The following is a 56,131-nucleotide window of genomic DNA, read 5'->3' as shown; positions in this document are numbered from 1 at the left end:
CACCCCGAGCGCCTGGGAATTTCGCTGACCGAAAAAGAAGGCCGAGCCCTGCACACCGCCGTGCAGCTGGTGCTGAATACCGCCATCAACCAAGAAGCCAACTACCGGCATTTTCCGGCTTCGTTCCTCATTCACGCCCGCGAATGGGACACCTCCGCCACGCCCGCCAGCGACGACGCGCACACCTTCTGTCCGCGCCACCCCAAGGTGAAAATCGACAAGGACTACGTGGGCGGCCGGGCTACGTACACGTGCCCCAAATGCCAGCCGGCGCCAGGATTGCAACCAAACGGAAGCCCTGCGGCCTGCCTCAGCTGATACTGGCAACTTAATCGACGCCCCGCGCTATTTCTCCTTTTCGTCTGCTACCGGCGCGGGTGCGGGCTGGTTTTCCACCACAATTCGGCTGGCACCGGCGCGGTTGGCAATGACTTGCTCGCCGAGCTTCTCGAGGTTTTTGGAGGTGTAGATTTTCATGGCGGTGGCCACGTCCACGGCTTGGGCGGTTTGCTCGTCGTACACGGGCACGAGGGAGAGGAAATTGACCGTCACGCCGCGGGGCTGGAGTAGCTTGTTCAGCTCCGGCAGCAGCAAATCTTCGAAATCAGACGGGCTGAACGTCACCACGTCTTCCTTGGATAGGCGGCCGCGCACGGCGTCTTTGATGCGTTTGTCGATGACCGTGTTTTCGGCGGCTTCGAACTGGGTGCCGACTTCGGCGCTGTTGGTTTTGCCCAGGTATTTAGCCTCCTGAATGAAGCTCATCGGGTTGGTGATGGTGTAATCGTAACTCACGTCGAGCGAAGCCAGCACGTTCTCGGCAAAAACCACTTTGAAGTGGCTGTCGCCCTGCATGGGGTAGTCGGGGATGGTGACCTTGTAAAAGCAGGGGTTGCCCACGCCTTTGGGCACCGATTTGCCGGCCGCAATTAGCTTCCAATTCACGCCGCAGTCGTCGGTGACCAGCGTATTTACGTTGGCCTTGGCATAGTCGCAACTGCTAAGCGCGGCCGGCAGGAGGGCCGTAACGAGGCCAGCGAGTGCCAAACGGGAAAGATTGCGGGGTAAAAATCCTGGTTTCATGGATTTGCAGAGAAGGTGTAAGGGATTATGCTTGCTTAATCGGCAGACTGGCCGTTGCATTACCAAAGTGAGCCATAATTTTTTGAATGTATCCGGCACGACCGATGCCCACCTGGCAGCGATGGCAAATAGTGCCGGCCGTAATGTCCTGAAAATAATATGTTATAGCATTAAAGAATAATGCTTTGTATATTGATTGATGCATTTGATAAAGTCTCCTGGTATGACTTTTTGAGTTTACAAAAGGGCAACGGCCCCGCTACCTTGAGTGTGTTCATTTTCTTCCTTACAGTTCGCATTCTATGAAACGCCTTCTTATTCCTTCGCCTAGTATTCCGGGGCCCTTGGGATTATTCCGTCGTCGCGTCGTGGCGGCGGCGTTTGCCTGGCTGCTTATGGGCACCTGCATGCCGCTGCTGACGGGTTGCCACCGCTATTACCGGGCCCGTGAGAAGGAGGTGAGTCGGGAAAATGTAAACCTGCTGGCCGAGTCGAAAACGTTCGTGCTACACGAGGGAGATTCGGTGTGGGAGCTGCGCAACCCGAAGCTGAACGGCGAAGTGCTGGAAGGAACCAAGGCCGCTTTGAGCGAACAGATTATTCCGTTTCAGCAGGCACCGCCTAAGGGCAAATCGCCGCGTTTCAAAAACCCGCAGGCGCGCGTCGTGCTCAACATCGTACACGTCTACATCACCGAGGCGCAGGCAGGAGTTGCCGACCAAGTCCGCATTCCTTTCACGGCCATCAAGCAAATTGACTTGATTCAAACAGATACGGGCAAAACCACGGCTTCGTACGTTTTGGGTGGATTAGGGGTCACGGTAGCCGTAATGGGTATTTTAATTGTAGTTGTTGCCCTCACCAAAAGCTCCTGTCCGTTTGTGTACGCTTATGACGGACACGAATACCGCTTTGTAGGCGAAGCCTACAGCGGCGCCATTTTCGCGCCGGCCGAGCGCAACGACTACCTCCCGCTGCCCGCCATTCGGCCCGAAAACAACGCGTATCGCCTGAAAATCAGCAACGAGTTGAAGGAGCGCCAGTATACCAACCTGGCCGAGCTCTGGGTGGTGCAGCACCCCGCCACTACCCAAGTGCTACTCGACCAGCGCGGCCGGGTGCAAACCCTGTTGGCGCCGCAGCCGCCCACGCTGGCCCGCTCGCTGGCCGGCCACGACTGCACCGCGCAGCTGCAAGCCACCGACCGCAACGCCGTTCTTTTCAACGATGACACGCCCGGCAGTACCCGCAACGAAGTGGTGATGAGCTTTGCCAAACCCGCCGGTGCCCGCCAGGGCAAGCTGGTGCTGCACGCCCAGAACTCGTTGTGGCTGGATTATCTGTACGGCGCCTTTATCGAGAAATTTGGGGCGTACTATAACACCTGGGCGGCCCAGCAGCGCACCCAGCCGGCCGCCATCAACCAGAAATGGGGCCTCGACCAGGGCATTCCGCTGAAGGTGTACGTCGAAACGAATGAGGGCTGGCAGCTAATCGAAACCATCCCGACCGTGGGCCCGCTGGCTTCCCGCGATTTGGTGGTGCCCCTGCCGTTAGCAGCTACTGCCAGCGGCGAGGTGCGGGTGAAGCTGGAATGCGGGTTTATGTTTTGGGAAGTCGACTACGCCGCCCTCGACTATAGCCCCAACGCCGAAGTGCAGCTCGACAACTGCCGCCTCACCAGCGCCACCACCGAGCGCGGCACCGATGCCCGCGCGGCCCTGATGGCGGACGATGCCGACTACCTCAAGCAGCTCCGGCCTGGCACCGCCGTCAGCCTCACTTACGAAACCACGCTGCCCGCGCCCGATGCTCAGAGCCGTCGGACCACATTTTTGCGCACCAAAGGCTACTACGAGCACATTCGCGACTTCCAGGGCCTGCCCAACCTGCCCGAGTTGTACGCCTTCAAAAAGCCAGGCCGCTTCATCGAGTTTTCCAAGGAACAATACCGGAAAGCCACCCAGGCCATGCAGCCCCTCACCGCCAGCCGCTAGCACGCATGGAAACAACGCTCATCACCGACCTGACCTACGTGGCGGCACCGGTTGTCCCCGTTGCGCCGCCGAGTCTGCCGCCCACCGTACTGGCCTCGCGGCTAAAACGCGCCTTCATCATGGCCGTGTTTCACTTGGTTGAAGCCCGACTGCTGTGGCGCTTTCTGCGCTCTCCGGCCCGCATCAGGCTCGCCGCCGAACGCATCAAAGAGCTAAAACGCGTGTACTATGGCCACCTGAAGGTGCGAAAAATCGCCTGCGTGGCCGGTCGCTACTACCGCGAATACCAAACTCCCGGCTGGCCCAGCACGGCCTACGACACCTACGTAGCCACCACTGTCAACCGCCTCGTGCCCTTCCGCCCCGATACCGACACGCTGAACCTGGTGTTTTTGGCCATCACCAAAAAGTGCCCGCTGGCCTGCGAGCACTGTTTCGAGTGGGACGCCCTCAACCAGAAAGAAACCCTGACCCGCGCCCACATTCACGCAATGGTGGCCCAATTTCAGGCCCGGCACGTGAGCCAGATTTTCTTCAGTGGCGGCGAACCCATGCTGCGGGTCAACGACTTGGTGGCCGTGGTAGAAGCGGCCCGGCCCGGCACCGATTTCTGGGTGATTACCTCCGGCTTCAATTTCACCCGTGAAAACGCCCGCCGGCTCAAACGGGCCGGATTTACTGGCGTCACCATCAGCCTCGACCACTACGACGCGGCCCGCCACAATGCCTTCCGCGGCTCGCCCGCGGCGTATAACAATGCCGTGCAGGCGGCCGCCTACGCCAGCGAAGCGGGCCTGGTCGTCAACCTATCGCTCTGCGCCACCCAGGAATTCACCACCGACGCCAACCTGATGACCTACGCGCGCCTGGCCAAGCAGCTCGGCGTAACCTTCATTCAGGTGCTGGAACCGCGCGCCGTGGGGCACTACGCCGGAAAATCCGTAGACCCCAGCCCCGAGCAAATAGCTTTGCTCGAGGCCTTTTACCTGAAGCTGAACTACGGCCCCGACCATCTCGACTGGCCCATGGTGCACTACTACGGCTACCACCAACGCCGAATGGGCTGTGGGGGCGCAGCCGACCGTTTTCTATACGTCGATACCGACGGCGACTTGCACGCCTGCCCGTTTTGCCAGAAGAAGAGCGGCAGCGCCCTCTGCGGCTCCCTCGACGACTCGCTGGCTACCCTCAAGACCCGGGGGTGCCATCCGTTCGAAAGCGCATCCACGTAAGCAGCTTGACTTTAATTATTGATTTAAATAAAGAGTTAATTAAAATTTATCCGGTTGATAAAAAAAATAATTACCAACTCGGTTATTATTTTAATTCTTATTGTTTCTCTGTAAAGCCATATGGGTAAATGAGGGGGGTAATAATAATTATCAACTGATATTCAGTTTTTTACTACTGAAAATAAGGCTTCAAAAAGACTGATTAAATTGTTTATATATTGCTGAAATTTGAACCGATTGAGTACTTAAATAAACAATTGCGGCACAATTTTTCGAGGGGTAATAGTGTTGAATAAGCGAAATAATTCTTCGCTGCTGAAACCTTAGGTTCTCACCAATTTCACCAATTCCTGTATTTCTATGCTGCGTTCCGTTCTTTTATTTGCTTGCTTGCTCGGCTTTGTTGCCGGGGCCGATGCTGCCACCATGGGTACTGCATTTTCTCCAAAGGGTAGAATATTGCCGGGCAATCACCGGCCGGTATACAAGCGCTATGGGCACCACGGCCTGTTTGAAAAAAATCTGTTTAGCGGTTTCCGCCGCAATGGCAAGGCTCTGCCGTCCAAGCATGGTTTGATTAAGAAGCGCCGCGGCACGCTGTAACGGGCAATTCTAACATTAAAAGGCTCGCGCCAGCCAACCGCCAGTTAGCGGTTGGCTGGCGCGAGCCTTTTAATTGTGGTTTAGACCTCGTTGTTTTTGAGGGCAGCCTTGCGTGTAAGGGCCGTCAGCGGCGACTTGGTGAGGGCGCTTTCGCTTTCGTAGCCGGTGCGGCGCACGTTGGCCGCCGGGCTCTCGCCGGTGGCGGGCAGGGCCCGGTTCAGCCAGCTCAGAATATCGGTGGTAGTGCCGGGCAGCAGGCCGTGGAAGGCCGCCAGCAGCTTGGCCGGCAACGATAGAATGACCTCGCCATCGCCGCGGCGGCAGGCGTTCCAGATTTGGCGGGCGGCCTGCTCGGCGCTCATCGTGAGGCCGGGCAAGGAGTCGGCGATGCTGAACCAGGCGAACTCCTTTTTCTGCTGGCCCTTCACCAACGCGTGGCCGGGGCTGCCGGTGCGCATCAGGCCGGGACATACCGTGGTGACGCTGATGCCATGTTGCCGCATCTCGGCTCGGAAACCCTCTGAAAGGCCCACTAGGGCAAATTTGCTGGCGCTATAAGGCGTCATGTGGGGCATGGCCACCTTGCCTCCGAGTGAGGATATGTTGACGATACGGCCTGCACCCCGGCGGCGCATGCCGGGCAGCACGGCCTGCATGGCGTGCAGCGGCGCCCAGAAGTGGATGGCCATGGAATCCTCGTAATCCCGCGAATCCATGTTGTCGAGCGGGCCGCCCACGATGATGCCGGCGTTGTTGATGAGCACATCGACTGTTCCGAAACGTTGCTCGACCTCGGCCACCATTGACCGTACTTCGGCTTCGTTGGTGATGTCGTGGGCCAGGGTAAGGACGTCCGCTTCGGCTGCACCGGCCAGCAGCAGGTCCTGGCGGGCGCGGGCCAGTTCGGCCTCGTCGCGGGCACAAATGGCCACGCGGGCACCCTCGGCCACGGCCTGCCGGGCCAGCACTAGGCCTAATCCTCGTGAGCCGCCGGTGATGAGCACGACCCGCCGGCTCAGGTCGTAGGAACCGCGGCGGTTGCCCCAGAGGGAGGCGGCCAAGGCGGCGGCGCCCAGGCCTGCGGCCAGCAGCCAGTTTTTGTTGGTGCGTTTGTCGTGTTTCATAGTAGGTTGTATGCCAAAAGCGAGCTAAAGGTTGCACCGCAGTGAGTGGCAAGCCGTTTTTTCGGGCACCTCTGGCACGAAACGTGGTTACAGCCACGTTGGGACCGAAGTGGGCCGGGTTTTCGCCCGATATTTGCTCTTCCTTTACGGCGTTGGTTTGCTGTTCTTTATATGCGTTTAAATTCTTGCCCTTTTAATATGAAATCGTTGATGCTCTTGTCGTTGCTGGCCTTGGCTACTGCCCCAGCCGTGCTGGCGCAAGCCCCAACCGCCGCAAATACCGTCAAAACCAAGGTGAAGCCGGCGGGCCAGCCCAGCGTAAAAACCAAAACAACCCAAGTTGCCGAAGCGCCTGCCGTTGCCGGCCCTTCCGATGCGGTGATTGACACCAAGGCGAATGCCCTTACCGTCAACATGCAAAAAAACCTGGGCTTGAACCCCCAGCAAACCGAAAAAGTACGCGTCATCAACCGCCGCGCCATTGATAATGTTGAGACGGCCCGCCTGCGCTACCGCACTGACCCGCGCAAACTGGCCGGCGTGGTCGAAAGCATCAGCAGTTCCCGCCTTTCTGCTATCAAGGAAGTGCTGACGTCGGCTCAATTCGATAAATACCAGCGCAAGCGCGAGGAGAAAATGGGCGTGCCCAACGTACAAGGTGTGCAGGGCAATCCGGCCCCCGGCCTGGGCGGCGGAGCCGACCAATAAGCGGTTATCAGACAACTTCTTCGACCGGCGCCCGACTCTCAGAGTTGGGCGCCGGTCCTGTTTTTGGGCGTTTAGCTCATCTTTATGGCGGTGCTGGCGTATTTTGAAGCATGATTCAACCTGCTGCTGCTGCCCCAGTTCCCAACCGCCTTGCTGCGCTCTTGGCCCGCGCCGGGCTCGATTGGTTTTTGCTAGCCCTGATTGGGGTGGTGGTGCTGGCCTATTTCCAGCCGGGGTTGGGCAGCAAGGCCAGCCCCGTGCCCTGGAAAATCATCACCACCGTGGGCGTGGCGTTGGTGTTCTTTTTTTATGGCCTGAAGTTGAGTTTCGAAAAGCTGCGGGCCGGCATGCGCAACTGGAAACTGCACCTACTGGTGCAAGCGGCCACGTTTGTGTTGTTTCCGGCGCTGGCCCTGCTGGCGCGACCATTCTTCGGTCCCGAGAAGGGAGACCTGCTTTGGCAGAGCATTTTCTTCCTGTGCGCCCTGCCCAGCACGGTTTCTACCTCGGTGGTGATGGTGAGCATTGCGGGCGGCAACCTGCCGGCGGCCATCTTCAACGCCAGTATTTCTAGCCTGTTGGGAATTCTAATCACGCCGCTGCTCGCCAGCCTTTTCCTGCACACCAGCGCCGATAGCAGCCAGCTGTGGGGACTGGCCGTGCAGCTGCTCTGGCAAGTGGTGCTGCCGGTGGGAGCGGGCGTGCTGCTCAATTCACGCTTCAATGCCTTTGCCGAGCGCCACAAATCCGGCCTGCGCATCTTCGACCAAATCACCATCCTGCTCATCGTGTTCACCGCCTTCTGCGACTCCTTTGCCGAAGGCATTTTCAGCCGCTACCGGCCCGCCGATGTGTTCAAGCTGGGCGCCGGCATGGTGGGGCTGTACCTGGTGGTCTTCGCCCTCATCTGGGGCCTGAGCCGGATGCTCAATTTCTCGCGGGCCGACCAGGTGGTGGCGGTGTTCTGCGGCTCCAAAAAGTCGTTGGTGCACGGCAGCGTGATGGCCAGCTTGTTGTTTCCGGCCAGTGCCGCTACCGGCCTCATTCTGCTGCCGCTCATGCTCTACCATGCGCTGCAAATTGTGTTGGCCAGCAGCATGGCGCAGTATTTGGGCCGGCAAGCAGCGGCGCAGCAGCCGGTCGCGGCGAGCGTTTGATATAGGCGAGCGTTTGATATAATTGAAAAACAGCCAAAAAACAGAACGTCATGCTGAGCCTGTCGAAGCATCTCTACTGCAATACTAAAATGAATTTAGTTGTGCGGTAGAGATGCTTCGACTCCGCTCAGGATGACGTTTTTTTGGTTTTCGCCAGTTGTTACGCGCCCAGTTTCTCCTTCAAGAACGCCAGCGTTAGTGCCCAGGCTTCTGCAGCGGCTTGTGGGTGGTAGCTGGGACGCTCGTCGCAATGGAAGCCGTGGTCGGCGTAGGAAATGACGGTGTTGATGAAGGGTTTGCCGGCGGCTTCTACCGCATCGGTTACCGCCGCAATGTGCTCCTTGCCGATGTGCTCATCCAGCCCACCCCAGAAAAAGAGGTGCGGCGCATGCAGGTCCTTGGCCCGGTCGGTGAGCGTGTGCGTGCCGCCACCGTAATACGACACAGCCGCGGCCAGCGGTAGCACGGCATTGGCCAGGAACGACACCCGGCCGCCCAGGCAGAATCCGATGCTGCCTATCTTTTCGGGTATCACCAATGCTTGTGATTTCAGCCAGTCGAACGAGGCTTGCAAGTCCGAGGTCAAGTCCTCGTTATTGATGGCGCCGTAGTGCGGCATGGCGACGGTGGCGAAGTCCGAATAGGCAATTTCGAGGCCCGGCGCGGCCGTGCGGTGAAAAATCTCCGGGGCAATGACGGCGTAGCCGGCGGCAGCCAGGCGGTCGGCCACGCTGCGGATGTGGTGGTTCACGCCGAAGGCTTCCTGCAGCAGGATGATGCCAGGCACGGGGCCCGTGCTGGTTGGGAAGGCCGAGTAGGCGCGCATTTCGGTGCCATCGGCTACTTGGATGGTGACGTTGTTGTGGTCGCTCATTAAAAGAGGAAGGTGAGAATAGTTCGGGTGCGTAACAGTTGACTTGCCAAATGTTCATTCTGCCGCCCGGAGCGGCCCCGCACCGACCGGCTCGAACCGGAAGCCCCCGCCGGTGGTTTTGGAACCCAATTTCCTTCTCTCAGACTATGACAACCTCCCCCAAGCTTCGCCTGAACGTGCTCGACCAGTCCCCCATTCGCCCGGGGAGCACGGCGCGGCAGGCCGTGCTCGAAACCGTAGAACTCGCCCAATTGGCCGACCGGCTCGGCTACGGCCGCTTTTGGGTTTCCGAGCACCACAATACCGATACCCTGGCCGGCTCCACGCCGGAGGTGCTCATTGCCTACCTCGGCAGCCAAACCCAGCGCATTCGCCTGGGGTCGGGCGGCATCATGCTGCCGCACTACAGCGCCCTGAAAGTGGCCGAGAATTTCCGCATGCTCGAAACGCTGTTTCCCGGCCGCATCGACCTGGGCATGGGCCGTGCGCCCGGCGGCGACCGCCTCACGGCACACGCCCTCAACCCCAGCAACACCTTTAGCGAGCAGGACTTTGTGGAGCAGCTCATGGACCTGCAAGCCTACCTGCGCGACGACCGGGTGCCCGAAACCATCCACGAGCGGGTGATGGCCATTCCGAAGGCGCCGAGCGTACCGGAATTGTGGCTGCTGAGCTCCAGCGGCCAGAGCGGCCTGTTTGCGGCGCACCTGGGCATGGCGTTTTCATTTGCCCAGTTCATCAACGGCCACGGCGGTCCGGCGGCTGTGCGCACCTACCGCGAGCGGTTCCGGGCTTCCAAAGAACTGCCCGCGCCGCTGGCCAACATGGCTGTGTTCACGCTGTGCGCCGATACCGAGGAAAAGGCCCAGGAGCTGCGCGCCGCCATGGACATCATGCTGCTGCGCTTCGGCAAGGGCGAGCGGGGCTCATTCCCCACGGCGGAAGAAGTGCGCAACACCCGCTTCAGCGAAGAGGACCAGCTGCACCTGCGCCAAAACCGCAACCGCATAGTAAGCGGCACGCCCGAGCAGGTGCACGCCCAATTCACGGCGCTGGCCGCCGAATATCAGGTGGACGAAATCACGGCCGTGACCATCACGGCGGACTTCCAAGACCGGCGGCGCTCGTACGAATTGCTGGCCGAGGTATTCGAGTTAAACAAGACTACTGCCGAGCCTGAACTCGCCGCGATGGGTTCCTAGCAGGGGAGAGGCTCTTCCTTTATAAGTGCATGCAACTATAAGTGCATGCAACAGCGCCCGGCTCTCCAGTCGGGCGCTGTTGTTTTTTAGCCACCGCCAAGCTGAACGGCTGAAAAATTATATCTGATACTATTTGGAACGGTTCTAAATAAGCCGCACCTTTGCATCAGTTTATAATCATTCTAAATAAGCGCATGCGCCACCTTATCCTTCCTCTGCTTCTTTCAGCTGCTCTGTTGCCTACTATTGGCGTATCGCCGGTATATGCCCAGGGCCATCAGCGGCAGCATCGACAGGGAGGGCACGGCATGATAACCGGCCAGGTGCAGTTTGCGGATGGGCAGAGCGCCGACCACGTATCGGTGCGAGTGAAGGGCACCAACCGGGGCACCAGCCCCACGGCCGATGGCAACTTCCGCGTGGAGGCGCCACTGGGCTGGCAAACGCTTATCATTACCTGTCTGGGCTGCACGCCGCAGGAGGTGATGATTGAGGTGAAGGCCGACGAAATAGCGGTGGTGCCCCCAGCGAATCTGGTTCAGGGCAACAAGGAACTCGACGAGGTGACCGTGACGGCCACGCGTTCCATCAACGAGCGGCCCAGCAGCATCGGCAAGCTGCCGATTCGGCCCCTGGACCTGCCCCAGAGCATTGTCACCGTTGACCGCCATGTGCTGGAGCAGCAGCAGGCCCTGCGCCTGAGCGACGTGCTGACTAACGTGCCCGGCCTGTATGTGATGAGCGCCACCGGTGGCACCCAGGAAGAACTCGGCAGCCGCGGCTTCGCCTACGGCAGCAACAATACCTTTAAGAACGGTGTGCGTTTCAACAACGGCGCGATGCCGGAAGTAAGCTCCCTGGAGCGCATGGAGGTGCTGAAGGGCAGCGCCGCTATTCTTTATGGCAACGTGGCCGCGGGCGGCGTTCTTAACATCGTGACCAAAAAGCCGCAGTTTGAGCGGGGCGGTTCGGTGGGCTTGCGCGTGGGCAGCTTCGGGTTGTTTAAGCCGATGTTTGACGTGTATGGCGCCGTGGGCCAGAGCACCAAAGTGGCCTTCCGCCTGAATGGCACCTACGAGCAGGCCAATAGCTACCGCGACGTGGTGAAGTCGGACCGGGTGTACGTGAACCCCTCGCTGCTGTTCCGCCTCAGCCCCAAAACCAGCCTGACCGTGGAAGGCGACTACCTGCGGGACAACCGCACCCCCGACTACGGCGTGGGCGCCATCGACTATCAGGTGCAGGAGTCGCGCACCCGGTTTTTGAACACGTCTGACGCCTTGAACGCCACCCAGCAGACCAGCGCCACCGCCACGCTGGCCAGCCGCCTGAGCGACGTGTGGCAGGTGCGGGCCGTAGCCGGCTTCCAGCGCTACGACAACGAGCTGCGCAGCGCATCCCGGCCCACCACTTTTGCTACTTCCAACCCGCTGTCGGCCCGCTACGGCGACTTAGGCCGCAACTTGCAGCGTTCGGCCACGGCGGAGAACTACTTCACGGGGCAACTGGACCTGACGGGCACGTTCCGTACCGGCAGCATTGGCCACACGCTGCTACTGGGTGCCGATGCCGACCAGTACAACACCAACGCGCTGAGCTATTTCGCGCAGGCCTACGACTCCGTTAATATTTTCAATCGCGGCAAGGAGTTGCGTAGTCCGAAAGGGGCCGTGAGCGGCTACGATGCGCTGAAGTACAATACCCGCACGCTGGGCAACACCCGGCGCGCCGGCTTCTACGCCCAGGACCTCATCAGCCTGCTCGACAACGTGAAGCTGCTGGCCGGCCTGCGGTGGAGCTACCAGGAAACCCCCAGCGACGTGTACAACTACCGCGCTACAGTGAAAGATGCCACTGGCAAAACCGTGGTAGACGCCGCAAATAACCCACTTCTGGTGACGACAGTGACCGAAAATAAACGGTACGACAACGCGTTTTCGCCGCGCCTGGGCCTGGTGTATCAGCCCATCAAAACGATGTCGGTGTTTGCGTCTTATTCCAATTCCTTCACCCCAAACTCAGGTTTTGACCTCAGCGGCAAAGCCCTGGAGCCTTCATTGATTGACCAGTACGAGGTGGGTGTGAAGAATGACTTGTTCCGCGGCGCGCTGTCGGCCAACGTGACGGCCTACCGCATCGTGAACAGCAACCAGGTGCAGAGCATCCTGCCCACCGACCCGCGTTTCGCCACTTCCCAAACCACCACCCCGCAGGAATTGGCCGGCGAAGTGACCAGCAAAGGCGTAGAAGTAGACGTGCAAAGCCGGCCCACCCAGGGCTGGACCTTCATCTCTGGCTACAGCTACAACCACACCGCTTACACCCGCAGCACGCTCTATTCTGCAGGCAGCCGCCTCCGCTACAACCCCACCCACACCGCCAACTTTAGCCTGTTCTACAACTTTGGCCAAACCTTCGTGGAAAACACCTTCCTCAAAGGCCTGACGGCGGGCGTGACCAGCTACTACGTTGGCGACCGGTTGGCGGGCCGCAATCCGCGCCTCGTGAACCCAGCCACCGGCCTGCCTTTCCCGAACGGCGACGTGAACAAGTATATCGCCGCTCCGAATTATTTCCTCTTCGATGCCTCGCTGGGCTACGCCTACCGCAACTTCCAGCTGCGGGTGAAGATGGCCAACCTACTCGACGAGCTGAGCTACAACCTGCACGATGACAACAGCGTGAACCCCATCGCGCCCCGCAACTTCTCCGCCACCTTGAGCTACAAGCTGTAAGGACGTAATTTTGAGGTGGCCCGGCGACTGCGATAAGTTGCCGGGCCACTTTGCCGTTATCACTCAATTTGCTAAGCCGGGGCTGCGTTAAGCGGCGTTGGTTCTGTCAAAGTTCCTCCGTTACCACTGCCTTCATCTGTCAATCTGCGAATACCAATGAGTCCGACGAAAACCCTGATTCGGAATATTCACCTGTACCTGGGCCTGGCGTCGGGGCTGGTCATTGTGTTCGTTTGTTTGACGGGCAGCATCCTCGCTTTCGAGAAGGAAATTGACCAGGCCTGGCACTCGGAGCATTATTTCGTGGCGCCCGCCAGCACGGCCCGCCTGCCCTTGGCCACCCTAGCCGCAGCGGTGCGTACCTACAAGCCCAAGGCCAAAATCGCCGGCATAAAAGTGTACGCCGACCCCACCCGGACGGTAGAAATCAGCTTGGCAGGAGCCGGTGGCCCAGGCAAAGGAGCAAAGGGCGAAGGTGCCGCTGAAGGCCGCAAAGGCCGCCCCGCCGCTGAGAGCAAACCCGCTGGCAAAGAGGGCGCCGGCAAAGGCAAGGGCAAAGGCGACGGTGGCCCCCGCATCTACGTGAACCCCTACACGGCGGCTATTGCGGGCGAAGTGAACCCCCGCGACACCTTCTTCCACACCGTGGAGCAGCTGCACCGGGGTTTGGTGGCCGGCAAAATCGGCAAGCTGGTGATGGGTGTGAGTGCGTCGATATTTCTGTTTATCCTGGGCACGGGCCTGGTGCTGTGGTGGCCCGCCACGCGCAAAGCCATGACGCAGCGCCTGCAAGTGAAATGGGGCAGCAGCTGGAAGCGCCTCAACCACGACTTCCACATTGTGCTCGGTTTCTATGCTTCTTTGGTGCTGTTCATCATGGCCCTGACGGGCGTGGGCATGTCCTTCGAGTGGGTAGGCGAAGGCATCAACAAGCTCACCAATTCGCCGCTGAAGCGGCCCGAGCCGCCGGTTTCCACCGTGGTGGCGGGGGCTGCTCCGTTTGCGGCCGATGCCGTGCTGGCTCTGGCCCGCCAGCAGGCGCCCGGCGCGGTTTCGTACACGCTACAGCTGCCAAAAGACCCGGAAGGCAGCATGCGCGTAGCCATGTTGCCCGCCGGCGCCATTACCGATGGCGCCACCAACGAAGTTTTTCTCGACCAATATTCGGGCAAGGTTATCAGCGGGCAAACGTATGAGCAACGGCCGGTAGGGCAGCGCATTCGCGGCTTGTTTAAGCCGGTGCACACGGGGGCAATTTTTGGGTGGCCCACTAAAGTTCTCGCCTTGATATTCGGTCTACTTGGCGCCACGTTCCCCATCACCGGCACCATCATGTGGCTGAACCGCATTCGCAAGAATCGCAAAAAGCAGCGCACGCTGCAAGCCGTCTAGCGCGGCTCTACGCAAACGTATCCCAGCCCAGCTTCAGAATAAAGGCGCTGACAACCACCAGAAACAGCACCCGCACAAAGCCGGTGCCGTGCCGCTGCGCCATCCGGGCGCCCAGCGTTGAGCCCAGCATGTTGCAGGCGGCCATGGGCAGCGCCACCTTGTAGAGCACCTGTCCGGTAGTGGCAAAATAGAACAAACTGGCGGCGTTGGTGGCCACGTTCACTAGCTTGGCCGACGCCGAGGACGCGATAAAGTCGTAGCCAAACAGGCCCACGAAGGCAAACAGCAGCAAACTGCCCGTGCCCGGCCCAAAAAAGCCGTCGTAGAACCCTATCGACGCGCCCAGCACAACCCCAATCAGGATTTCGCGGCTGCCACTGAGCTTGGGGGCGTGCAAACTGCCAAAATCCTTGCGCCAGAAAGTGTAGATGGCCATCACCACCAGCAGCCCCAGCACCAGCGGGCGCACGGCTTCTTTGTGCAGCATGCTCACGGCCCGCGAACCCAGCAGGGCAAACCCACCCGCCACCAGGGCCGTGATGGCCACTGTGCGCCAGCGGATATCCAACTTCTCGGGGCCGCTCAGGTAGCGCCGCAAGGCCGCTACCGTACCCGCCACGCTCGATACCTTGCCCGTGCCGAACACCGTTGGCACCGGCACCCCAGGCAGCAATATCAGCATGGCCGGCAACTGAATCAGGCCGCCGCCGCCCACAATTGAATCAATAAAACCCGCCAGAAAGGCAAAAAAGCACAGCAGTAGTAGCGTAACCGTCATCAAAGAAGAAATAATACAGAAAGCGGAAGGAGGAATTAGCGCCGTAGCAATTCCTCCTTCCGCTTTCTGTATTCTGCAGTTAGAATATTAAAAAGGCGGGTCTTCGTGCTTGTTCATGTTGCCCTTCGGGAAAGGCACCGGCGACTCGTTAATCTTCGAGCCCAAGCGAATGGTATTTGGGGCGAAGCTGCTGGGCTCGCTGTCGAAGTTGCTGGCGGGCAGACCCATGGGCTGGTAGCCGCTTGAGTCGAAGCCGCCCACGCCGTCGAGGTCGGCAAACTTGGTGTACTTGCCGATGAACTTGAGCTGCACCGTTTCGAGCGAGCCGTTTCGGTGCTTGGCGATGATGACCTCGCCCACGCCCTGGGTCGAGTTGCCTTCGGCGTCCTGGTCGAGGCCGTAGTATTCGGGGCGATAGAGAAAGATAACCATGTCGGCATCCTGCTCGATAGAACCCGATTCGCGCAGGTCACTCAGTTGGGGCTTCTTGTCGCCGCCGCGGGTTTCCACCGAGCGCGAAAGCTGTGACAGGGCCAGTACGGGCACGTTCAGCTCCTTGGCAATGCCCTTGAGGGCCCGCGAGATGCTGGCGATTTCCTGTTCACGGTTGCCGCCGCGGCCGTCGGTGTTGCCGCTCATCAGCTGCAGGTAGTCGACGATAATCATCTGCACGTCCTTCTGCGAGCGCAGGCGGCGGCACTTGGTGCGCAGCTCGCGGATACTCAGACCGGGCGTGTCGTCGATGTAAATCGGGGCAGCCGAAAGGGCCGTGATTTTGTGGTTGAGCTGCTGCCACTCGTGGTCGGCGAGGCTGCCTTTCTTGATTTTCTCGGAGTCCAGCTCCGCCTCGGCCGAAATCAGACGATTGACGAGCTGAAGCGAGGACATTTCCAGCGAGAAAATGGCCACGGCCTTCTTGAAATCGACCGCCGCGTTGCGCATGGCCGATACCACGAAAGCAGTTTTACCCATACCAGGGCGAGCAGCAATAATCACCAAGTCAGAAGGCTGCCAGCCGCTGGTGACGCGGTCCAGGGCGGTGAAGCCGGTGGGCACCCCCGTCAAGCCATCTGATTGATTTTTCTTTTCCTCCAGCTCTTTGATGGCCTTGCCCATCAGGCTGCGCATGTCGTCAAAGTTCTTCCGAATGTTCGATTCTGATACCTCGAACAGGGCCGACTCGGTGTCATCAAGCAGCTTAAACACGTCGGTCGTGTCCTCGAAAGCATCGCGCTGAATCTCACTCGAAATCCGAATCAGCTCGCGCTTGATAGCGGTTTCGGTGATGATGCGGGCGTGGTATTCAACGTTGGCGGCCGAGTTTACTTTCAGCGTGAGGTTGGCCACGTAGAAGGGGCCGCCGGCCGCTTCCAGCTCGCCCATTTCGCGCAGTTCGTGCACCACGGTGAGCTGGTCGATGGGCTCCGATTTGTCAAACAGCCGGATAACGGCGCGGTATATTCGCTGGTGGCTGTCTTTGTAGAAACTCTCGGGCTTGAGCAGGTCGATGACCGAGGTGAGGGCATCTTTTTCCAGCATCAGGGCACCAAGCACCGCCATTTCCAGCTCGGGTGCCTGGGGGGGCAGCTTGCCAGCCGCGCCCGAGTTGAAGGGGACCATCCCGGAAGCCCCGCGGTTGGCCAGCGCTGCTTTGGCGCGGGCTGCGGATTGCTTCAGGCGGTCGTCCATCCGGTCTTGCATAGAGATAGTAGGGGTATAGGGCAGCAGGAAAGCGGGGCGTAGCAGTCAGCCAAAATCCGAGCTGCACACTAGCTATACAAAGCTAACCCCGCCGCAAGGGAAAAAGATTGCTGGAAAAATCGATTCTTTTGGCTATGGAGGAGCTGCGGCAGCCCGCCGTTTGTACTTTCGCGGTCCTTTCTTTTAGTTGTCAGTTGGTGGTGGTCCGTTGTCGGTTGCTGAATCAATAACCAACCGGAAGCAGCCAACTGATAACCCCCAATAACCACGCTTTGGAACCAGAAACGCGAAACGAGCCAGCCGAAAAGATTCACCTGATTGCCGTCGGGGGCAGCATCATGCACAATCTGGCGCTGGCCCTGCACCGGCGCGGCGCCCAGGTCACGGGCTCCGACGACGAAATATTTGAGCCCGCCAAAAGCCGCCTCGACGCGGCCGGCCTGCTGCCCGCCCAGGAGGGCTGGGACGCGGCCAGCATCGCGCCCGACCTCGACGCCGTGATTGTGGGCATGCACGCCCGCCCCGACAACCCCGAGCTGCTCCGGGCCCAGGCGCTGGGCCTGAAAATCTATTCCTTTCCCGAGTACATCTACGAGGCCAGCCGCGACAAGCAGCGCATCGTCATCGGCGGCTCGCACGGCAAAACCAGCATCACGGCCTGTATTCTGCACGTACTGCGCTACCACGGCCGCAAGTTTGACTACGCCGTGGGCGCCCAGCTTGCGGGGTTCGATTTGATGGTGCAACTCACCGACGATGCGCCCATCATCATCATCGAAGGCGACGAATACCTGTCGTCGCCGGTAGACCGCCGGCCCAAGTTCCACCTCTACCAGCACCACATCGGCGTGATTTCGGGCATCAGCTGGGACCACATCAACGTGTTTCCGACCGAGGAAAACTACCGCGAGCAGTTCCGTATCTTCGCTGATATGACGCCCAAAGCCGGCGTGCTCATCTACGACAAGGACGATGAACAGACGCAGCTGATTGCCGTGCCCAGCAACCCCGACGTGACTTACGTGGGCTACGGACCGCACGAGCATGTCATCCGCGACGGGCGCACGTTCCTGCTTAATAAAAGGGACGAGGAAGTGGCCATTCAGGTATTCGGCGAGCACAACCTGCGTAATATTTCGGCAGCGAAGGAGGTGTGCAAGCAGCTGGGTATTAAGGGCAAAGACTTTTTCAAGGCCATTGCGTCGTTCCCCGGCGCCGCGCGGCGGCTGGAGTTGCTGAAAGAAAGCGCCACGTCGGTGGTGTACAAAGACTTCGCCCATGCCCCCAGCAAGCTGAAAGCCACAGCCACAGCCCTGAAGAAGCAGTTTCCGAAGCGGCGGCTGGTGGCTTGCCTGGAGTTGCACACCTTCAGCAGCCTCAACCCGGCGTTTCTGCCCCAGTACGCGCACTGCTTCGATGCGCCCGATGTGGCCGTGGTGTACTTCAACCCCCACGTGCTCGAGCACAAGCGCCTGCCGCCGCTGGCTGCGGCCACGGTTGCAGAAGCGTTTCAGCGCCCAGATATCAAGGTGATTACCGACAGCGCCGAACTGGCGGCTTTCCTGCGCGAGCAGGAGTGGGCCAATGCCAACCTGCTGCTGATGTCGTCCGGCACGTTCGATGGGCTGGACCTGACGGCGCTGGCCACTGAAATTGCCGGCTAATGCCCACGCCCACGCTGCTCTTGCTGCACGGGGCCCTGGGCAGCCCCGACACTTTGGCGCCGCTGGCGGAACGGCTGGGCGAGAATTTTACAATCAAAACCTTCGCCTTCGCCGGCCACGGTGGGGGAGAAGTGCGCCCCGATACGTTCACCCTGCCGCATTTTGGCGCGGAAGTGCTGGGCTTTCTGCGCGAAAATGAAACTGCGCCGGTGCATGTATTTGGCTACAGCATGGGCGGCTACGCCGCGCTGCTGGCCGCCAGCCAGGAGCCGGCGCGGTTTGCCAGCATCACCACGCTGGGCACCAAGCTCGATTGGTCGCCGGAGTCGGCGGTTGCGGAAACGCGCTTTTTGGAGCCCGAAAAAATGCTGGCCAAAGTGCCCGCTTTTGTTGAGCAACTGCGAGAGCGCCACGCGCCCGCTGATTGGATAGAGGTAGTGCAAGCGACGGCAGCCTTGATGCAAGCAGCCGGAGCTAATCCGCCCCTCACGGCTGCCAGCTTGTCCGGAATCCAAGTGCCCGTGCAGGTACTGGTAGGCGATGCCGACCACACGGCGGGCAGCGCAGCCGGGGCCGCGCTCGCGGCTCATTTGCCGCAGGGCCGCTATGAGGTACTACCGAATACGCCTCACCCGCTGGAACGAGTCGATTTTGGCGTGCTAAGTGAAAAGATTCGAGCGTTTGCCCAAAACAATCCTTAACCGAGCCGCAATAAAAAAGCCCGCTAATCAGCGGGCTTTTTTGGTGTTTTGGGTGTGGGCTTGGGCGGTCGATTCGTGTCGGTGGTGATGAGCAACGCCAGGGCCGTGAGGGCGGCGCGCAGCAGCCATTTACCCGAGGTGCTCATCGGGCAGCGAAGAGAGAGTTGGCCACTTCCACTTTTAAGTCGCAGCGGCTGCCGCCCGAATTTTCGGAGCAAGAGGTGCTTACAATACGGCCGTTTTCAAAATTGAAAAAGCAGGACGTGCAGCCCAAACTCGTGAGAATGTAGCGCTCGGCTCCCGGCCGCAGGTAGTACGTATTGTCGCCGCCGGCGGTGAGGGGCAGGGCCATGGCCCGGAACATGCCGTTGCGCAGCCCCATGCCGATGAGAAAGTAGCTCACGGGTTGGTCGGCCCCCACGGGCGCTTTGCGCACCTGCACCTTGTCCACCACCGTGCCGTCGCCAAATTCCTTGATGAAGGCCGTCGCCAGTTCGCTGCGCGGCGTGGTGTACTCCGTCGTGCTGTCGGTGAAGTGCACAATCTGCCGGCTTTCGGGCTTGGCAATTACTTCGCCTTTGATGCGATTGGGGCTGCCAAACTCAGTGGTCGTCTGCTTGGTGGTTTCGCAGGACATCACCAGCAACACCAGTAAGCTGAGCAGGCCGAGACCCAGGAGGCGAGGAAGAAAACGCATGGTAAGGAGAAAGGAAGATGAGGAATGCAATATGAAATTTAAAAAGTAATCTTTCAAATTTATTTTTGCATTCATCGCCTAAATGTTAGCGGGGTTTGTAATACTTACGGGCCTCGGGCAATTCACGTTGAATATCGGCGATGCGCGTGCCGCTGGAGGGGTGAGTTGACAGGAATTCGGGTGGCGCGGCGCCGCCTTTGGCTTCCATGCGCTGCCAGAACGAAATAGCGCCGTCGGGATTGTAGCCGGCCAATGCCATGAATATCAATCCCAAGTGGTCGGCTTCGCTTTCCTGGTTACGGCCGTATTTCAGCAAGCCCAACTGCGAGCCTACGCCAAACGCCTGCAACGCCAATTCCTGCGTGGCGGGGGCATTGGTGGAAAGGGCCGCCGACAAAGCCTGGCCGCCCAGCTGCTGCACCAAGCCTTGGCTCATGCGCTCGGAGCCGTGCTTGGCCACTGCGTGCGCCACTTCGTGCGCCATAACCACGGCCAGGCCGGTTTCGTCCTGCGTGATGGGCAGGATGCCGGTGTACACGGCCACTTTGCCGCCGGGCATGCACCAGGCGTTTTGCTGCTGGTCGTCCTGAATGACGTTGAATTCCCACTGGTAGCCAGCCAGCTGGTCGGACGCGTTTTGCTGACGGAAATACGTTTCGACAGCCGCCTGAATGCGGCGGCCCACGTTGCGCACCATGGTCACCTGCTGGGAGTTGGTGGAAAGCGGGCCTTTGGCAATAACCTCGCGGTACTGCGTGGCGGCCAGGGTGTTGATTTCGGCGTCGCTCACCAAGCTGAGTTGGCGGCGGCCCGTGATGGGAACGGTGGAGCAGGCTGCCAAGAAGGACAGGCTGGCCAAAAGGGTGAGTTTTTTGAGCATGGTACTGGAAAAAGAGGGGGAAGAATGCGGTCAGTAACCGCGGCTGCGGTTCCCACGTTTTACGAGCCGCGCCCTTCGGGGCTGGCAACGCAAGCGCCGCAATAGTCGCCTATACGGCGATAGGGCGGGTAAATGTTTGCGGGCGGCCCTTGGGAAGGCGGAAAAACCAGTTGGTGGGTTGTCCGAAGCCCGGGCCGGGCCGTAGTTTTGACTTCCTTCTCCTCTGCCTCGAGCGCCTCTATGAAAATTATCTGCATCGGCCGCAACTACGCCGACCACATTGCCGAGCTGCACAACGAAGTGCCCGCCGCGCCCGTCATTTTCCTCAAGCCCGAAACGGCGCTGCTGCAACGCGGCCAGCCCTTTTTCATCCCCGAGTTTTCGCAGGACATTCACCACGAGCTGGAACTGGTGCTGCGCGTGTGCAAGAACGGCCGCCACATCGACGAGCAATTTGCCCACACCTATTTCGACGCCGTGGGCCTGGGCATTGATTTCACCGCCCGCGACCTGCAAAGCGAATTGAAAAAAAAGGGACTGCCCTGGGAATTAGCCAAATCCTTCGACGGCTCGGCCCCCATTTCCACAACCTTTAAACCCGTGGCTGAAATTGCTGATTTAGGCAATATCAATTTCCACCTGGAAGTGAACGGCGAAACCCGCCAGACCGGCAATTCCAGCTTAATGCTGCATCCGTTCGCGAAAATCATCAGTTTCGTGTCGAAATATATTTCCCTGAAAATGGGGGATTTGATATTCACCGGCACCCCCGCCGGCGTAGGCCCCGTGAAAATTGGCGACCAGCTGGCCGGTTATTTGGAGAAGGAGAAAATTATTGAATTGAATGTTCGCTAAATAGACAACGCTGGCGTGCTGGGCGGGCCTTCATTCAGTGAGGCAGAACATTCGTTCAGCACCAACAAAGTGATGCGCTTGGTAGAGCACAACGGACCAAGCGCGAGCCAAGAAATAACAGATTGATTTTGTGAGAATGGTAAAGTTGAAAGTGAGCGATATAAAGAAGCTGGGCGTGGTGCTGGGCGTAGCGGCCACATCGGTAGTGGCGTGGCCCGGCGTGGTGGGGGGGCAGAATGCGGATTCGGTTCCAACCGGCCGCTCGATTAGCGAGGTGCTGTCGGCCGGAAAGCCGGTGGTGCCGGCGGGATATTTTCTGTTTCCCATTGCCCCGGGCAAGCCCGGCCTGCTGGCCGGCAGCATGGGCGAGCTGCGCCCCAACCACTTCCACGGCGGGCTCGACATCAAGACCGGCGGCGGCGTGAACCAGCCCGTGTATGCCTCGGCCGACGGCTACATCTCGCGCCTCAAGCAGTCGTCGTTTGGCTACGGCAACGTGCTCTACATCACGCATCCCAACGGCCTGACCACCGTGTACGGCCACCTCAACGACTTCCGCGGCCCCGTGGCGGCCGAACTGCTGCGCCGCCAGTACGACAAGCAGAGCTACGAGCTGGAAGCCTTTTTCGAGAAAGACCGGTTTCCGGTGAAGCGCGGCGAATTGGTGGCCCTGTCGGGCAACACCGGCGGCTCGGCGGGCCCGCACCTGCACTGGGAAGTGCGCGACGCCCAGGACCGGCAGTACAACCCGCTGCAATGGGGCGGCTTCCCCGAAATTCAGGACCACGTGGCACCTACGTTGCAGGCGTTGGCGCTGGAGCCCCTTGGCATTGAGGCGCGGGTGAAAAATGTGTTTGCCAAAGCGGTGCTGGTGCCCAAAGTGCAGCCTGCGCCCGGCACGGCTACCACTTGGCCCGATACGGTGAGCTGCTTCGGCACGGTGGGGCTGCTGGTGCAGGGCTTCGACCGATTTGACAACGCCTGGAACAAGAACGGCATCCAGCGGGTGACCGTAAAAGTGAATGGCGAGCCGTTTTACCAGCACATCATCGACGCGGTGCCGTTCCCAACGGGCACCCGGCAGATTAGCAATTTCCTGGACTTTGTGTACCAGCACACCCAGGGCCGCACCCTGCAAAAGCTGTGGGTGGACGAAGGCAACGACCTGGCCATGTACAGCACCGGCACCACCAAAGGCCGCCTGACCGTGGAAGCCGGCAAGGTGTACACCGTTGACATCACCTTGGCCGATTCCTACAACAACCAAACGCCCGTGCGCTTGGTGCTGCGCGGCGAGCAGCCGGCCTATTTCAAATCCCGTTCGGCCGCGGCCAGAAAACCCGCGCTTCGCTTTGAAGTGACCCGCAACCTGCTCAAGGCCGTGGCTACCGACCTCGGCACCGATTCCGTGGCCGGCAACCTCGTGCTGCTGCGCGGCAACCGCCGCATGGAAATACGGCCCAGCTACACCCAGAACAGCGAAAACGTGTACCTCTACGACCTGCGCGCCGGCCTGCCCGACTCGCTGCGGTTTGGCGGCATCACCAAGAAATTCGACCGCCAAGTGCTAGTGCCTGCGGGCAAGGAAACCACCTACGCCACCTCGCACCTGAGCTTGGTATTTGGCCCCGAAACGCTTTTCGACAACCTGTACCTGGGCACTGCTTTCCTGCCCGAAGCTACCGGCAGCGGGTTCTGGACGGTGGGCAGCCCGCTCATTCCGTTCTACAAAACCGCGCAGCTAACCCTGCGCCCCGCCACCCCGCCCGCCGACCCGCAGCGCACCGCCATCTACTCGGCCACGCCCAAGGGCGGCAAGGCCTACTTGGGCGGTAAGTGGGACGACAAAGGCAACATCACGGCTGCCATTCGGCAGTTTGGCTCGTATCGCATTCACACCGATTCCACCGCACCCAAGGGGAGCCTGGCGGGACGACCCGGCGGGCAGTTATTGTTTCGGGTGGGCGACGACCTTTCGGGTCTGGCCAGCTACCGGCTGCTCATCGGCGGGCAATTCCGGCTGTTGCGTTTCGAGCACAAGAACTCCACGCTCTTCACCGTGGCCACCGACACGCTGGGCCCCCGGCTTCGCGGCCCCGCCGAGTTGCGCCTGACCGACCAGGCTGGAAATGAGCGGGTAGTGAGTTTGACTTTGTGAGCAGCCCACCGTACCACAAACTCCCCGGCTTGCAAAGGCGGGGAGTTTGTCGTTATTGCGTCCGCATTCTTTCCGCTTAAACTCTACTTACTCGCTTAAAATGACTCTTGAGCCCGGCCAGCCCGCCCCCGACTTTACTGCCAACGACCAGGACGGAAACCTCATCCGTCTCGCGGACCTGCGGGGCCAACGCGTGGCGCTGTACTTCTACCCCAAGGACGATACGCCCGGCTGCACCGCGCAGGCCTGCAACCTGCGCGACCACCAAGAGGAGCTGACCGCCAAAAACATCAAAGTCATTGGGGTGAGCGTCGACGGCGAAGCGGCCCACAAGAAATTCGTTCTCAAATACGACCTACCGTTCCCGCTGCTCGTCGACACCGACAAGAAGATAGTGCAGGACTACGGCGTGTGGCAGGAAAAGAAGAATTACGGCAAGACCTATATGGGCATTGTGCGCACCACGTTTTTGATTGACGAAAACGGCGTAATCGACAAGATTATAAAGAAAGTGGATACCAAAGCGCACGCTGCGCAATTGCTGTAAGCACTACCAAATGGGCTGCATGCGGCCCATCAAGATGCCCTGCTGCCAGCCCGCGGGCCCGCCTTGGCTAAAAGTGAGCCCCATAAGCTATGGGGCTCACTTTCAGTTGTTACTCATTTTACACAACCGATTGTGTAGCCTTAATTTCGGTACTCCGGCCTAGCCGATTACCTTTACCCAACCGAAACAAACCCCAACCGACATGCCCCAGACTGCCGAAATAGCCACTGCTGACCTCAAAGAAATTGCCGCCCAGGTGCGGCGCGACATCGTGCGCATGGTGCACGCCGTGAACTCCGGCCACCCCGGCGGCTCGCTTGGCTGCACCGATTTGCTGGTGGCGCTCTACTTCAAAGTGATGAAGCATAACCCCGAGCAGTTCAGCATGGACGGCGTAGGGGAGGACTTGTTTTTCCTGTCGAACGGCCACATTTCGGCCACGTTGTATTCGGTACTGGCCCGCTCGGGCTACTTCCCGGTGAGCGAACTGGCCACGTTCCGCAAGCTCAACTCGCGGCTGCAGGGCCACCCCACCACCCACGAAGGCCTGCCCGGCATCCGTGTGGCATCGGGCTCGCTCGGCCAAGGCCTGAGCGTGGCTTGCGGCGCGGCCCAAGCCAAAAAACTGAACGGCGATGACCGCCGCGTGTTCGTGCTCATGGGCGACGGCGAGCTGGAAGAAGGCCAGAACTGGGAGGCCATTATGTACGCCGCCCACCACAAAATCGACAACCTCATCGGCGTTATCGACCACAACGGCCAGCAGATTGACGGCTCTACGGCCGAAATCGGCGGTCTCGGCGACCTGCGCTCCAAGTTTGAAGCTTTTGGCTGGCACGTGCTGCAGGCCGATGGCAACGACTACGCCACGCTGCTGCCCGCCCTCGAAGCTGCCCAGGCTGCCACCGGCCAGGGCAAGCCCGTTATGTTCATCATGGACACCCGCATGGGCTTCGGCGTCGACTTCATGATGGAAGGCCACAAATGGCACGGCGTAGCTCCGAACGATGCCCAACTGGCCACCGCTCTGGAGCAGCTGACGGTGGGTACCGTGGCGGACTACTAGGCGCATTTGACGATGCGGTGCTGCTCTCCACGTCAACCTTACCGCCCGGCCCCCTCTCCGAAAGAGAGGGGAAGCCAGGGAGTGAGGTTTCGTCAGGCAATGCTGCTCCTCTTTCTGGTACTCACGTTCCGGGCCCACGCCCAGAACGCCCCGTCCGAGAAGCCCAAGGTCACCCGCATTCTTTTCCTGCTGGATGCCTCCGGCTCGATGATGGCCCCGTGGGAAGGGCAGCCCCGGTGGACCGTAGCCAAGCGTATGCTCAGCAAAATGGTTGATTCGCTCAATGCCTATCCCAACCTTGAGCTGGGCCTGCGCGTGTACGGGCACCAGTTTCCCAACAGCGAAAAAAACTGCCAGGACTCGCGCTTGGAGGTGCCGTTTGCGCCGCGCAACGCCAAGGCCATCAAGGACAAGCTCACTACGCTCAAAGCACAAGGCAACACGCCCATTACCTATTCGCTGGAACAATCGGCCAACGATTTTCCCACCGATAAGTCCTCGCGCAATGTGCTGCTGCTGATAACCGACGGCCTGGAATCGTGCGGCGCCGACCCCTGTAAATCGTCCCTGGCTTTGCAGCGGAAGCACATTTTTCTCAAGCCCTTCATCATCGGCATCGGGGCCGAGAAGGATTTTGGCCGGCAGCTCGAATGCCTGGGCCAGTACTACAACGCCGCCGAGGTGAAAACCTTCCGCACGGTGATGGACGATGTCATCGCCCAAACGCTGAGCAAAACCACGGTCAGCGTAAACCTAACGGATGCCGACGGCCGCTCCGTGGAAAGCAACGTGAACATGACGTTTGTGAACAATGTGACCGAGCAGCCCGAGTACAACTATGTGCATTACCGCGACGCCCAAGGCAAGCCCGACGTGCTCGATATTGACGCCCTGCAGAGCTACGATTTGGTGATTAACACTGTGCCGCCCGTGCGCCAGGCTAACTTGGCCATCAAGCCCGGTAAAGCCAATGTGCTCACGTTCAAAACGCCTCAAGGCACGCTCTGGCTGCAAAACCCGCAGCTCACGCCCAACCCCTACGGCACCGTACAGGCCGTGGTGCGCGACCCGCAACGCAACACCGTGGGCAGTTTTCCTTGCGGTACGAAGCAAAAGCTGCTGGCCGGCAACTACGAAGTAGAACTGCTCACGCTGCCACGCATTACGCGGCGGGTCACGGTGAAGCAGGGGCAGGAGCTGGCCGTGACCTACGCCGCCCCCGGCACCCTCAACATCACCACCGATTTGAAGGGCTACGGCAGTATTTACAGGCTAAATGACGACGAATCGCAAACGTGGATTTACAATTTGCCCGACGGCGGCAGTAGCAAACTGAACCTGCCCATGCAGCCCGGTGCCTACCGTCTGGTGTTCCGTACGGGCACCAGCAAGGGCAGTAAGTTTACCGATGTGCGCAATTTCTCCATTCGAAGCGGGCAGACGACTTCGGTAGCCATTTTTGGAAAATGAAATAAGAACAACAAACTCCCCTCCTCAGATGAGGAGGGGACGTTCAGCCGCAATGCTGAACTGGGGTGGTTGAATCGTTGAACGATGCGAGAGCTTCTTATTTGTGATTATGGCCATTTTAAACAACCTCCCGCATAAAAAGGAAGCCCGCCGTACCCTCCGCAATAATTTGACTTCTGCCGAAGCGGCATTGTGGAATCGACTCAAAAGCGGCCAGGTAGGAGGCCGCAAATTCCGTCGTCAGCACAGCGTCGGCGAATTTATCCTGGATTTCTACTGCCCGCAGGAGAAGCTTGCGGTTGAATTAGACGGCGCGGGCCACTTCACGGTATCAGGTAATTTGCACGACGCCGCCCGCACCGAGTACCTCAACGCAGTTGGCATTCGGGTAATCAGATTTGAAAACAAATTGATTTGGTCCGCGCTGGATAGTGTGGTTCATTCGATTGAAAGCAGTTTTATTGGGCACTGACACCATCCGTTCTACGCCCACAACCACCCCCGTTGTCGCTTGCGCGACAACATCCCCTCCTTGGTAAGGAGGGGAGTTTTGACCGCCATAACCTCCCTTACATACCCCATGAAAGACTTCCCCTACACCGAATCCAAAGACACCCGCAGCGGCTTCGGCGCCGGCCTGCATGAGTTGGGCAAAACCAACCCCAACGTGGTGGCGCTCTGCGCCGACCTCACCGGCTCGCTCAAGATGGACGCCTTCAAAAAGGACTTCCCCGAGCGCTTTTTCCAGGTGGGCATTGCCGAGGCCAACATGATGGGCGTGGCCGCCGGCATGACCATTGGCGGCAAGATTCCCTTCACGGGCACCTTCGCCAACTTCAGCACCGGCCGCGTGTATGACCAGATTCGCCAGAGCATTGCGTATTCGGATAAAAACGTAAAAATCTGCGCCTCGCACGCCGGCCTCACGCTGGGCGAAGACGGTGCCACCCACCAGATTCTGGAAGACCTGGGCATGATGAAAATGCTGCCCGGCATGACCGTCATCAACCCCTGCGACTACAACCAGACCAAAGCCGCCACCATCGCCATTGCCGAGCACCACGGCCCGGTGTACCTGCGCTTCGGCCGCCCCGTGGTGCCCAACTTCACGCCCGCCGACCAAAACTTCGTCATCGGGGAAGCCGTGATGCTGAACGAAGGCACCGACGTGAGCATTTTCGCCACCGGCCATTTGGTGTGGAAGGCCGTGCTGGCCGGCAAGCTTTTGGCTGAGAAAGGCATCAACGCCGAAATCATCAACATTCACACCATCAAGCCGCTGGATGCGCAAGCCATCCTGGCTTCGGCCCGCAAAACGCGTTGCGTAGTGACGGCCGAAGAGCACCAAATGAACGGCGGCCTCGGCGACAGCATTGCCCAACTGCTGGCCCGCGAAGAGCCCCTGCCGCTGGAAATGGTTGCCGTGAACGACAGCTTCGGCGAAAGCGCCACGCCCGACCAGCTGATGGAGAAATACAAACTCAACGAAGCCGCCATTGTGGCCGCGGTGGAAGCCGTGATGAAGCGCCGGAAGTAGCTTTTGCAGCTGCATTTATGACAAAAGTCCCCGCAACTTTAGTAGCTGCGGGGACTTTTGCGTTTCAAGCAACGAATGATGCTTAATACCGTGGTGAGATTCAGGTGATTTAGCTCAACTTTAAGTTTGTTAACACTTACTATATGGCTTCTACTAATAAGACGTTCAAGGCGTTGATTTTAAATGATTATAAGGGCGCGCCTTATGCAGATTGGATAAAGAATGGAGAGAAAACGATAGAGACAAGGTATAGGTCGTTTAATTACCGGGGTGATATTATTATTTGCTGTGGAAAAACAAACTCAGTTGGTAAAAACGCGGGGAAAGCGTTATGTATAGTCGAGTTATGGAAAGTTAGACCAATGAGAAAGTCGGACGAAAAGGCTTCTGGTGTCAGTTACAATCCGGAAATAAAATCCTTTTTGCTCCGAAACTGGCGGCACTTTAGTCGTGACTTTGAGTTCTCTCCGCAAAGGGTTTCCGGAGCATGGCAAAGTCTCTTTGATATTACCATCCCCGATGATGTACAGATAATTCCCCGGCCAGATATTAAGGCGTTTGAAGAAAACGAGATGCTTTAAGTTTAAAGACGTGGCTTGGGATTTTGCCTGACAAGGCAACAGATAGTTGCCTGCCCCTCCACTAGCCCAAATAAATTTTACAATCGGTCAACTTTTGGGCTTCATATAGGACGAACATGGGTGGGCCTAATGACGTGAAAACGAATGGTTATAAAGCTATTTCTCACCCTGAATAATTAGCGCGGTCGAGTCGATGGCGATTTCGCCGTGCGGATATTTTTTGTTGACCAATTCGTACACTTCGCCCTTGATTTTTTCTTTCAACACGTCATCGATTTTGCTAAGGGCCGCCACCACGGGAGCGGCTACTTCGTTCATGAAAATCCAGTAGCCGTTGATATTGGAGACGTTGAGCTTGCCGCTGATTTCGGTTTCGGTGATGTTTTTCAGGCCCGCTTGCTGGAACACACCGGCCATAAAACCGGGCTGAGCGCAACGGAACATGCCCGGCGCCCCCGGCGGTGGGGGAGGTAGTTGCAGGTGTTGGCCCACGGTGCTCATAATGGCCGTAATCCAGAAGTTCTTTTCGGGACCGGCCCACACGGCCGTCGCAATCTTGCCGCCGGGCTTCAGCACGCGCACTATCTCCTGGGCGGCCAGCTGCATGTCCGGGAAAAACATGAAGCCGAAACGGCAGCTCACCTTGTCGAACGTATTGTCGGCAAATGGCAGCTCGCATACGTCGCAGGCAATGGTTTCAATATTTTTAATACCCTGTTCCTCCGCATTTTGCCGGGCAATGGCCAGCATGTTCTCGGCCAGGTCGGTGATGATTACTTTTCCCGCTCTGACTTGCGTGGCAATGGTCAGGCCGGGTTCCCCCGTACCGGCCGCCACATCCAGCACCACGTCGTCCGCTTTAAGATTTAGCAGCCGGATAATCTCATCTCCCATGGGCTTGAGCCAGTCCATGGTAAGGTCGTTCCACTTGTGCCATCCGCCGGAGAACTTGTTCCAGGTTTCCTTCTGCTGTTCTCGAATCAACTCCAATTGCTGTTCCATGTCGCGTTGCTTGAATAGATAATGGCTACATCATGTACCGAAACAACAGGCGTTGGCAGGCCGCTTAAAAGCACATGTGGCAAGCCAAATAACATTGGCTGGCATGTGCTAATATAGTGAAAAAATATAATAAAATAATGTTAACATGAAGGTTGGTTCTCGCATTGCCCCTCAGCTTTGGGGAGACCGGTGTGCCAATATAAAATTCTGAGCAGCATTTATTTCGGCCCTCACGGATTTGGCTGCGCCAGCAACTCGCAGCAATTGCTGGTAATAATATGCGGCCTTGGTGCCATCGGCGGCTAGTTCGGCGGCGCGAGCCGCGCCATACAGCCCATTAAACCGGTTGGGATGTCTTTTAAGATTGGCCTCGTAGGCTTCCAAGGCTTGCTGGGGTTTTTTCAACTGCAGGAGCATGTCGCCCAGCAATTCTCGCGCGGGCAGCACTTCGGCAGGGGTGACGGGGTGTTTTTCGGTGCTGTCTTCCATGTCGGCGGCCTGGGTCATGAGTACCAACGCCTCCTGTGGGTGGCCCGCCTGCAGCTTAATCCACGCTTCCGACGCGCGTAGCTGCACTGCTACCTGACTGGCTTTGTAGGTGTCTTTTTGGCGCAGCAGGTCGTCGTGGTTTGCTTGCAGCGCTTGCATTTCGGCTGTTGCAGCTGCGGTGTTGCCGAGGTGCACCGCCCCCAGCAGCCGCGTGAAATGAATGATGGCTTGCTGCCACGGAAATTCCTTCCACGGAAAATTTGGCCGGCTTTTCAATTGCGCGGCGGCTTGCCAGTCTTTGTTTTCCAGCACGTAGCGGGCGGGAATAGACGCAAAAGCGTACGCCACTTTGAAATTTTGCGGTTCTACTTTCTTAATGCCTTGCAAATAGGCCAATTGCGCGCTGGCGCGGTCGTTGTCGCCGCGTTGCAGGTACGCGTACATGAGGTAGTCCATGCCGTGCAGTTCCTCGTCCCAGTGCCCTTTCAGGCCAGCTTCCTGGGCGTAGCATTGGGCCGAAGCGACAGAAGCCAGGTTCGACTTAATGTCTTCTTCCCATAGGCCCAGCCGGGTGAAAATGTGGGAGGGCATGTGCAACGCATGAGCCGAGCCGGGCGCCACGGCCGCGTATTTCCGGGCGGCGGGCAACGCCAAGGCTGCCAGTTCCGGGTAGTCGTAGGTATGAATGGTGTAGTGGATGATGCCGGGGTGGTTGGGCTCGTTGGGGTAGAGTGCGGCCAGTAATTGACCGGCCATTTTCTGCTTGCTGAATTGTTTGTCGGTTGGCTTGGCGGCGGCATTCAGGGCCAGGGCGTAGAAAATGGTGGCCTCCTTATCGGCGGGATAGGTGGTGTGCAGGGCTTCCATCGCCTTTTCAAACCGGCCGCAGCGGGTGTAATGGTCTGCTTGCTCCCAATCGGTATAAAAAGCAGCAATGGCCGCCACGTAATCGGCTTCTCGCGGCGACTTGTTTTTGATTGATTGGGCAATGCGAAGGGCTTGCACGCCCTTTTTCAATTCCGGCTCGGAAGGAGGCGTCCAGAGCGGATGGAAATTGGCCATGGCCACGCCCCAGTAGGCCATGGCGCAGGCCGGGTTCTCGTCGATGATTCCGGCAAAAACCTTCTCCGCTTCATCGTATTCGAAGGAATGCAACAAGCTCAGGGCCAGGTTAAAATCTGTTTGCGCTTCGGGACTGCACGAAACATCAAACTGGACGGTGCCGAACTTCTTGTCGCTCGACCCGCAGGTAATCAGCTGGCCTCTTTTCAGGCTTATTGCGGTGATTTCGGCTTGCGACGGGACCCTGCTTTGCTCCCGGCAGGAAGCGGAAGCAAGCAGGACGAGTAACACCATAAATAGCCGGTGCAGAGGGACCTGTTTCATGTGCTGGAATTGCCAAAAAGTGCGGTCCTGATTCGGCCCTTAGCGGGGCACCGCAAAGTTGCGTTGCCCCGTCCAGGTGCCCGTGGCCGACTTGGCTACTGCCACCATTCCGGTTCCGCCAGCGCTGGTTGCCACGGTTTTCAAGTAGTTATCATTCACCAAGGCGTCGTCTTTGAACACGAAGTCGGAAATGTAATACGGCTGCTTGCCACCGGGTTCTTTAAGCGCCGCATGAATGTGGGCCGGTATGGTGTTGTTGGGGTAACGAGCCGGGCGAATGGTCCGGATTTCGTAGCGGCCCTGTTGGTCGGTTTGGCACCAGCCGTGCAGGCGGCCGTGCCATTTTTGAATGCCGGTTTCTGTTCCGGTTTTGGAATAATACCCCTTGCTGTCGGTGTGGTAAGCGTAGAGCAGCACGTTGGGGTAAGGCGTTTTGCCATCGGCTTTGAAAATCGTGCCCGTTAGCACCAGTTTTTCACCAGACTCGGGGCGGCTGCCAGTTATTGCCATCACCTTATTCAGCGTTTTCGGCGCATTCACGAAGCAGCAGCTGACGTCGGCATCTGGGTTATCACAGGCGTCATTTGGGCTTTGCGCGCTAGGCCGCTGGGCCTCCGACGTGGTGGAGGAGGCTTGCCCGCAGGAAGCCAGCAAAACCGACAGGCAGACTCTGAAGATTAATGCGGAAGGCATGGTACGCATGACAGCGAGCGAATTTTCTAGCTAAAAATACGTCAATATAAAGTCGGAAACAGCCAGTCTGATGTTGCATCATCAACTGGCTGCTTTCGCTTCGGCTCGCTAGTGCTCAGCTACTTACTCCATCATCGCTGCGGATTCTTCGGCGCGCAGCTGTCGGGCCGCTTTCATAGCTCGAAACACCACCACGCAAATGAAAGCCCGCATAATAATGCCACCTAGGCTCGGGGCTTGGTTACTCATCAAAACAGCCGCGAAGAGGAGTATCCCACTCAAGATGATGAGCACAAGAGAGCAAGCAAGTGCCACTGCCGACCGCCGCCAATAGCCCAGCCACCCCAGCGCCACAAATAGCGCGCCTTCCACGACCGAGCCCCAGCCCATGCCCATTTGCTGCAGCTGGGTGAGTTGCCCAAATTCAGTCCATAAGCCCATGCCGATATTCAGGATACCCAAGAACAGCAGCGCGTACCACGCCTGCTTGAGCCGCTCCTGCGGGTGGGTACCGCTGCCGGGTAGTGGCTGGCCGTCGAGTAGCAGCTCCAGCTCCTGCGGCCACCGGTCTTCCCGGAGCTGAGCGGAAAAGGTGCGGCCGTCGGGCAAGAGGTAGAAGCGGCCCTTGGCGATGGCAGCCTATGGGTCGGTGGCAGCCAAGGCCACTCCCGCGTAGCTCACAGCAAAATTCTGGTAGAAAATGCCCCACTTGGCCGTGATGGGTTGAGTACGGGCACTGTCGAGATAATAATTCTTTTTGGGCATAGCAATTGGTAAAGTAACACAGGTTCAGGCTCCCGCCAGCGTGCAGCGTATCGATTTGCCCGACTTTATTTGTGCTCATTAAACCCCACTTGCCTCGTGGGCTCTAAGCTGTACTTTGCCTCACCCGCTGGCCGTTTGGAAGACCACGAAATCCTGCTCAAGTTCCAAGACCCGGCTTCGCGCAACCTGGCGTTCAACCAGCTCGTGCGCAAGTACCAGAGCAAGGTGTACTGGCACGTGCGCAAGATGGTTATCGACCACGACGACGCCGACGACCTCACCCAGGACGTCTTCATTAAAGTCTGGAAGCACCTCGAGAACTTCCGGCAGGACGCGCAGCTCTTCACCTGGATTTACCGCATTGCCACCAACGAGTGCCTGAATTTCCTGAGCAGCAAGCGGCGCAAGTTCCTGCTGCCGCTCACCGACGTAGGCGCCGAGCTGGCCGCCAAAATCGAAGCCGACCCCGCCCTGGCCGGCGATGAAATTGAATTGAAGCTGCAACAAGCCATTCTGCGGCTGCCCGACAAGCAGCGCCTCGTGTTCAACCTGCGCTATTACGACGAGATGCCCTACGAGCAAATGGCCGAAGTAACGGGCACCAGCGTGGGCGCGTTGAAAGCCAGCTACCACCACGCCGTGAAAAAAGTGGAAGAATACGTCACCCGCCACACCGCTGATTAACGCCCCTTTCGAATACTTTATGGGCAAGATTAAACGCCGCCCTTGATTTTCTATCCAACTGCCATGAAACCTCCTTTCAAGCTAGATGCGCACCCTCGGCGGCCCCGGCCCTTGCTGAGCGAGCCGCCTGCTGGCTATTTCGACCAGCTCCCCCTGCGGGTGATGGCCCGGCTGCCCCACCCCGATGCTTCTGAAGCAACGGCGGTTTGGCGCTGGTTGTCGCAGCTATCGCCTGCCTTGCGCACCAGCTTGGCTTCGGTGGCTGTGTTGGGGGGCTTCGTCGTCTCCTTTTACCTCAGTGGCCCGCCAGCGGTCCGCCACTTTGCAGCCCCCACGGCTTCCCTCAATGCCGTCTCGCACGCCGAGCTGGTAGGCTACCTGCTCACGAGCGGGGCCCAGGTCGAAAGCGCCGACTTGGCCGTGCTCACGGCTGCGCACCCCAGCATCACCCAAGGCTTCATGGAAGCCACCGACGCCGAACTGACGGAAGTGCTGGATGCCCAGCCCTCCGAAGACCTTACTTATTTATAACCAGTTGACTATCATGTTTTCTTTTCCATCTGTCTTTCGACTATTTAGCCTCCTGGCGTTGCTGATGGCGCTGGCGCCCGAGGCCTCGGCCCAACAGGGCGGGCGGCGCGGCGGCCAGCGCTTGGGGCAACTCGAAAACGCAAAAATTGCCTTCATCACCAACCGAGTGGCCCTGACCCAGGACCAAGCCCAAAAATTCTGGCCGGTTTACAACGAGTTTTCTGCCCGCCGTCGCGAGCTCAACCGCAGCAGCCGGCTGTTGCGACGCGACGTGCCGGAGGGAATGAGCGACCAACAAATCCGCGACAACCTCAACCAGGCCTTCAACCTGCGCCAGCAGGAGCTGAATCTGGAGAAAGAGTACTTCGAGCGGTTTCAGAAAGTCATTTCGCTCCGGCAAGTGGCACAGCTGTTTATCGCGGAGCGGGATTTCACCCGCGAAGTCATCAAGCGCGTGTCGGGCGGCCCGGCTTCGGCCATCGGCAACGATGACTAAGCCCCCGCACCGGTCGCTTTTGCTTATTCCTTCGTGCATCGAGGCCGCTGCCCCCGCAGCGGCCTCGTTATTTTTGTGGGATAATCGAAAGAAGCGGTGAATAGTTTATCCTTTCCCTGCAGTCCGTTCTAACCATCGCCGTGATTCTGACTCCCCGCCAATTGTTTCTGCGCCACCAGGCCCAAACCTCCGATTTTCCGCTGTTGCTGGAGATTGAGCGGGCCGAAGGCGTGTACATGTACGCCCCCGACGGCCGCCGCTACCTCGACCTCATTTCGGGCATTGGCGTGAGCAACGTGGGCCACCGCCACCCGCATGTGCTGGCCGGTATCCAGGCCCAGCTCGACAAATACCTGCACCTGATGGTGTACGGCGAGCTGGTGCAAGCCGTGCCCGCCCAACTGGCCGAGGCCATGCACCGCACCCTGCCGGCTCAACTCGATTCGGTGTTCTTCACCAACTCCGGCGCCGAGGCCATCGAAGGCGCCCTGAAGCTGGCCAAGCGCCACACCGGCCGCACCGAACTCATATCCTGCTTCAACGCCTACCACGGTTCTACCCACGGCGCGCTGTCCATTACGGGTTCCGAGGACTTCAAAAACAGCTTCCGCCCGTTGCTGCCCGATGTCCGCCACATCCGTCACAACGAACTGGCCGACCTCGCCCTCATCACGGAGCGTACCGCGGCCGTAGTTATCGAAACCGTGCAGGGCGAGGCCGGCGTGCGGGTGCCCAACCCCGGCTACCTGCCGGCCCTGCGCGCCCGCTGCACCGAAGTAGGGGCGCTGCTGGTGCTCGACGAAATTCAGTGCGGCTATGGGCGCACCGGCAGCATGTGGGCCTTTGAACAGTTCGGCATCGAGCCCGATATTCTGGTGTGTGCCAAGGGCATGGGCGGCGGAATGCCCATCGGGGCGTTCATTTCCAGCACCGAAATCATGAGCGGCTTCAAAACCAACCCCATTCTGGGCCACTGCACCACTTTTGGCGGGCACCCGGTAAGTTGTGCGGCGGCGTTGGCCACGTTGCAAGTGGTGCAGCAGGAAAACCTGGTGGCGGGCGTGGCCGAAAAAGCAGCGCGGTTTCGGGCGCAGCTGCGGCACCCGGCCATCCGGGCGGTGCGCGGCTGCGGCCTGCTCATGGCGGTTGAGTTCGACTCCTTTGCCGTGCTCAAGCCCATCATCGACCACGCGCTGGCCCACGAAGGCATTCTGACCGATTGGTTTTTGTTCTGCGACAATTCCCTGCGCTTGGCCCCGCCACTCATCATCACCGAGGAGGAAATTGACGAGTCCTGCGCGGCGCTGCTTCGCGCCATCGACCACGTGACCGGAGTGGATACCACGCCACAGTAAGCGTCTAAAAACAGGCGGGCCCGTAGCGGCAACCGGTGCAGGTTGCCGCTACGGGCCCATGTGCGTGCTTACGGTTGACGTTACTACACGGCGATGTCCGGACGAGGTAACTCGTTATAGTTCAAAAAAGAAGTACTTTCCTCCTTAATTCTCTCGCGCGGCACGCCATCCTTCACGCCTTGCGAAATTTTGCGAACCAGCACGCCCACAATGGCTTTGCGGAAGCCCAACTTCTCGGCCATCATGATGCAGAAGTCCATTTCGGTTTCGTCGACCACGCCATCGGCCAGCATCATGTCGACAAGGTCAAAAATCTGGTCAAAACGTTCGGAATCGTTGCTGGGTAGTTCGGTGCTGGCGCCTTTGGCTCCGGAAACCAGTGCCTGGACTTCGGACGAGTTGATGCCATTCTTCTTGCCGACGGCCAGAATGAAGTTCATTTCCCGCGCGTCAATGTGGCCATCGGCTTTCGCGAGGGCCGCAAGATTGAGCAAATGCCCTTTAATTTTTTTAGCCTGCTCATTTTCAAAAAAACCGAACATATAACGTGGGAATTAGGTGGTGAGAAATGAGTTAGTGGCCTTTAGGCCGATTGGAGAGGTAAGATAGTCGAAAATCAACCAGTTGCTACTTGGCAACTACGCGAAACACAAAAAAAAGATAACCACCTTCTTACGGCTTTTATGGTTGCAGGAGGTGGGCGTTTGGTTTCCTTTCACCAACTTTGCGGGGTTTGGGCGCTATTCATGCGCCCACTTGTTTCTAGAAAGGTCAGATGAAGAGAATTGGAGTATTTACGAGCGGAGGAGATTCGCCGGGCATGAATGCCGCTATCCGCGCCGTGGTGCGCACGGCTACTTACCACGGCATTGAGGTATACGGCATTATGCGCGGCTACAGTGGCATGATTAAGGGCGAGTTTGTACGGTTGGATTCGGCCTCGGTTTCGAACACGGTACAGAAGGGCGGCACAATTTTGAAATCGGCACGCAGCCAGAAGTTTACCACCAAAGAGGGCCGTCAGCAGGCATTCGACCAGTTGGTGAACAACGGCATCGAAGGCCTCGTGGCCATCGGCGGCAACGGCACCTTCACCGGCGCCATGATTTTTGAGGAAGAATTCGGCATCCCGACCGTGGGCGCCCCCGGCACCATCGACAACGACCTCTACGGCACCGACTACACCATTGGCTACGACACCGCCGTGAACACGGCCCTGGACTGCATCGACAAAATCCGCGACACCGCCGACTCGCACGACCGGTGCTTTTTTGTGGAAGTGATGGGCCGCGACTCGGGCTACATCGCCATCCCGTGCGCCATCGGGGGCGGGGCCGAAATTGTGATGATTCCCGAAACGCAAATGAGCGTGGACGTGGTAATCGACACGCTCCAATCGGGCTGGAAACGCTCCAAAACCTCGTTCATCGTCATCGTGGCCGAGGGCGACGAAGAAGGCAACGCCACCAATGTAGCGGCCCGGGTGAAGGAAGCCATTCCGCAGCTCGACACCCGCGTCACCGTCATCGGCCACATTCAGCGCGGCGGTGCCCCCACTGCCGCCGACCGTCTGCTGGGCTCCCAAATCGGCATCGCCGCCGTGGAAGGCCTCATGAACGGCATGCGCAACGTGATGGCCGGAATTATCGACAAAAAGCTGGTTTACACGCCTTTCGTCGATACCATCAACAAGAAGAAGCTCATCAACCAGAGCTTCATGCGGATGGTGGAAATCCTGAGCGTTTAGTATAAACAGGGCCGATAAGGGCAGGGCGGTAAGCAGAACGTCATGCTGAGCGCAGCCGAAGCATCTCGCGTGCTGAAGTAATCATAATCGTTCAACGATTGGGTCACTACCACACGCGAGATGTTTCGGCTGCGCTCAACATGACGTTCTATTTTAGCGTCTCTGCGCTCAGGTTTACCCACTGGTAGGCCGCGTCGCGGCGTAGCCAAGTGAGCTGGCGCTTGGCGTAGCGGCGGGTGTTGCGCTGGAGCAGCCGCACGGCTTCGTCCCAGTCGTACGCACCATCGAGAAAGCCGAAGATTTCCTGGTAGCCCACGGTTTGTAGGGCGTGGTGGTGGCGGTAGGGCAGGAGGCCCTGCACTTCTGCCAGCAAGCCGGCCGCCAGCATGTGCTCCACCCGCAGGTTGATGCGCTGGTACAACTCCTCCCGCTCGCGGGTGAGAGCCACCTTTACGTTGCGAAACAGTGGGTTTTCCTCGGGTGGGCTTTGGGTGTGGAAGCTGGAAAACGGCTGGCCGGTCGCGCGCGTAATTTCCAGGGCCCGCACCACGCGCTGCGGGTTTTGCTGGTCGATGCGGGCGTGGGCCACGGGGTCGGTTTCGGCCAGCTCGGCTACGAGGTGCGCGAGGCCGTGGGCCGCCAGTTCAGCGTGCAGCTGGGCGCGGACTTCGGGCGGCACGCTAGGAAGTTCGTCTAGCCCATCGGTCACGGCTTGCACGTACAGGCCGGAGCCACCGGTGAGAATAACCAGTGGGTGTTTTTGAAAGAGCCCGGCCAGCACCGCGTGGCAATCGGTGGCGAACCGCCCGGCGCTGTAGTCTTCCGCGATGCTGTGGCTATCGATAAAATGGTGCGGCACACCCTGCATTTCCACTGCCGTCGGCTTGGCCGTACCAATGCTTAATTCCCGGAAAAACTGCCGCGAATCGGCCGATACAATTTCGGTGTGAAACTGCTGCGCCAGCTGCACGCACAGTGCCGTTTTGCCCACCGCCGTAGGGCCGGCAATGGTGAGCAGCACCGGCCGCGGGTCGGCTTCAGTGGGCGCCAGCTGGCTGAGAATGGCGGGCGGCAGCAAGGGTATTTCGGTCATTGCGAAGGGAAAATGCACGCGGCTTACAACACCGGGTGTTTTTCATCAAATTCCGTTGCGTCCTGGTAGGCTTTGGCGAGGGCCAGGAGTTTGCCTTCTTCGTAAAGCTGGCCCATAAAGGTGATGGTGGTGGGCAGGCCGGCCGCCGTGAAACCATTGGGAATGGCAATGGCGGGCTGGCCGGTGAGGTTGGTGAGCGTGAGGTTGGCGCTGAACGATGGGGCGATGTAGGCGTCGAGTCCTTTGAGCTGGGCATCCATTTGCTCGATGAGCAAGCTGCGCACGCGCTGGGCCTGGAGGTACTCCACGGCCGGAATAAAGCGGGAGGAACGAAAGGTGTTGGGCCAGGCAAAGCGGTTTTGCAGCACCATTTGGGCATCGCGGCCCGAGCGGGTCAGGTCGTCGAAGGCAGCGGCGCCTTCGGCCGTGAGCACGAAGCGCAGAGCACCGGGTGCGATGGCCGGCAACTCTATCGGCACCAGTTCAACGCCAAGCTTGCGAAGGACTTCCAGGGTGGCCAGGTCGTTGAGTTTGGTGGGGTAGTTCTGGTCAAAAGCCGTTTTCACGAAGCCCACGCGCATCTTCTTCAAGTCGGTGCCGAAGGCGTAGCGGAAGGCATTCGGGGCCTGCAGGGTGGCGGGGTCGTGGGCATCGGGGCCAGCAGCGGTGAGGGCTGCCAGCACAATGGCGCAGTCTTCGGCAGAGCGGGCAATGGGACCGGCTTTGTCCATGGTCCAGCTCAGGGCCATGGCGCCGGCACGGCTCACGCGGCCGTAGGTGGGGCGCAGGCCCGTGACGCCACAGGCCGTGCTGGGGCTGATGATGGAGCCCAGCGTTTCGGTGCCAATGGCATACGGGAGCAGCCCCGCCGCCACCGCCGAGGCCGACCCGGCCGACGACCCACTGGAACCCTTGCTAACGTCCCACGGCGTACGGGTTTTCTCGCCAAACCACACGTCGCCCTGGGCCAACTCGCCCAGCGTGAGCTTGGCCAGCAGTACCCCGCCGGCGGCGCGCAGGCGCTCCACCACGGCGGCGTCTTCATCTAGGTTCTGGTCTTTGTAGGGCACCGAGCCCCAGGTGGTTTTGTAGCCCTTGGCGCTGAACAAATCCTTTACGCCGAACGGAATACCGTGCAGCGGTCCGCGGTACTTGCCGGCTTTGATTTCCTGGTCAGCTTGCCGGGCTTGTTGCAAAGCCAGTTCCTCGGTGAGGGTGATGACGCAGTGCAGCTTGGGGTCGTATTTCTGGAGGCGGGCCAAAAAGAACTTGGTCAGTTCTTCCGAAGAAATCTGCTTGGTCCGGAGCAGTTCGCCCAGTTGCCGCACGGTGTAGAAGGCCAGTTCGTCGCGGTATCCCGGCATCTTTACCCTGCCCATTTCGGGCAGCTTGCCGGCGTTGTCCTTGGGCGTGGTCACCATGGCTTGCCGCAAGCGCAACGGGCGCGGGTCGAACACCACCGACGGTGCGACGCTATTTGGCAGACTGATTTTGCGCAGCGTTTCGTAGCTCTCGCGGTACCCCGTCAGGTTGCGGCGGGTGGAGTCGAGCTGGGCATCGGTGAAATTGAGGCCGAACAGCTGCTGGGTGGCGCGGGCAATGGACACGGTAATTTCATCGGGCGCGGTGGGCCGGGCTACGAAAGCGCCAGCGGCAAAGCACGCGCCGCCAAGCAGCAGCGCCGGTAATATTTTTTTCATGCGGGGAGGGGCTAAAGCAACAAAGCAAAGCTACTGCGGCCGGGACGGAGCTGCTGCTACACGAGTATGCGGCTCGAAGGTGTCATATGTAGCGATATGCATACTCAATCGGAAAATTTGGAGCGCAACAGAGAACTCATGTTGTGTTTTTCAGGCGCTTTGGGACTGTGGCAAGACGCCAGGCACGTACAATAAAGTATATCGATTAAGCTCAGTCATGATAAATGAAAAGTCTATTTATGTAGGTGCTTTATGATTGATAGAAGGTTTACTATTAATAGTTTTAGATTGATTTTTGATTCCAATATATGAAGGTGATAAAGTCGGGTATCATCACCGATTTGAATTGCAGGGCTGGGGCGTTGCGCTATTTTCGTTTCCTCAGTTACCCGTCGGTTGGCCGTGTGTTGCTTTAACCTCACTTTTTATGGCCTCTCAATTTTCGCTGCCTCGCTTTGTGGGCTTGGTGCTTCCCTTATGGCTGATACTGGTTGGCGGCCTGCGTGCGCAACCCGTTTTGCCGCACGTGAGCGACTATAGTGTCCGTTCGTTTGAATACAGCCCCGCTTGGCCTCTAGCCAAGGCCGTGCAATTTCAGCAAGGCTGGCTTATCCGGCTGCTGCTGGCGGCTAATGCTCAATTAGCCCGCTATCAAGAGCCTCACCACGGCCAGAGTATGCTGTATTTCGCTGTTTATACCCACCGTTACCTAGCTGTGCGGGCCCTCCTCAAGGGTGGGGCCGACCCAAATGTCGCGTTTGTGGGGCAGGAGGGCAAGACGCCACTCATGGAAGCTGCCGCCTTTTACGGCACGAGCAAGTACGTGCGCCTGCTGCTGGCCCACGGCGCCGACCCTAATTTGGCTTCGCGCCCACCCGGCCAGCTACGGCAAACCACTCCACTTATAGAGGCCGTGGGCACGCGCCTAGAAAGCGTGCAGGCGCTGGTTGAGCAAGGGGCGCAGGTGAACTACGTTACCCCCGACGACCTACGGACGGCTCTTGGAGCCGCGGTATCCGGGCGGGACTTTGCCGTGGTGCGCTACCTGCTGGTGGAGCAAAGAGCCGATTTTCGCTTGGTGAAAAGCTTGACGTTAAAGAAAGACACCGTACGCATTGCCGAACTGCTCAAGAATTTGGCCTATCCGCTCGATTCGAAAGAATATGCGCAGAAGATGGAATTAGTGCGTTTTCTTGAGGAACGAGGCATTGACTACCGGGGGGCGCCCGTGCCCGAACGCTATTATCGCATGTACCCAAAAGAATTTATCGATGCCTACTAACTCTGGAGACTCGTGCATTTTCTTAAATCCTTCACTCTCTAGTTGCTAGGATGGCGACCCTTCGAACTCCCCGTTACCTCGCCCCTTGGCAGGTGCTTGCGTCCCTGGCGCTGGCTGGCGCTCTGCTGCTCCCGGCAGCCCGCCTACAGGCGCAAGCCGCAGAGCCGATGGCGCGGCCGCGCCCCGACGTCATCAAACGCAAAGACGTGCGGCTCTTCGCGGATAGCCCCGCTTGGTCCCTGGCTCGGGCAGTGCAGTTCCAGCAAGGCTGGCTTATTCGCCTGCTGCTGCTGGCTCGTCCCGCTGGGTCTCGCTACCAGGAGCCCGTCTACGGGCAAACCCTGCTGTATTACGCCGTCTTCACCCATCGTTACCTTGCCGTGCGGGCCCTGCTCAAGGGCGGAGCCGACCCCAACGCGGCGTTTGAGAACCGGCAGGGTAAGACGCCGCTCGTGGAAGCGGCCCGCAACTACGACACGAGCAAGTATGTGCGCTTGCTGCTGGCTCACGGCGCCGACCCTAATTTGGCGACCCGCCCGCCTGGCCCCCCAGGCCTTACCACGCCCCTAATCGAGGCCGCGTGGTCCCGTCTAGAAACCGTGCAGGTGTTGCTGGCACAGGGTGCGACTCTCAATTACATCACGCCCACTGGCTTTCATTCGGCGTTAAAAGCCGCTTTGGTTGCCCAAAAAATTGACATCGCCCGCTACCTGTTGCTCGAGCAACACGCTGCCTTTCGCCAGCCCATGGGCCAAACCATCGACGGCGATACATTTTACATCGCCGACCTCTTAAAGGAACTTCCTTACGAATTGGATTCCCCAAAGCACCGCACGAAGATGGAGCTGGTCCGTTACCTCGAAGCCCGCGGCGTCGACTACCGAGGGGCGCCTGTGCCCAAACGCTACTACCGGATGTACCCCAAAGAATTCATCCAAGCTTACTAAGCCCAAATGGCGCCTTTCCCGGTCCCAAAATGCCTGAATTGGCTCGTGGGAACGGAAGCGGGCACCCATTGCCCCCTGAATATGACCATAAACATGAAAGCATGCCTGCTGTGGACGGCGGGGCTGCTGGGCGCGTGCACCGAGCGCCTCTCCGGGCCCTTGACCTTGGCACCGCCGAGCGGCACTCCGTCCGCTGGGGCCAAATGCCTGACGGTTCTTGTGGCCGATAGCGTCGAGGTTGCTTACACTAAGGTCTTGCAGGGCCTGGTCCGGGCCGGCTACCAGTTGCCGGTGTTATATCACAAAGGTAACGGCCAAGCCGCTACCTTCACGACCGAGCCCAAACCCGTGGCGCCGGGGGCGAGCCTGGAGCTGCAGGTGACGGTCGACCTGCTGACACCGGGTACCGCGCCGCTTTACACAGGCGAACGCGCGCTAACGGATGCACTAGGACGGTCCTTGGTTGGGGGCAGTGCCATCACCTTTATGGGCAAGTTCGTGCCCGTCGATTCCCTCGGCCAGGAGTCAGTGGGTCACTGGCCCGCACAGTGGCTTTACTATGGCAAACTCCGCGAGGGCTTGCCCATGTCGGCCTTGTGGGACGACATGCATCGCGCCGTGATGGAATGTTTCCCACATGCCCGTATTACTTACCGGTAAGAGCGTTTATCGGTTCTCATTTCGGTCTCTTCTTTAGTTGGAGTGGCTAAGTGGCTCCATAACCGCAGCAACTCTCGTTCCTCGTGCTGCCAGCTGAGCTGGGGCGCGGCGCGGCGGCAGTTGGCGGTCAGGTGCTGGTAGCGGGCGGGCTCGTCGCGCAGCAGGCGGTTGAGGGCCGTGGCCAGGGTGTCGGGATGGAGGTCGGCCACCAGTTCGGCCACGTCAAATTGGTCGTTGAGGGCGCGGTATTCCGGGAAATCGATGAGCACCTGCGGGATACCGGCGTGCACGTAATCGAAGAACTTATTAGCCAGCGAATAGTAGTAGCTCAGGCCAATGTTTTCGAGCAGCATAATGCCCACCGCGGCGTGGCGCGTGACTTCGCGCAGCGCCTCGGGCAGCACAAAGCCACGGAATTCAACCTGACCCGAACCCAATAACCCCAACTGTTCGGCCTGGGCGCGCAGAGCCGCCGAGCAGTCGCCTTCGCCGCAAATAACGAGCCGGCCCGCCACTTGCGGCATAGCCGCCAGCAGGTTTTCGAGCCCGCGACCCACGTTGAGCGCGCCCTGGTACAGGATGTAGCCGGTGGGTGGCCCGGCCACGGGCTGCGGTGCTTCGGCACGCAGGCGGCTCACGTTGCGCACCACCGCAAAGGGCCGGCCGTAGCGCTGCTCAAACACCCGCGCCAGTGCCGGCCCCACGGTATAGGCCAGCCGGGCACGGGGCACTATAAAACCTTCTACCCAGCGCCAGATGCGCTGCACGGCCGGTCGGGCCGCCACCTCGGGTACTTCCGTGAACAGCTCGTGGGCATCATACACCAAGGGCTGGCCGCCGAGCCGGGCGCGCAGCCATACGGGTAAGGCCGTGTCGAGGTCGCAGGCGCACCAGGCCGCGGCCCGCTGGCCCAGCAGGTAGAAAAACAGCCGCAGGTTGTATTCGAGGTAAAACAGCTTGCCCCGCTGAAACCAGCCCCGCAAGCGGTGCTGGGCGTAGGGCTGGGGCGTGAGCGGGGGCGAGGCCGGCCGCTCCCAGCCCACTAGCTGCACCCGGTAGCCGGCCGCCGCTAGGCTGCCGCAGATGCGCTGCATGCGCTGGTCGAAGCACAAGTCGGTGGTGACGGCGAACAGCAGCCGCGGGGTGGGGGGGGAAGGCAAGTGAGAAGGGGTGCGGAACGGACCTGGGCCGTGCGGCGTTATATTTTGGCCAAATTTACGCATGGGCTCGCCGGCCCGGTGGCTATCTTAGCCGGAAATATTTGCAGGCATTACGCATCGGCACATGAGTTCAAATCCGGTTGTTTCCTTGCCCCAGCCCGTGGCCCCGCCCACGAGCGTGCTGTTTGACCAACTGGGGCAGGCCTACTTGATGCTCGACACCCAGGGCGTCGTCGTCGAAACCAACGAGACCTTTTTGTCGCTGGTGGGCTACCCCCGCGAGCGCGTCATCGGGCAGGTGTGCCACCAGATGTTTTCGCCGCCGGCCGAGCGTAAAACCCGGCTGCTAGAACTGCTTGCCTGCATTGCCAGCGAATCGTTGGCCCCGTTCTACGAGCGGCCCATTCTCACGCGGGCGGGCCAGCTGCGCCAGGTGCACTGGCGGGGCGACTTCACGCGCAATGCCGCTGGCACCATTACGGGCGTGTGGATGGCCGGCCACGAGCCCACCACCCAGGCGCTCACTAGCCAGGGGCTGGCCGGCGATACCACCCACCTGCAGGACTTCCTCGACAACGCTCAGGATTTGGTGCAGCACCTCAGCGCCGACAACAACTTCCTGTTCGTGAACAAGGCCTGGAAGGAAAAGCTGGGCTACACCGACGCCGAGCTGGCCACCCGCACCCTGGCCGACGTGGTGCACCCGTACTACAAGGCCAAACTGCTCTACCAGCTGCGCAACCTCTACGACGGCGAGCCGGTGAACAAAGTCGAAACCGTGTTTCTGACCAACGTGGGCAAACCGGTGCACCTCATCGGCAGCATGAGCGTGGTGCGCGAGGAAGGCCAGCCGGCCAGCAGCCGCGCCATCCTGCACGACATTACCGACCGCATCAAGGCCGAGCGCCTGCAAAAAGTTTACTACAGCATTGCCAACCTGGCCATCAGCGCCAAGGACTTGCCCAGCTTGTACGGAGCCATTCACCGGGAGCTGAGCAAGATTATTGAAACCAGCAACCTGTTTATTGCGCTCTGCGACGATGCCCGCACGCAGCTACAGTTTGCCTACCACGTCGACCAGCACCCCCAGCACCGGCCGCAGGGCGCCATGCCGTTTTCCACGGGGGTGTCGGAGTACATCATTGGCGGCGGGCAGCCCCGGTACCTCACCCACACCGATTTTCAGCAGCTGATTCAGAACGGCACCATCACGTCTTACGGGCTGGTGCCCGAGGTGATGCTGGCCTCGCCGCTGAGCATCGGCGACCGCATTATTGGGGTGCTGGCCGTGCAGGATTACAGCCGCGCCGACGCCTACACGCCCAGCGACCTCGACGTGCTGCACTTCATCTCGAACCAGGTGGCCCTGGCCATTGAGCGCAAGCGCAACGAAGAGCAGATTGGCAAGCAAACCGCCCGCCTGAACGCCATTTTCGAAAGTGGCTCGCACGTGATGTGGACCGTGGACACCCGGGCCCGCCTCATGAACTACAACCGCAACTACGCGGCCCTGTTTCTGCGGCGCAACGGCATGTACCCCGTGCGCGGCCTCGACCTGTGGGAAGCCGACCTGGCCCACATGCCCGAAGACGAACGCAACGTGTTTGTGCACCACTACGAGGCCGCGGCCAAAGGCCAGGCGCAGCGCTTCGAAATGTGCCTGCGCGACCGCCGGGGCAACGAAGTGTGGACGGATATCTACCTGAACCCGATTTATTTGGGTGACGGGTCGTTTGAGGAAATCTCGGCCATTGCCCACGACATCACGGAGCAAAAACGGGCCCAATTGGCCTTGGAGGCGCAGGAGGAGAAGTTTCGCTCCATCTTCGAGTCTTTCCAGGACATTTACTACCGTACCGACAAGGACGGGCTGTTCACCATCGTCAGCCCGTCGGCCTACGACGTGCTGGGCTACAAGCCCGAGGAAGTGATTGGCCAGCCCGTGATGAACTACTACGTAGAGGGCGACGACCGGAAACGGGCCTTGGACGAGATGCAGCGCAACGGCGGCCTGCGCAACTTCGAAACCCAGATGTGGCACAAGGATGGGTACCCTGTGAGCGTGCTGGTGAACGCCCGCGTGGTAAAAGACGGAGAAATCGGGACCGAAGGCATTGCCCGCGACGTCACCGAAATCCAACAGATGCAGGACGACCTGCGCAAGGCGAAGGACGAAGCCGAAGCGGCGCTGGAAGCCAAAACCCAGTTCCTGGCCAACATGAGCCACGAGCTGCGCACGCCCATGAACGGCATCATTGGCATGATTGACCTGCTCGACCAGACCGTGGAAACCGACGAGCAGCTCGACTACGTGGACACGTTGCGCAAGAGCTCCGACGCCCTGCTCACCATCCTGAACGACATCCTGGACTTGTCGAAGATTCAGGCCGGCAAGCTGCAGGTGCACGAAAGCGCCCTGGAATTGCAGGCCGTGATGGAGCGTATCCGCGCCCTGTTCATCTACCGGGCCGAGCAGAAGCACATCCGCTTCACCTACCACATCACGCCGCACACGCCCCGCTACGTGATGACGGACGAAGTGCGGTTGCTGCAAATCCTGTCCAATCTGGTGGCCAACGCCATCAAGTTCACCAACGAAGGCACGGTGGCCATCATCGTGTCCAGCGTAAGCACCGATGGCCTGAACCACACCCTGCGCTTCGCGGTTCAGGACTCGGGCATTGGCATTTCGAGCGATAACGCCAGCTTGCTCTTTACCAATTTCACGCAGCTCGACACCACGCCCAGCAAAGCCTACGGCGGCACGGGCTTGGGCCTGAGCATCAGCCGGCAGCTGGCGGAGCTGCTGGGCGGCGAGATTGGGGTGCTCTCGGACGAGGGCGAGGGCAGCGTGTTCTGGTTCACCATTACGGCCCGCGAAGCTCGTGTGGAAGACATGCCGGTGCCCGCCCCCGTGCGCGATGCCGTGTTTCAGCCATTTGAGGCCGAGCCCCGCGTGCTGCTGGTCGACGACAACGCCATCAACCAAAAAGTGGGCCTGCGCCTGCTCACCAAGCTGGGCTGCCAGGTGGATGTGGCCGGCAGCGGCCCCGAGGCCATTGCCCTGGCCACGGCCGCCACGGCCGCTTACAGCATCATCTTCATGGACATCCAGATGCCGGACATGGACGGGGTGGCGGCCACGGCCGAAATCCGGCGCCTGCTGGGCGAGGCCTGCCCCCCGGTAGTGGCCATGACGGCCTATTCGATGCAGGAAGATGCCGGCCGCTTCATGCGCCAGGGCCTCGACGACTACGTGGGCAAGCCCGTGAAAAGCCGCCACCTCTACGAAGTGCTGCACCGCTGGCTGCGCCCCCGCCCCACGCGCCCCGCTACCGAGGAAACCGGTGCCGCTGGTGCGCTGCCATTGGCAAAGGTTGGGGCGGCCCTGGTAGCGCCGGCGCCGGTGGCCCTTGCGGCCGTGGTTGCGGAGCCTGCCAAGAATAGCGCTGCTGAGCCGACGCTTGACGAAGCCATTACGCGGCAGCTGCTCGATTTGGGTGGCGCTGAATTCACGACCGAACTATACCAGGAATTTGAGCAGGAAGCCGGCGAATTGCTGCGGGAAGCGGCTCCGCTGGCGGCCGCCGCTCAGTTTAAGGAGTTGCTGCCCATGCTTCATCAGTTGAAGGGCACGGCGGCCACGCTGGGCGGCGTGGCCCTGGCCGCCCAGGCCCGCCGCCTCGAGCAGGAGTTCAAAGCCGACCAAGTGGAAAAGGGGGACGCGGGTTTTCAACTTCTAGAACATTACTTTGTACAGTTCGTCGCCGAATATCCCAGCGCGGTCGAACGCGTCGCAAACGCCTCAAACGATTAATTGCCGCCACGTTCCATTCTATTCTGCCCCACGCCCCAACCCTCAATCCTACGCTTATGTCAGCAGATTCACCCGCTAAAACCATTCTGATTGCTGAGGACAGCTCGGTAATTCTCAATCTTACCCGCAAAATCCTGGAGCTGCAGAAATATAAAATTGTGCTGGCCAAAAACGGGGGAGAAGTGATGAAGCAATTGGAAAGCAACCCCGTCGATTGCGTGTTGATGGACATCAATATTCCCATCAAAGACGGCATGCAGTGCACGCGGGAAATCCGGGCCCATGCCGACTCCAAAATCAACAAACTGCCCATTATTGCCATCACCGGCAACGCCAACAACTACTCGATGGACCAGTTCCGTGAGGCCGGCGTGACCGATTACCTGCCCAAGCCGCTCGACTTTGATGCGCTGGTGCGCGTGGTGAAGCAGTACGTAGGGTAGGGAATGGTGAGGGTTGAATGATGGGTTATGAGCTGAAGCCAGCGCCGCTTTACTAGCGCCGCTGGCTTCGCTGATTCTTCAAGGGCAACTCATTATTCAACACTCATCATTCATAACTAAAACGAAGTGCAAGTAACCTTTCTCGGCACCGGCACTTCCTCGGGGGTGCCCATGATAGGCTGTACCTGCGACGTGTGCCGCTCGCTCGACCACCGCGACCAACGGTTGCGGGTGTCGGTGCACGTGGCCATCGGCGAGCACAGCTTCGTGATTGATTCGGGGCCGGATTTCCGCCAGCAGATGCTGCGGGCCCGCATCACGCGCCTCGATGCGCTGCTTTTTACCCACGAGCACAAAGACCACACGGCCGGCCTCGACGACATTCGGGCGTTCAACTTCCGGCAGCAAATGGACATGCCCGTCTACGGCGAGCCGCGCGTGCTGCGCCAGCTGCAGCAGGAGTTTGCCTACATTTTTGCCGAGCACAAATACCCAGGGGTGCCCCGCGTGCGGCTGCACCCCATTGAGCGCGACGACGCGCCGTTCGACGTGCTGGGCGTGCCCGTGCAGCCGTTGCGGGCCATGCACCACAAGCTGCCCGTGCTGGGTTTCCGCATCGGCGGCTTCTGCTACCTCACCGATGCCAACCACATCGGCTTGGAAACCCGCGCCCAGCTCCGCGACGCCGACGTTATTGTGCTCAATGCCCTCCGCCGCGAAGAGCACATTTCGCACTTCACGCTGGCGCAAGCCATCAACGTGCTGGAAGAAGCCCAGCCGAAACGCGCGTACCTCACGCACATCAGCCACCAACTGGGCCGCCACCACGACGTGGAAGCGGAGTTGCCACCCTGGATTCGGCTGGCCTACGACGGGCTGAAGGTCACCATCTGATTTTATGCAGTGGTACCCAGTTACTAGCCAGGAATTTTATTCACCATTGGCACCGGGTGAAGCCATCCGGCGCATGGGCACAAATACCGTTGACCGGAAACCGTTGGTGACGGTCGACAGCGCAGCTGCTTTTCAGTGCTTCTACGGCGCGGTTGAGGCGGATGCTTTTGCCGTTCGTCGCATCGCGAAGCCCTACGAATCTTCTCTACTGCCGCAGATTAGCGGCTGGGTTAAGCCAAGTCCCACCGGCCCCGGAAGCACCGTGCTGATTGAGTACCGCCTGCCCCGGCTGGTGGTAGCAGTGATAAGCCTTGGATTCTTATATGCAGTGGGGCAGGTTATTAGCAAAGTTTTGGTTGAAAACGGCAGCGGGATTTTTAGTAAAGTATTGCTGGGCCTGGGCTGCGTGCCAATCGTTGGGCTGCTATACTTGGTAGCTTTGCACGTGCCGTTCTGGCTTGAGGTGCGGAAGTCACGGCCCTTGTTTGTTAGAATACTTTCGGTGCAAGAAATAGTCGCTCCGCAGCTTTGAAGCTCCTTCCACCTCGGTATCATGCACACCAACTATTACTTTCTGCGCCAGCTTGCGCCTGCCCTCACCGAGCGGCTGCGTGGCTACCGCGTGGCTGTGTGCTTCTCGCAGGAAAAAGACGAGCTGGTGGTGGGCCTCACCAATGGCAACTCAGAGTTCTGGCTGAAAGCCCAGCTGGGCGCCACTTTCCCGGCCCTAGCCCTGCCCGAAACCTTCCAGCGCGCCCGGGCCAATTCCGTGGATTTGTTCCCGGAAATGCTCGGCCAGCAAGTTGAAACCGTGGCGGCGTGGCCCCAGGACCGGGTGTTGCAAATGAATTTCCGAAGTGGCGCCCGGCTGGTGTTCAAACTCTACGGCCCGCGCCCGAACGCCATTTTTCGGTCCACGCCGGAAGCATCAGCCCAGCTTTTCCAGCAGAAGCTGGTTGCCGATGGCGAGCTGCGGCCTCAGGCCGCGCCCGTGCCGCCTGCGCCTGGTAAATTGCCGCCGCCGCTGGCCGACCTGCCCGCCCGCTACCTTCGCGCCAATGGCTACGACCCGGCCCCGCTCGAAGCCAAAACCCGCCTAGTAAACCAAGTGCTGGCCCAACTGGAAAAGCCGGCGCACTACTACGTCATTCAGCTTGAAGGCCGCACCCGATTGAGTCTGCTGCCCTTGGGCGACATTCTGGAAACGCTGCCCGGCGACGACCCCATTGGCGCCTTGCGCCGCTTTGTGCCCATGGCCTTGGGCCGGCGCGCCCTGGAAATGGAAACCAAGCAGCTGCGCCAGCTGCTGGAGCGCCGGGCCGATGAAGCCAGCACGGCCGCGGCCCATGCCCGCCAGCGCTTGCACGCCTTGGCCCACGAAGCCGGCTACCGCCACACCGCCGACCTTATCATGGCCAACCTGCACGACATTCCCGCGGGGGCCACGCAAATCGAAGTGCTGGATTTTTATACCAACCAGCCCAAACTCATCAAGCTGAAGCGCACCGAAAAACCCCAGCTCACCGCCGAAAACCTCTACCGAAAAGGCAAAAACCAGCAGATTGAAGAGCGCCAGCTTGCCGAGCGCATCACCCGCCGCGAGGCCGAAGCATTCACCGCGTTGGAGCGCTTGGAGGAAATGGACACCGTGCCCGCTCTGGCCGAACTGCGGGGCCTGCGCACCTGGCGCAAGCAGCACGGCCTAGACCCAACCCCTACGGCTGCCAAAGCCACAACCGAGCTTCCCTTCAAGGTATTTGAAGACCGTGGCTTTACCATTTTGGTGGGCCGCAACGCGGTGAACAACGACTTGCTCACGCAGAAATACGCGCACAAAGACGACCTCTGGCTGCACGCCAAAGACGTGACGGGCTCGCACGTTGTCATCCGCCATAAGGCCGGGCAGCCCGTGCCGGAGCCCGTGGTGGAACACGCCGCGCAGCTGGCCGGCTGGTACTCGCGCCGCCAGCACGATTCGCTGTGCCCCGTGACCGTGACGCCCAAGAAGTTCGTGCGCAAGCCCAAGGGCGCGCTGCCTGGGCAGGTAGTGGTGGAACGAGAGCGAGTGGTGCTGGTGAAGCCCGGCAACCCATTTGATGGACCAGGCGGGTTGTAGGCTTTGAGGGGGCGCTACCTTGCTTTGTCTGTTATGCTGAGCGTAGCGAAGCACCTTATTACCGCTGAACAGCTGGCTCAAACTTGATTTGGTGCTACGCTAAGCAAGACAAACAAAAGCAGGCTGAAACGAAAAAGGCCCGTTCCAAGCAATTGGAACGGGCCTTTTTCGTTTGCGTGCGCGCGGGGAGATTCGAACTCCCACACCCGAAGGCACCACCCCCTCAAGATGGCGTGTCTACCAGTTTCACCACGTGCGCAAATAGAGCAACTAAACCTGGGTAATTCGGCCGAAACCGGCTTCACTGAGGTGGTGAAGCGGGTGCAAAGATAGCCGCTGCATTCTGGCCACACAACCTTCAAAGGAGCTTTTTCAGCAATGCGCCCTGTTTCAGATGATTACTACGCATCTTCGCGTCTTAGCTTGCTGTAATTTATTCTTCTTAGCCACTTTTTGTTATGAAAACTTCTCCATCTTCCTCCTTTTTTGGCCGCATGGCCGGAGGCATTACTAGGTTTTCGGGCTCGACAGCGGCCTTTATGGCGGCGGCCGGGATGGTAGTAGTCTGGGCCGCGGTGGGGCCGCTGTTTCATTATTCCGAAACCTGGCAACTGGTCATCAATACGGGGACTACCATCATTACATTTTTGATGGTTTTTCTGATTCAGCGTGCCCAAAACAAGGATTCGCTGGTGTTGCACCTCAAGCTCAACGAACTGATTGCGGCCACGCAAGGGGCCAGCAACCGTCTTATCAACGCCCAGGATTTTTCGGAGGAAGAAATTGCCATCCTCCACGGCTTCTATGGTACGTTGGTCGAACTGGCCAAGCAAGACACCGATTTGGGCAAAACGCACTCAATTGAAGAGGCCGAGGATAACCACACGGAAAAGCTGATTGCCCGCGAAGAATAAACAAATCGAGCCAAAGCCCTTCCGAAATCGACTGCTTAGAAGACCTAAAAAAGGCTGCCGCAGGTTTTGCGGCAGCCTTTTTAATGGAGTAACTCCGAAGTCTACTCGGCTTGGGTAAGCGGCGAGTCTACCACGTGCTCGGCTACAAACCAAACCTGCATTTCGTTGGTGCGAACGAGTTGGCTCACGATGAGGTCGTTGGTGCCGTCGTCGCCCGAATCATCCGCTTTGCTGGCGTAGTCGTGGCAGTTTTTGAGGATGCGCTGGTGGCCATCGAGCAGGCGTGATACTTGCACGGGCGCTTCTTCGCGGTCGCGGGGCACGCGGGGGATGCTGCTCAGCTCGGCCACGTCGTGGGCCATGGCCACGGCCACGCCACCCAGAATCTGAATGCGTTCGGCAATGGCATCGACTAGCACCGACTGCTCTTCGTAGTGCTTATCAAACAGCAAGTGCAGCTGGTAGAATGTGGGGCCCACCACCTGCCAATGGTGTTTTTTGTACATGTCGCGCAGCGTGATGGTATCGGCCAGCAGTTGGTTGAGCATCGTCACGCTTTCGCGGCGGGTGGGTTCGCTCAGGCCGATGGGCAGGCGCTGGCTGACGGTGCCGTAGCGCTGCGTGGGGGAGGGGGCGTTCTGCTGCTGGTTGAGGCGGGGCTGAATGTCGACGGCGGCATTGCTGCCGGCACCTTTGCCGGTGTTGGCGCCTTTGCCGTTGCTGCTGGCCGAAGCGGCAGCGGGTTTCTTGGCAGCGGGAGCCGCTTTTTTGGTAGCAGGGCCTTTGGGGGCCGCAGTTTTGGCGGGTGATGCCATAACGATGAGTTCGAATGAGGTGAAAGGAATGCCGAAACAAATCGGCCGCAAAAAATCTATTTCAACGTACGTAAAGCACTAGGCTGAGTTAATCTTTTCGCTTCGATTTTACTTTAAGCAGTATGAATGACCCCGCCCTCACCGAACCCGACTTCGTGCTGCACCACGAGCACCACCTCACCAGTTCGGCCATTTTGCAGGACACGGTCATTGGCTTGTCCGATGGCCTCACGGTGCCTTTTGCCTTGGCGGCGGGCCTGAGCGGCGCGGTGGATTCGTCGGCCCTCGTGATAACCGCGGGCCTTGCCGAAATAGTGGCCGGCAGCATCGCCATGGGCTTGGGCGGCTATTTGGCTGGCCGTACCGAAGTAGAACACTACGCGGCCGAGCTGGCCCGCGAACACCGCGAAGTGCAGGACGTGCCCCACCGCGAGCGCGCCGAAGTAGACGAGCTGCTGGCCGAAATGGGCCTCTCGGAAGCCACCCGCGCCGCTGCCGTGGCCGAGCTCACGGCCGACCCCGAGCAATGGGTGCGCTTCATGATGAAATACGAGCTTGGTTTGGAAGAACCCGACCCCAAGCAGGCGCCCAAAAGTGCCTTCACCATCAGCACGGCCTATGCTGTGGGCGGGCTGATTCCGTTGTCGGCTTACTTTTTTACGGATACGCCCACGGAAGGCTTGGCTTGGTCGGCGGTGATAACGCTGGTGTGTTTGCTGGTATTCGGGTATTTCAAAAGCCGCCTGACGGGCCAGCCCGCCGTGGCCGGCGCCTTAAAAATGGCGTTTGTGGGCGCGCTGGCGGCGGCGGCGGCATTTGGCGTGGCCCGGCTCATCACGGAGTGAGGTTTTTCGGGGGCTCTTGAAGACGGGGCACAACGCGCGTCCTGCTGATTTTCAGTAGAACGTGTGGAATTTATGCGTTAGCTAGACTTTCTTCCTCATCATGAAATTCGACATTCCCAAAACGCCCGCCGTTCAGGTAATGGGCAAGTCCTTTCGCCTGGCCCACGTTGACCCCGATGACATCACCCCCTTCGTTCATAGCCCCGACGACAAGGACGAGGCCAGTCCGCGCCTTTTGCAACTACGAGAGCGGCTGAGCCAGCTGCAGGAATTGCTCTACGCGGAGCAGGAGCGCGACGTGCTGCTCATCTTCCAGGCCATGGATACCGGTGGCAAAGACGGCGCCATCAAGAACCTGCTTACCGGCGTTAATCCGGCGGGCGTGCGCGTCACCTCCTTCAAAGCGCCTTCGACCGGTGAGTTAAGCCAGGATTTTTTGTGGCGCATTCATGCGCAAATCCCCAAACGGGGGCACATCGGGGTATTCAACCGCTCCCACTACGAGGATGTGCTCATCACCCGCGTACACGGGCTGATTGACGAGAAAACCTGGAAACGTCGCTACGAGGACATCAATAATTTTGAAGAGCTGCTGACCCACAACGGCACCGTGGTCCTCAAATTCTTTCTGCACATCTCCAAAAAAGAGCAGGCCGACCGCCTGCAAGCCCGCCTCGACGACCCCACCAAGCACTGGAAGTTCGACCCCGACGACCTGAAGGAGCGCAAGCTGTGGAAGGCCTACCAAAAAGCCTACGAGGACGCCATCCGAAATTGCTCCCCGGCCCACGCACCGTGGTTTGTGGTGCCGGCCGACCAAAAATGGGCGCGGGATTTGGCGATTACCGAAATTGTGGTAGCCGCCTTGGAGGCCATGAACCCGCAGCCGCCCAAAGCCGATTTCGACCCCAAGAAAATTGTGATTGAGTAAAGGCTGCAGTAGCCATGCAGCAGTAAGCGTATGTCTGCCGAACTAGCGGGTCCGACCGCGCTAGGCAATCGGACCCGCTAGTTCGAGACAGGTGGAGCTATACCGCTACCGCGGACGTTTCCTCTTCCTTGCGCTCGCCAATCTGCTGGCGCCACATGGCGTAGTAGAGGCCTTTTTGCTGCAGCAATTCTTCGTGGCGGCCCTGCTCGGCGATGTGGCCGCGCTCCAGCACAAAAATGCGGTCGGCGTGCAGGATGGTGCTGAGGCGGTGGGCAATGAGGATGGTCATGTGCTGGCGCGAGCCCGACAGCTTGCGCACCGTCTTGCCGATTTCTTCTTCGGTGAGGGAGTCGAGGGCCGACGTGGCTTCGTCGAACACCATGAGCGTGGGCTTGCGCAGTAGGGCACGGGCAATGCTGAGGCGCTGCTTTTCGCCGCCCGAAACCTTCACGCCGCCTTCGCCAATCACGGAGTCGAGGCCTTTGGGGGCGCGGGCCAGCAGGGTATCGGCCGCAGCTTGGCGCAGGGCCAGCAGGCATTCCTCGTCGGTGGCATTGGGCGCTACAAAGCGCAGGTTCTCGCGGATGGTGCCGGAGAACAGCTGGGTGTCCTGAGTCACGAAAC

54 protein-coding genes and 1 tRNA gene (2 of these 55 only partly in view) are annotated in these 56,131 nt (G+C 59.5%); 35 read left to right on the top strand and 20 right to left on the bottom strand.

Annotated elements, in window-relative coordinates; genetic code table 11:
- A protein-coding gene (gene mutM / locus I2I05_RS22280; protein ID WP_196280970.1) for a DNA-formamidopyrimidine glycosylase crosses the window boundary here: on the top strand, positions 1–318 show its 3' portion. It extends 546 nt beyond the left edge of the window; 318 of the gene's 864 nt are visible here — the last part of the coding sequence; its start codon lies beyond the left edge, outside the window; the stop codon is at positions 316–318.
- A gap of 27 nt (positions 319–345) precedes the next feature.
- Here the strand turns inward: mutM and I2I05_RS04130 are convergent, their stop codons facing one another.
- On the bottom strand, positions 346–1,047 hold the full coding sequence (locus tag I2I05_RS04130; protein WP_196280969.1) for a hypothetical protein: 702 nt from the start codon (positions 1,045–1,047) through the stop codon (positions 346–348).
- A 338-nt stretch (positions 1,048–1,385) separates the two neighbouring features.
- Here I2I05_RS04130 and I2I05_RS04125 point away from each other — a divergent pair, with 338 nt between their 5' ends.
- From I2I05_RS04125 to I2I05_RS04115, 3 genes are all read left to right on the top strand, one after another.
- Positions 1,386–3,080: a hypothetical protein gene (locus I2I05_RS04125; RefSeq protein ID WP_196280968.1), complete on the top strand. Its 1,695-nt coding sequence runs from the start codon at positions 1,386–1,388 to the stop codon at positions 3,078–3,080.
- 5 nt (positions 3,081–3,085) lie between these two features.
- Positions 3,086–4,312, top strand: a complete 1,227-nt coding sequence (locus tag I2I05_RS04120) for a radical SAM protein (protein WP_196280967.1) — start codon at positions 3,086–3,088, stop codon at positions 4,310–4,312.
- A gap of 360 nt (positions 4,313–4,672) precedes the next feature.
- Positions 4,673–4,915 (top strand): hypothetical protein, encoded by a 243-nt coding sequence (locus I2I05_RS04115; protein WP_196280966.1) that lies wholly within the window; start codon positions 4,673–4,675, stop codon positions 4,913–4,915.
- An 80-nt stretch (positions 4,916–4,995) separates the two neighbouring features.
- Here I2I05_RS04115 and I2I05_RS04110 read toward each other — a convergent pair whose 3' ends face one another.
- Positions 4,996–6,039 (bottom strand): SDR family NAD(P)-dependent oxidoreductase, encoded by a 1,044-nt coding sequence (locus I2I05_RS04110; protein ID WP_196280965.1) that lies wholly within the window; start codon positions 6,037–6,039, stop codon positions 4,996–4,998.
- A gap of 198 nt (positions 6,040–6,237) precedes the next feature.
- Between I2I05_RS04110 and I2I05_RS04105 the strand changes: the two genes are divergently transcribed.
- Positions 6,238–6,747, top strand: a complete 510-nt coding sequence (locus tag I2I05_RS04105) for a hypothetical protein (protein WP_196280964.1) — start codon at positions 6,238–6,240, stop codon at positions 6,745–6,747.
- Positions 6,748–6,857: 110 nt separating this feature from the next.
- On the top strand, positions 6,858–7,904 hold the full coding sequence (locus I2I05_RS04100; RefSeq protein ID WP_196280963.1) for a bile acid:sodium symporter family protein: 1,047 nt from the start codon (positions 6,858–6,860) through the stop codon (positions 7,902–7,904).
- Positions 7,905–8,064: 160 nt separating this feature from the next.
- Here I2I05_RS04100 and I2I05_RS04095 read toward each other — a convergent pair whose 3' ends face one another.
- Complete coding sequence (locus I2I05_RS04095) at positions 8,065–8,778, bottom strand: dienelactone hydrolase family protein (RefSeq protein ID WP_196280962.1); 714 nt, start codon at positions 8,776–8,778, stop codon at positions 8,065–8,067.
- 146 nt (positions 8,779–8,924) lie between these two features.
- Here I2I05_RS04095 and I2I05_RS04090 point away from each other — a divergent pair, with 146 nt between their 5' ends.
- From I2I05_RS04090 to I2I05_RS04080, 3 genes are all read left to right on the top strand, one after another.
- Positions 8,925–9,980: an LLM class flavin-dependent oxidoreductase gene (locus tag I2I05_RS04090; RefSeq protein ID WP_196280961.1), complete on the top strand. Its 1,056-nt coding sequence runs from the start codon at positions 8,925–8,927 to the stop codon at positions 9,978–9,980.
- A 194-nt stretch (positions 9,981–10,174) separates the two neighbouring features.
- Entirely contained in the window at positions 10,175–12,715 is a 2,541-nt protein-coding gene (locus I2I05_RS04085) for a TonB-dependent receptor (RefSeq protein WP_196280960.1), read from the top strand.
- A gap of 156 nt (positions 12,716–12,871) precedes the next feature.
- Positions 12,872–14,107: a PepSY-associated TM helix domain-containing protein gene (locus I2I05_RS04080; protein WP_196280959.1), complete on the top strand. Its 1,236-nt coding sequence runs from the start codon at positions 12,872–12,874 to the stop codon at positions 14,105–14,107.
- 7 nt (positions 14,108–14,114) lie between these two features.
- Here I2I05_RS04080 and I2I05_RS04075 read toward each other — a convergent pair whose 3' ends face one another.
- Together I2I05_RS04075 and dnaB are read right to left on the bottom strand one after the other, a co-directional pair.
- Positions 14,115–14,885: a sulfite exporter TauE/SafE family protein gene (locus tag I2I05_RS04075; protein WP_196280958.1), complete on the bottom strand. Its 771-nt coding sequence runs from the start codon at positions 14,883–14,885 to the stop codon at positions 14,115–14,117.
- A gap of 87 nt (positions 14,886–14,972) precedes the next feature.
- Positions 14,973–16,505, bottom strand: coding sequence for a replicative DNA helicase (gene dnaB / locus I2I05_RS04070; protein ID WP_196281488.1), 1,533 nt, complete (start codon positions 16,503–16,505; stop codon positions 14,973–14,975).
- Between the two features lie 353 nt (positions 16,506–16,858).
- Between dnaB and I2I05_RS04065 the strand changes: the two genes are divergently transcribed.
- Both I2I05_RS04065 and I2I05_RS04060 read left to right on the top strand, forming a co-directional pair.
- Entirely contained in the window at positions 16,859–18,250 is a 1,392-nt protein-coding gene (locus I2I05_RS04065; protein WP_262895138.1) for a UDP-N-acetylmuramate--L-alanine ligase, read from the top strand.
- Complete coding sequence (locus I2I05_RS04060; protein ID WP_196280957.1) at positions 18,250–18,951, top strand: alpha/beta fold hydrolase; 702 nt, start codon at positions 18,250–18,252, stop codon at positions 18,949–18,951. Before I2I05_RS04065 ends, I2I05_RS04060 begins: the two co-directional genes overlap by 1 nt.
- Positions 18,952–18,974: 23 nt before the next feature.
- On the opposite strand, the gene I2I05_RS22105 is transcribed toward I2I05_RS04060, so the two are convergent.
- From I2I05_RS22105 to I2I05_RS04050, 3 genes are all read right to left on the bottom strand, one after another.
- On the bottom strand, positions 18,975–19,097 hold the full coding sequence (locus tag I2I05_RS22105) for a hypothetical protein (protein WP_262895137.1): 123 nt from the start codon (positions 19,095–19,097) through the stop codon (positions 18,975–18,977).
- The gene (locus tag I2I05_RS04055) at positions 19,094–19,648 is read right to left on the bottom strand and encodes a hypothetical protein (protein WP_196280956.1); all 555 of its coding nucleotides are present in this window, start codon (positions 19,646–19,648) and stop codon (positions 19,094–19,096) included. Before I2I05_RS04055 ends, I2I05_RS22105 begins: the two co-directional genes overlap by 4 nt.
- Before the next feature lie 85 nt (positions 19,649–19,733).
- Positions 19,734–20,528: a M48 family metallopeptidase gene (locus tag I2I05_RS04050; RefSeq protein WP_196280955.1), complete on the bottom strand. Its 795-nt coding sequence runs from the start codon at positions 20,526–20,528 to the stop codon at positions 19,734–19,736.
- Between the two features lie 240 nt (positions 20,529–20,768).
- On the opposite strand from I2I05_RS04050, the gene I2I05_RS04045 reads away from it, so the two are divergent.
- From I2I05_RS04045 to I2I05_RS04010, 8 genes are all read left to right on the top strand, one after another.
- Complete coding sequence (locus I2I05_RS04045; protein ID WP_196280954.1) at positions 20,769–21,383, top strand: fumarylacetoacetate hydrolase family protein; 615 nt, start codon at positions 20,769–20,771, stop codon at positions 21,381–21,383.
- Positions 21,384–21,519: 136 nt separating this feature from the next.
- Positions 21,520–23,541: a M23 family metallopeptidase gene (locus tag I2I05_RS04040; protein WP_196280953.1), complete on the top strand. Its 2,022-nt coding sequence runs from the start codon at positions 21,520–21,522 to the stop codon at positions 23,539–23,541.
- Positions 23,542–23,641: 100 nt separating this feature from the next.
- A complete protein-coding gene (bcp, locus tag I2I05_RS04035) occupies positions 23,642–24,088 on the top strand; it encodes a thioredoxin-dependent thiol peroxidase (protein ID WP_196280952.1) in 447 nt (148 codons plus the stop codon).
- 202 nt (positions 24,089–24,290) lie between these two features.
- Positions 24,291–25,154: a transketolase gene (locus I2I05_RS04030; protein WP_196280951.1), complete on the top strand. Its 864-nt coding sequence runs from the start codon at positions 24,291–24,293 to the stop codon at positions 25,152–25,154.
- 99 nt (positions 25,155–25,253) lie between these two features.
- Positions 25,254–26,624 carry a vWA domain-containing protein gene (locus I2I05_RS04025; RefSeq protein WP_196280950.1) on the top strand — a complete coding sequence of 457 codons (1,371 nt, stop codon included), beginning with the start codon at positions 25,254–25,256 and terminating at the stop codon, positions 26,622–26,624.
- A 109-nt stretch (positions 26,625–26,733) separates the two neighbouring features.
- The gene (locus I2I05_RS04020; protein ID WP_196280949.1) at positions 26,734–27,096 is read left to right on the top strand and encodes an endonuclease domain-containing protein; all 363 of its coding nucleotides are present in this window, start codon (positions 26,734–26,736) and stop codon (positions 27,094–27,096) included.
- Between the two features lie 108 nt (positions 27,097–27,204).
- Positions 27,205–28,161, top strand: coding sequence for a transketolase family protein (locus I2I05_RS04015; protein ID WP_196280948.1), 957 nt, complete (start codon positions 27,205–27,207; stop codon positions 28,159–28,161).
- 143 nt (positions 28,162–28,304) lie between these two features.
- Positions 28,305–28,742 carry an ASCH domain-containing protein gene (locus I2I05_RS04010; RefSeq protein WP_196280947.1) on the top strand — a complete coding sequence of 146 codons (438 nt, stop codon included), beginning with the start codon at positions 28,305–28,307 and terminating at the stop codon, positions 28,740–28,742.
- A gap of 156 nt (positions 28,743–28,898) precedes the next feature.
- On the opposite strand, the gene I2I05_RS04005 is transcribed toward I2I05_RS04010, so the two are convergent.
- The 5 genes from I2I05_RS04005 to I2I05_RS22100 form a co-directional block, all read right to left on the bottom strand.
- Positions 28,899–29,744, bottom strand: a complete 846-nt coding sequence (locus I2I05_RS04005; RefSeq protein WP_196280946.1) for a class I SAM-dependent methyltransferase — start codon at positions 29,742–29,744, stop codon at positions 28,899–28,901.
- A gap of 171 nt (positions 29,745–29,915) precedes the next feature.
- Complete coding sequence (locus I2I05_RS04000; RefSeq protein WP_196280945.1) at positions 29,916–31,619, bottom strand: tetratricopeptide repeat protein; 1,704 nt, start codon at positions 31,617–31,619, stop codon at positions 29,916–29,918.
- A gap of 39 nt (positions 31,620–31,658) precedes the next feature.
- Complete coding sequence (locus tag I2I05_RS03995) at positions 31,659–32,312, bottom strand: dioxygenase family protein (protein WP_196280944.1); 654 nt, start codon at positions 32,310–32,312, stop codon at positions 31,659–31,661.
- Positions 32,313–32,435: 123 nt separating this feature from the next.
- A complete protein-coding gene (locus I2I05_RS03990) occupies positions 32,436–32,921 on the bottom strand; it encodes a hypothetical protein (protein WP_196280943.1) in 486 nt (161 codons plus the stop codon).
- Positions 32,922–32,951: 30 nt separating this feature from the next.
- Positions 32,952–33,077: a hypothetical protein gene (locus tag I2I05_RS22100; RefSeq protein ID WP_262895136.1), complete on the bottom strand. Its 126-nt coding sequence runs from the start codon at positions 33,075–33,077 to the stop codon at positions 32,952–32,954.
- A 135-nt stretch (positions 33,078–33,212) separates the two neighbouring features.
- Between I2I05_RS22100 and I2I05_RS03985 the strand changes: the two genes are divergently transcribed.
- From I2I05_RS03985 to I2I05_RS03970, 4 genes are all read left to right on the top strand, one after another.
- Complete coding sequence (locus I2I05_RS03985; RefSeq protein WP_196281486.1) at positions 33,213–33,761, top strand: RNA polymerase sigma factor; 549 nt, start codon at positions 33,213–33,215, stop codon at positions 33,759–33,761.
- A 63-nt stretch (positions 33,762–33,824) separates the two neighbouring features.
- A complete protein-coding gene (locus I2I05_RS03980) occupies positions 33,825–34,292 on the top strand; it encodes a hypothetical protein (RefSeq protein ID WP_196280942.1) in 468 nt (155 codons plus the stop codon).
- Between the two features lie 13 nt (positions 34,293–34,305).
- Complete coding sequence (locus I2I05_RS03975; RefSeq protein ID WP_196280941.1) at positions 34,306–34,788, top strand: hypothetical protein; 483 nt, start codon at positions 34,306–34,308, stop codon at positions 34,786–34,788.
- A gap of 146 nt (positions 34,789–34,934) precedes the next feature.
- Complete coding sequence (locus I2I05_RS03970) at positions 34,935–36,143, top strand: aspartate aminotransferase family protein (protein ID WP_196281485.1); 1,209 nt, start codon at positions 34,935–34,937, stop codon at positions 36,141–36,143.
- Between the two features lie 83 nt (positions 36,144–36,226).
- On the opposite strand, the gene I2I05_RS03965 is transcribed toward I2I05_RS03970, so the two are convergent.
- Positions 36,227–36,685: a tellurite resistance TerB family protein gene (locus I2I05_RS03965; protein WP_196280940.1), complete on the bottom strand. Its 459-nt coding sequence runs from the start codon at positions 36,683–36,685 to the stop codon at positions 36,227–36,229.
- Between the two features lie 233 nt (positions 36,686–36,918).
- Here I2I05_RS03965 and pfkA point away from each other — a divergent pair, with 233 nt between their 5' ends.
- Positions 36,919–37,890: a 6-phosphofructokinase gene (gene pfkA / locus I2I05_RS03960; RefSeq protein ID WP_196280939.1), complete on the top strand. Its 972-nt coding sequence runs from the start codon at positions 36,919–36,921 to the stop codon at positions 37,888–37,890.
- A gap of 148 nt (positions 37,891–38,038) precedes the next feature.
- On the opposite strand, the gene miaA is transcribed toward pfkA, so the two are convergent.
- Both miaA and I2I05_RS03950 read right to left on the bottom strand, forming a co-directional pair.
- On the bottom strand, positions 38,039–38,983 hold the full coding sequence (miaA, locus tag I2I05_RS03955) for a tRNA (adenosine(37)-N6)-dimethylallyltransferase MiaA (RefSeq protein ID WP_196280938.1): 945 nt from the start codon (positions 38,981–38,983) through the stop codon (positions 38,039–38,041).
- 23 nt (positions 38,984–39,006) lie between these two features.
- Positions 39,007–40,683 (bottom strand): amidase, encoded by a 1,677-nt coding sequence (locus I2I05_RS03950; RefSeq protein ID WP_196280937.1) that lies wholly within the window; start codon positions 40,681–40,683, stop codon positions 39,007–39,009.
- Positions 40,684–41,110: 427 nt separating this feature from the next.
- On the opposite strand from I2I05_RS03950, the gene I2I05_RS03945 reads away from it, so the two are divergent.
- The 3 genes from I2I05_RS03945 to I2I05_RS03935 all read left to right on the top strand — a co-directional run bounded on the left by I2I05_RS03945 (position 41,111) and on the right by I2I05_RS03935 (position 43,572).
- Positions 41,111–41,965 (top strand): ankyrin repeat domain-containing protein, encoded by an 855-nt coding sequence (locus I2I05_RS03945; protein ID WP_196280936.1) that lies wholly within the window; start codon positions 41,111–41,113, stop codon positions 41,963–41,965.
- A gap of 50 nt (positions 41,966–42,015) precedes the next feature.
- Entirely contained in the window at positions 42,016–42,912 is an 897-nt protein-coding gene (locus tag I2I05_RS03940; RefSeq protein WP_196280935.1) for an ankyrin repeat domain-containing protein, read from the top strand.
- An 81-nt stretch (positions 42,913–42,993) separates the two neighbouring features.
- Positions 42,994–43,572: a hypothetical protein gene (locus tag I2I05_RS03935; protein WP_196280934.1), complete on the top strand. Its 579-nt coding sequence runs from the start codon at positions 42,994–42,996 to the stop codon at positions 43,570–43,572.
- Here I2I05_RS03935 and I2I05_RS03930 read toward each other — a convergent pair.
- Entirely contained in the window at positions 43,563–44,732 is a 1,170-nt protein-coding gene (locus I2I05_RS03930; protein WP_196280933.1) for a glycosyltransferase, read from the bottom strand. The two genes, I2I05_RS03935 and I2I05_RS03930, sit on opposite strands and share 10 nt — an antisense overlap.
- Positions 44,733–44,856: 124 nt before the next feature.
- On the opposite strand from I2I05_RS03930, the gene I2I05_RS03925 reads away from it, so the two are divergent.
- From I2I05_RS03925 to I2I05_RS03905, 5 genes are all read left to right on the top strand, one after another.
- Entirely contained in the window at positions 44,857–48,549 is a 3,693-nt protein-coding gene (locus I2I05_RS03925) for a PAS domain S-box protein (protein ID WP_196280932.1), read from the top strand.
- A gap of 56 nt (positions 48,550–48,605) precedes the next feature.
- The gene (locus I2I05_RS03920) at positions 48,606–48,992 is read left to right on the top strand and encodes a response regulator (protein WP_196280931.1); all 387 of its coding nucleotides are present in this window, start codon (positions 48,606–48,608) and stop codon (positions 48,990–48,992) included.
- A gap of 126 nt (positions 48,993–49,118) precedes the next feature.
- Positions 49,119–49,886, top strand: a complete 768-nt coding sequence (locus tag I2I05_RS03915; protein WP_196280930.1) for an MBL fold metallo-hydrolase — start codon at positions 49,119–49,121, stop codon at positions 49,884–49,886.
- Positions 49,887–49,959: 73 nt separating this feature from the next.
- Positions 49,960–50,418 (top strand): hypothetical protein, encoded by a 459-nt coding sequence (locus I2I05_RS03910; protein ID WP_196280929.1) that lies wholly within the window; start codon positions 49,960–49,962, stop codon positions 50,416–50,418.
- A gap of 21 nt (positions 50,419–50,439) precedes the next feature.
- The gene (locus I2I05_RS03905; protein WP_196280928.1) at positions 50,440–52,002 is read left to right on the top strand and encodes an NFACT RNA binding domain-containing protein; all 1,563 of its coding nucleotides are present in this window, start codon (positions 50,440–50,442) and stop codon (positions 52,000–52,002) included.
- 177 nt (positions 52,003–52,179) lie between these two features.
- Here the strand turns inward: I2I05_RS03905 and I2I05_RS03900 are convergent.
- A tRNA-Leu gene (locus I2I05_RS03900) sits at positions 52,180–52,261 on the bottom strand.
- 199 nt (positions 52,262–52,460) lie between these two features.
- On the opposite strand from I2I05_RS03900, the gene I2I05_RS03895 reads away from it, so the two are divergent.
- On the top strand, positions 52,461–52,916 hold the full coding sequence (locus I2I05_RS03895) for a low affinity iron permease family protein (RefSeq protein ID WP_196280927.1): 456 nt from the start codon (positions 52,461–52,463) through the stop codon (positions 52,914–52,916).
- Between the two features lie 101 nt (positions 52,917–53,017).
- On the opposite strand, the gene I2I05_RS03890 is transcribed toward I2I05_RS03895, so the two are convergent.
- Entirely contained in the window at positions 53,018–53,731 is a 714-nt protein-coding gene (locus tag I2I05_RS03890; RefSeq protein WP_196280926.1) for a Dps family protein, read from the bottom strand.
- Between the two features lie 122 nt (positions 53,732–53,853).
- Between I2I05_RS03890 and I2I05_RS03885 the strand changes: the two genes are divergently transcribed.
- Positions 53,854–54,576 (top strand): VIT1/CCC1 transporter family protein, encoded by a 723-nt coding sequence (locus I2I05_RS03885; protein ID WP_196280925.1) that lies wholly within the window; start codon positions 53,854–53,856, stop codon positions 54,574–54,576.
- A 100-nt stretch (positions 54,577–54,676) separates the two neighbouring features.
- Entirely contained in the window at positions 54,677–55,507 is an 831-nt protein-coding gene (locus I2I05_RS03880; protein ID WP_196280924.1) for a polyphosphate kinase 2 family protein, read from the top strand.
- A 97-nt stretch (positions 55,508–55,604) separates the two neighbouring features.
- Here I2I05_RS03880 and I2I05_RS03875 read toward each other — a convergent pair whose 3' ends face one another.
- On the bottom strand, positions 55,605–56,131 hold the 3' end of the coding sequence (locus I2I05_RS03875; RefSeq protein ID WP_196280923.1) for an ABC transporter ATP-binding protein. Its footprint extends 1,261 nt past the window's final position; 527 of the gene's 1,788 nt are visible here — the last part of the coding sequence; its start codon lies beyond the right edge, outside the window; its stop codon occupies positions 55,605–55,607.

Origin of the sequence: Hymenobacter jeongseonensis (assembly GCF_015694725.1) — a bacterium.
GTDB lineage: Bacteria > Bacteroidota > Bacteroidia > Cytophagales > Hymenobacteraceae > Hymenobacter > Hymenobacter jeongseonensis.
The sequence above is the reverse complement of the archived record's forward strand: the minus strand, read 5'-3'. Positions and strand labels throughout refer to the sequence as shown.

What these genes read in the sequence shown, in the direction of transcription:
- I2I05_RS04125 (WP_196280968.1), top strand. Translation starts at nt 1,386, where the DNA reads ATGAAACGCCTTCTTATTCCTTCGCCTAGTATTCCGGGGCCCTTGGGA.
- I2I05_RS04120 (WP_196280967.1), top strand. Translation starts at nt 3,086, where the DNA reads ATGGAAACAACGCTCATCACCGACCTGACCTACGTGGCGGCACCGGTT.
- I2I05_RS04115 (WP_196280966.1), top strand. Translation starts at nt 4,673, where the DNA reads ATGCTGCGTTCCGTTCTTTTATTTGCTTGCTTGCTCGGCTTTGTTGCC.
- I2I05_RS04110 (WP_196280965.1), bottom strand. Translation starts at nt 6,039, where the DNA reads ATGAAACACGACAAACGCACCAACAAAAACTGGCTGCTGGCCGCAGGC.
- I2I05_RS04105 (WP_196280964.1), top strand. Translation starts at nt 6,238, where the DNA reads ATGAAATCGTTGATGCTCTTGTCGTTGCTGGCCTTGGCTACTGCCCCA.
- I2I05_RS04100 (WP_196280963.1), top strand. Translation starts at nt 6,858, where the DNA reads ATGATTCAACCTGCTGCTGCTGCCCCAGTTCCCAACCGCCTTGCTGCG.
- I2I05_RS04095 (WP_196280962.1), bottom strand. Translation starts at nt 8,778, where the DNA reads ATGAGCGACCACAACAACGTCACCATCCAAGTAGCCGATGGCACCGAA.
- I2I05_RS04090 (WP_196280961.1), top strand. Translation starts at nt 8,925, where the DNA reads ATGACAACCTCCCCCAAGCTTCGCCTGAACGTGCTCGACCAGTCCCCC.
- I2I05_RS04085 (WP_196280960.1), top strand. Translation starts at nt 10,175, where the DNA reads ATGCGCCACCTTATCCTTCCTCTGCTTCTTTCAGCTGCTCTGTTGCCT.
- I2I05_RS04080 (WP_196280959.1), top strand. Translation starts at nt 12,872, where the DNA reads ATGAGTCCGACGAAAACCCTGATTCGGAATATTCACCTGTACCTGGGC.
- I2I05_RS04075 (WP_196280958.1), bottom strand. Translation starts at nt 14,885, where the DNA reads ATGACGGTTACGCTACTACTGCTGTGCTTTTTTGCCTTTCTGGCGGGT.
- dnaB (WP_196281488.1), bottom strand. Translation starts at nt 16,505, where the DNA reads ATGGTCCCCTTCAACTCGGGCGCGGCTGGCAAGCTGCCCCCCCAGGCA.
- I2I05_RS04060 (WP_196280957.1), top strand. Translation starts at nt 18,250, where the DNA reads ATGCCCACGCCCACGCTGCTCTTGCTGCACGGGGCCCTGGGCAGCCCC.
- I2I05_RS22105 (WP_262895137.1), bottom strand. Translation starts at nt 19,097, where the DNA reads ATGAGCACCTCGGGTAAATGGCTGCTGCGCGCCGCCCTCACGGCCCTG.
- I2I05_RS04055 (WP_196280956.1), bottom strand. Translation starts at nt 19,648, where the DNA reads ATGCGTTTTCTTCCTCGCCTCCTGGGTCTCGGCCTGCTCAGCTTACTG.
- I2I05_RS04050 (WP_196280955.1), bottom strand. Translation starts at nt 20,528, where the DNA reads ATGCTCAAAAAACTCACCCTTTTGGCCAGCCTGTCCTTCTTGGCAGCC.
- I2I05_RS04045 (WP_196280954.1), top strand. Translation starts at nt 20,769, where the DNA reads ATGAAAATTATCTGCATCGGCCGCAACTACGCCGACCACATTGCCGAG.
- I2I05_RS04040 (WP_196280953.1), top strand. Translation starts at nt 21,520, where the DNA reads ATGGTAAAGTTGAAAGTGAGCGATATAAAGAAGCTGGGCGTGGTGCTG.
- bcp (WP_196280952.1), top strand. Translation starts at nt 23,642, where the DNA reads ATGACTCTTGAGCCCGGCCAGCCCGCCCCCGACTTTACTGCCAACGAC.
- I2I05_RS04030 (WP_196280951.1), top strand. Translation starts at nt 24,291, where the DNA reads ATGCCCCAGACTGCCGAAATAGCCACTGCTGACCTCAAAGAAATTGCC.
- I2I05_RS04025 (WP_196280950.1), top strand. Translation starts at nt 25,254, where the DNA reads ATGCTGCTCCTCTTTCTGGTACTCACGTTCCGGGCCCACGCCCAGAAC.
- I2I05_RS04020 (WP_196280949.1), top strand. Translation starts at nt 26,734, where the DNA reads ATGGCCATTTTAAACAACCTCCCGCATAAAAAGGAAGCCCGCCGTACC.
- I2I05_RS04015 (WP_196280948.1), top strand. Translation starts at nt 27,205, where the DNA reads ATGAAAGACTTCCCCTACACCGAATCCAAAGACACCCGCAGCGGCTTC.
- I2I05_RS04010 (WP_196280947.1), top strand. Translation starts at nt 28,305, where the DNA reads ATGGCTTCTACTAATAAGACGTTCAAGGCGTTGATTTTAAATGATTAT.
- I2I05_RS04005 (WP_196280946.1), bottom strand. Translation starts at nt 29,744, where the DNA reads ATGGAACAGCAATTGGAGTTGATTCGAGAACAGCAGAAGGAAACCTGG.
- I2I05_RS04000 (WP_196280945.1), bottom strand. Translation starts at nt 31,619, where the DNA reads ATGAAACAGGTCCCTCTGCACCGGCTATTTATGGTGTTACTCGTCCTG.
- I2I05_RS03995 (WP_196280944.1), bottom strand. Translation starts at nt 32,312, where the DNA reads ATGCCTTCCGCATTAATCTTCAGAGTCTGCCTGTCGGTTTTGCTGGCT.
- I2I05_RS22100 (WP_262895136.1), bottom strand. Translation starts at nt 33,077, where the DNA reads ATGCCCAAAAAGAATTATTATCTCGACAGTGCCCGTACTCAACCCATC.
- I2I05_RS03980 (WP_196280942.1), top strand. Translation starts at nt 33,825, where the DNA reads ATGAAACCTCCTTTCAAGCTAGATGCGCACCCTCGGCGGCCCCGGCCC.
- I2I05_RS03975 (WP_196280941.1), top strand. Translation starts at nt 34,306, where the DNA reads ATGTTTTCTTTTCCATCTGTCTTTCGACTATTTAGCCTCCTGGCGTTG.
- I2I05_RS03965 (WP_196280940.1), bottom strand. Translation starts at nt 36,685, where the DNA reads ATGTTCGGTTTTTTTGAAAATGAGCAGGCTAAAAAAATTAAAGGGCAT.
- pfkA (WP_196280939.1), top strand. Translation starts at nt 36,919, where the DNA reads ATGAAGAGAATTGGAGTATTTACGAGCGGAGGAGATTCGCCGGGCATG.
- miaA (WP_196280938.1), bottom strand. Translation starts at nt 38,983, where the DNA reads ATGACCGAAATACCCTTGCTGCCGCCCGCCATTCTCAGCCAGCTGGCG.
- I2I05_RS03950 (WP_196280937.1), bottom strand. Translation starts at nt 40,683, where the DNA reads ATGAAAAAAATATTACCGGCGCTGCTGCTTGGCGGCGCGTGCTTTGCC.
- I2I05_RS03945 (WP_196280936.1), top strand. Translation starts at nt 41,111, where the DNA reads ATGGCCTCTCAATTTTCGCTGCCTCGCTTTGTGGGCTTGGTGCTTCCC.
- I2I05_RS03940 (WP_196280935.1), top strand. Translation starts at nt 42,016, where the DNA reads ATGGCGACCCTTCGAACTCCCCGTTACCTCGCCCCTTGGCAGGTGCTT.
- I2I05_RS03935 (WP_196280934.1), top strand. Translation starts at nt 42,994, where the DNA reads ATGACCATAAACATGAAAGCATGCCTGCTGTGGACGGCGGGGCTGCTG.
- I2I05_RS03925 (WP_196280932.1), top strand. Translation starts at nt 44,857, where the DNA reads ATGAGTTCAAATCCGGTTGTTTCCTTGCCCCAGCCCGTGGCCCCGCCC.
- I2I05_RS03920 (WP_196280931.1), top strand. Translation starts at nt 48,606, where the DNA reads ATGTCAGCAGATTCACCCGCTAAAACCATTCTGATTGCTGAGGACAGC.
- I2I05_RS03910 (WP_196280929.1), top strand. Translation starts at nt 49,960, where the DNA reads ATGGGCACAAATACCGTTGACCGGAAACCGTTGGTGACGGTCGACAGC.
- I2I05_RS03905 (WP_196280928.1), top strand. Translation starts at nt 50,440, where the DNA reads ATGCACACCAACTATTACTTTCTGCGCCAGCTTGCGCCTGCCCTCACC.
- I2I05_RS03895 (WP_196280927.1), top strand. Translation starts at nt 52,461, where the DNA reads ATGAAAACTTCTCCATCTTCCTCCTTTTTTGGCCGCATGGCCGGAGGC.
- I2I05_RS03890 (WP_196280926.1), bottom strand. Translation starts at nt 53,731, where the DNA reads ATGGCATCACCCGCCAAAACTGCGGCCCCCAAAGGCCCTGCTACCAAA.
- I2I05_RS03885 (WP_196280925.1), top strand. Translation starts at nt 53,854, where the DNA reads ATGAATGACCCCGCCCTCACCGAACCCGACTTCGTGCTGCACCACGAG.
- I2I05_RS03880 (WP_196280924.1), top strand. Translation starts at nt 54,677, where the DNA reads ATGAAATTCGACATTCCCAAAACGCCCGCCGTTCAGGTAATGGGCAAG.